This is a genomic window from Streptomyces sp. TSRI0107, from assembly GCF_001905845.1.
GTDB lineage: Bacteria > Actinomycetota > Actinomycetes > Streptomycetales > Streptomycetaceae > Streptomyces.
Genome location: NZ_LIVZ01000012.1, coordinates 284,562 through 342,232, shown reverse-complemented (window position 1 = coordinate 342,232; position 57,671 = coordinate 284,562). Strand labels below are relative to the sequence as shown.

General features: G+C 73.3%; 46 protein-coding genes (2 of these 46 cut by a window edge). 26 read left to right on the top strand and 20 right to left on the bottom strand.

Going from position 1 to position 57,671, the window contains the following annotated elements:
• Positions 1-369, top strand: the 3' portion of a protein-coding gene (locus AMK31_RS40115) for a hypothetical protein (protein ID WP_073943940.1). The gene continues 129 nt to the left of window position 1, outside the view; 369 of the gene's 498 nt are visible here — the last part of the coding sequence; its start codon lies beyond the left edge, outside the window; it ends in the stop codon at positions 367-369.
• 131 nt (positions 370-500) lie between these two features.
• Positions 501-818 carry an ANTAR domain-containing protein gene (locus AMK31_RS30680; protein WP_073943939.1) on the top strand — a complete coding sequence of 106 codons (318 nt, stop codon included), beginning with the start codon at positions 501-503 and terminating at the stop codon, positions 816-818.
• Between the two features lie 19 nt (positions 819-837).
• Here the strand turns inward: AMK31_RS30680 and AMK31_RS30675 are convergent, their stop codons facing one another.
• Entirely contained in the window at positions 838-1,794 is a 957-nt protein-coding gene (locus AMK31_RS30675) for a helix-turn-helix transcriptional regulator (RefSeq protein ID WP_073943938.1), read from the bottom strand.
• Positions 1,795-1,946: 152 nt separating this feature from the next.
• On the opposite strand from AMK31_RS30675, the gene AMK31_RS30670 reads away from it, so the two are divergent.
• The 7 genes from AMK31_RS30670 to AMK31_RS30640 are packed head-to-tail and all read left to right on the top strand — an operon-like array spanning position 1,947 to position 15,327.
• Entirely contained in the window at positions 1,947-2,801 is an 855-nt protein-coding gene (locus AMK31_RS30670; protein WP_073943937.1) for a DUF4132 domain-containing protein, read from the top strand.
• Positions 2,798-7,921: a hypothetical protein gene (locus tag AMK31_RS30665; RefSeq protein ID WP_073943936.1), complete on the top strand. Its 5,124-nt coding sequence runs from the start codon at positions 2,798-2,800 to the stop codon at positions 7,919-7,921. Before AMK31_RS30670 ends, AMK31_RS30665 begins: the two co-directional genes overlap by 4 nt.
• 35 nt (positions 7,922-7,956) lie before the next feature.
• Positions 7,957-9,126, top strand: a complete 1,170-nt coding sequence (locus AMK31_RS30660; RefSeq protein ID WP_073943976.1) for an ATP-binding protein — start codon at positions 7,957-7,959, stop codon at positions 9,124-9,126.
• Positions 9,123-12,803 carry a vWA domain-containing protein gene (locus AMK31_RS30655; RefSeq protein WP_073943935.1) on the top strand — a complete coding sequence of 1,227 codons (3,681 nt, stop codon included), beginning with the start codon at positions 9,123-9,125 and terminating at the stop codon, positions 12,801-12,803. Before AMK31_RS30660 ends, AMK31_RS30655 begins: the two co-directional genes overlap by 4 nt.
• A complete protein-coding gene (locus AMK31_RS30650; protein WP_073943934.1) occupies positions 12,800-14,617 on the top strand; it encodes a hypothetical protein in 1,818 nt (605 codons plus the stop codon). The genes AMK31_RS30655 and AMK31_RS30650 overlap by 4 nt, the downstream gene beginning before the upstream one ends.
• Before the next feature lie 33 nt (positions 14,618-14,650).
• Positions 14,651-14,944 (top strand): ArsR/SmtB family transcription factor, encoded by a 294-nt coding sequence (locus AMK31_RS30645; RefSeq protein ID WP_073943975.1) that lies wholly within the window; start codon positions 14,651-14,653, stop codon positions 14,942-14,944.
• The gene (locus AMK31_RS30640; protein ID WP_073943933.1) at positions 14,941-15,327 is read left to right on the top strand and encodes a VOC family protein; all 387 of its coding nucleotides are present in this window, start codon (positions 14,941-14,943) and stop codon (positions 15,325-15,327) included. The genes AMK31_RS30645 and AMK31_RS30640 overlap by 4 nt, the downstream gene beginning before the upstream one ends.
• A 9-nt stretch (positions 15,328-15,336) precedes the next feature.
• On the opposite strand, the gene AMK31_RS30635 is transcribed toward AMK31_RS30640, so the two are convergent.
• The 9 genes from AMK31_RS30635 to AMK31_RS30595 form a co-directional block, all read right to left on the bottom strand.
• Positions 15,337-15,780, bottom strand: coding sequence for an SgcJ/EcaC family oxidoreductase (locus AMK31_RS30635; RefSeq protein ID WP_073943974.1), 444 nt, complete (start codon positions 15,778-15,780; stop codon positions 15,337-15,339).
• A 34-nt stretch (positions 15,781-15,814) separates the two neighbouring features.
• A complete protein-coding gene (locus AMK31_RS30630; RefSeq protein ID WP_073943932.1) occupies positions 15,815-17,281 on the bottom strand; it encodes an MFS transporter in 1,467 nt (488 codons plus the stop codon).
• 182 nt (positions 17,282-17,463) lie between these two features.
• On the bottom strand, positions 17,464-19,629 hold the full coding sequence (locus AMK31_RS30625; protein ID WP_073943973.1) for a ThuA domain-containing protein: 2,166 nt from the start codon (positions 19,627-19,629) through the stop codon (positions 17,464-17,466).
• 2 nt (positions 19,630-19,631) lie between these two features.
• A complete protein-coding gene (locus AMK31_RS30620; protein WP_073943931.1) occupies positions 19,632-22,475 on the bottom strand; it encodes a carbohydrate-binding protein in 2,844 nt (947 codons plus the stop codon).
• Positions 22,476-22,752: 277 nt separating this feature from the next.
• Complete coding sequence (locus tag AMK31_RS30615) at positions 22,753-23,973, bottom strand: alginate lyase family protein (protein WP_073943930.1); 1,221 nt, start codon at positions 23,971-23,973, stop codon at positions 22,753-22,755.
• Between the two features lie 137 nt (positions 23,974-24,110).
• Positions 24,111-24,950 carry an NmrA family NAD(P)-binding protein gene (locus AMK31_RS30610; RefSeq protein ID WP_073943929.1) on the bottom strand — a complete coding sequence of 280 codons (840 nt, stop codon included), beginning with the start codon at positions 24,948-24,950 and terminating at the stop codon, positions 24,111-24,113.
• Positions 24,951-25,008: 58 nt separating this feature from the next.
• Complete coding sequence (locus AMK31_RS30605) at positions 25,009-25,422, bottom strand: HIT family protein (RefSeq protein ID WP_073943972.1); 414 nt, start codon at positions 25,420-25,422, stop codon at positions 25,009-25,011.
• A gap of 51 nt (positions 25,423-25,473) precedes the next feature.
• Positions 25,474-26,952 (bottom strand): glutamate-cysteine ligase family protein, encoded by a 1,479-nt coding sequence (locus tag AMK31_RS30600; RefSeq protein ID WP_073943928.1) that lies wholly within the window; start codon positions 26,950-26,952, stop codon positions 25,474-25,476.
• Between the two features lie 172 nt (positions 26,953-27,124).
• Positions 27,125-28,321 carry a cytochrome P450 family protein gene (locus AMK31_RS30595; protein WP_073943927.1) on the bottom strand — a complete coding sequence of 399 codons (1,197 nt, stop codon included), beginning with the start codon at positions 28,319-28,321 and terminating at the stop codon, positions 27,125-27,127.
• Between the two features lie 199 nt (positions 28,322-28,520).
• Between AMK31_RS30595 and AMK31_RS30590 the strand changes: the two genes are divergently transcribed.
• A complete protein-coding gene (locus tag AMK31_RS30590; RefSeq protein ID WP_073943926.1) occupies positions 28,521-29,315 on the top strand; it encodes an SDR family NAD(P)-dependent oxidoreductase in 795 nt (264 codons plus the stop codon).
• Between the two features lie 78 nt (positions 29,316-29,393).
• Here the strand turns inward: AMK31_RS30590 and AMK31_RS30585 are convergent, their stop codons facing one another.
• The 5 genes from AMK31_RS30585 to AMK31_RS30565 all read right to left on the bottom strand — a co-directional run bounded on the left by AMK31_RS30585 (position 29,394) and on the right by AMK31_RS30565 (position 33,801).
• A complete protein-coding gene (locus AMK31_RS30585) occupies positions 29,394-30,056 on the bottom strand; it encodes a hypothetical protein (RefSeq protein WP_073943925.1) in 663 nt (220 codons plus the stop codon).
• A 16-nt stretch (positions 30,057-30,072) separates the two neighbouring features.
• The gene (locus AMK31_RS30580) at positions 30,073-30,528 is read right to left on the bottom strand and encodes a DUF6114 domain-containing protein (RefSeq protein WP_241842760.1); all 456 of its coding nucleotides are present in this window, start codon (positions 30,526-30,528) and stop codon (positions 30,073-30,075) included.
• Positions 30,519-31,139 carry a DUF6230 family protein gene (locus AMK31_RS30575; RefSeq protein WP_073943924.1) on the bottom strand — a complete coding sequence of 207 codons (621 nt, stop codon included), beginning with the start codon at positions 31,137-31,139 and terminating at the stop codon, positions 30,519-30,521. The genes AMK31_RS30580 and AMK31_RS30575 overlap by 10 nt, the downstream gene beginning before the upstream one ends.
• Before the next feature lie 241 nt (positions 31,140-31,380).
• The gene (locus tag AMK31_RS30570) at positions 31,381-32,637 is read right to left on the bottom strand and encodes an MFS transporter (RefSeq protein WP_079186989.1); all 1,257 of its coding nucleotides are present in this window, start codon (positions 32,635-32,637) and stop codon (positions 31,381-31,383) included.
• 147 nt (positions 32,638-32,784) lie between these two features.
• A complete protein-coding gene (locus tag AMK31_RS30565) occupies positions 32,785-33,801 on the bottom strand; it encodes a zinc-dependent alcohol dehydrogenase family protein (RefSeq protein ID WP_073943923.1) in 1,017 nt (338 codons plus the stop codon).
• Between the two features lie 143 nt (positions 33,802-33,944).
• Between AMK31_RS30565 and AMK31_RS30560 the strand changes: the two genes are divergently transcribed.
• Positions 33,945-34,826, top strand: a complete 882-nt coding sequence (locus tag AMK31_RS30560; protein ID WP_079186988.1) for a helix-turn-helix domain-containing protein — start codon at positions 33,945-33,947, stop codon at positions 34,824-34,826.
• Between the two features lie 53 nt (positions 34,827-34,879).
• Here the strand turns inward: AMK31_RS30560 and AMK31_RS30555 are convergent, their stop codons facing one another.
• The 3 genes from AMK31_RS30555 to AMK31_RS40110 form a co-directional block, all read right to left on the bottom strand.
• Positions 34,880-35,713 (bottom strand): cytochrome c oxidase assembly protein, encoded by an 834-nt coding sequence (locus AMK31_RS30555; RefSeq protein ID WP_073943922.1) that lies wholly within the window; start codon positions 35,711-35,713, stop codon positions 34,880-34,882.
• Positions 35,710-36,270, bottom strand: a complete 561-nt coding sequence (locus AMK31_RS30550) for a DUF2243 domain-containing protein (protein ID WP_073943921.1) — start codon at positions 36,268-36,270, stop codon at positions 35,710-35,712. The genes AMK31_RS30555 and AMK31_RS30550 overlap by 4 nt, the downstream gene beginning before the upstream one ends.
• A gap of 254 nt (positions 36,271-36,524) precedes the next feature.
• On the bottom strand, positions 36,525-36,791 hold the full coding sequence (locus AMK31_RS40110) for a hypothetical protein (RefSeq protein ID WP_107468768.1): 267 nt from the start codon (positions 36,789-36,791) through the stop codon (positions 36,525-36,527).
• A gap of 168 nt (positions 36,792-36,959) precedes the next feature.
• On the opposite strand from AMK31_RS40110, the gene AMK31_RS30545 reads away from it, so the two are divergent.
• From AMK31_RS30545 to AMK31_RS30495, 11 genes are all read left to right on the top strand, one after another.
• The gene (locus AMK31_RS30545; RefSeq protein ID WP_073943920.1) at positions 36,960-37,994 is read left to right on the top strand and encodes a PucR family transcriptional regulator; all 1,035 of its coding nucleotides are present in this window, start codon (positions 36,960-36,962) and stop codon (positions 37,992-37,994) included.
• Between the two features lie 251 nt (positions 37,995-38,245).
• On the top strand, positions 38,246-39,628 hold the full coding sequence (gene proP / locus AMK31_RS30540; RefSeq protein WP_073943919.1) for a glycine betaine/L-proline transporter ProP: 1,383 nt from the start codon (positions 38,246-38,248) through the stop codon (positions 39,626-39,628).
• Positions 39,629-40,097: 469 nt separating this feature from the next.
• The gene (locus tag AMK31_RS30535; RefSeq protein ID WP_073943918.1) at positions 40,098-40,622 is read left to right on the top strand and encodes a hypothetical protein; all 525 of its coding nucleotides are present in this window, start codon (positions 40,098-40,100) and stop codon (positions 40,620-40,622) included.
• 393 nt (positions 40,623-41,015) lie between these two features.
• Positions 41,016-43,145: a hypothetical protein gene (locus AMK31_RS30530; protein WP_073943917.1), complete on the top strand. Its 2,130-nt coding sequence runs from the start codon at positions 41,016-41,018 to the stop codon at positions 43,143-43,145.
• An 87-nt stretch (positions 43,146-43,232) separates the two neighbouring features.
• Positions 43,233-44,744 (top strand): GT4 family glycosyltransferase PelF, encoded by a 1,512-nt coding sequence (gene pelF, locus AMK31_RS30525; protein WP_073943916.1) that lies wholly within the window; start codon positions 43,233-43,235, stop codon positions 44,742-44,744.
• Positions 44,741-46,156, top strand: coding sequence for a hypothetical protein (locus AMK31_RS30520; protein WP_073943915.1), 1,416 nt, complete (start codon positions 44,741-44,743; stop codon positions 46,154-46,156). Before pelF ends, AMK31_RS30520 begins: the two co-directional genes overlap by 4 nt.
• A 71-nt stretch (positions 46,157-46,227) precedes the next feature.
• Positions 46,228-47,229: a GDP-mannose 4,6-dehydratase gene (locus AMK31_RS30515; RefSeq protein WP_073943914.1), complete on the top strand. Its 1,002-nt coding sequence runs from the start codon at positions 46,228-46,230 to the stop codon at positions 47,227-47,229.
• Positions 47,230-47,260: 31 nt separating this feature from the next.
• Positions 47,261-47,974 carry a nucleotidyltransferase family protein gene (locus tag AMK31_RS30510; RefSeq protein ID WP_073943913.1) on the top strand — a complete coding sequence of 238 codons (714 nt, stop codon included), beginning with the start codon at positions 47,261-47,263 and terminating at the stop codon, positions 47,972-47,974.
• A 6-nt stretch (positions 47,975-47,980) separates the two neighbouring features.
• Positions 47,981-48,907 carry an NAD-dependent epimerase/dehydratase family protein gene (locus AMK31_RS30505; RefSeq protein ID WP_073943912.1) on the top strand — a complete coding sequence of 309 codons (927 nt, stop codon included), beginning with the start codon at positions 47,981-47,983 and terminating at the stop codon, positions 48,905-48,907.
• Complete coding sequence (locus tag AMK31_RS30500; protein ID WP_073943969.1) at positions 48,904-49,566, top strand: spherulation-specific family 4 protein; 663 nt, start codon at positions 48,904-48,906, stop codon at positions 49,564-49,566. The genes AMK31_RS30505 and AMK31_RS30500 overlap by 4 nt, the downstream gene beginning before the upstream one ends.
• Positions 49,563-50,375 carry an endo alpha-1,4 polygalactosaminidase gene (locus AMK31_RS30495; RefSeq protein ID WP_073943911.1) on the top strand — a complete coding sequence of 271 codons (813 nt, stop codon included), beginning with the start codon at positions 49,563-49,565 and terminating at the stop codon, positions 50,373-50,375. The genes AMK31_RS30500 and AMK31_RS30495 overlap by 4 nt, the downstream gene beginning before the upstream one ends.
• Positions 50,376-50,392: 17 nt before the next feature.
• Here AMK31_RS30495 and AMK31_RS30490 read toward each other — a convergent pair whose 3' ends face one another.
• A complete protein-coding gene (locus tag AMK31_RS30490) occupies positions 50,393-50,788 on the bottom strand; it encodes an iron chaperone (RefSeq protein WP_079186994.1) in 396 nt (131 codons plus the stop codon).
• A 121-nt stretch (positions 50,789-50,909) separates the two neighbouring features.
• A complete protein-coding gene (locus tag AMK31_RS30485) occupies positions 50,910-51,365 on the bottom strand; it encodes a carboxymuconolactone decarboxylase family protein (RefSeq protein WP_073943909.1) in 456 nt (151 codons plus the stop codon).
• A gap of 187 nt (positions 51,366-51,552) precedes the next feature.
• Between AMK31_RS30485 and AMK31_RS42190 the strand changes: the two genes are divergently transcribed.
• The 4 genes from AMK31_RS42190 to AMK31_RS30465 all read left to right on the top strand — a co-directional run.
• Positions 51,553-53,931: a tetratricopeptide repeat protein gene (locus AMK31_RS42190; protein ID WP_073943968.1), complete on the top strand. Its 2,379-nt coding sequence runs from the start codon at positions 51,553-51,555 to the stop codon at positions 53,929-53,931.
• A 34-nt stretch (positions 53,932-53,965) separates the two neighbouring features.
• Positions 53,966-54,259 (top strand): hypothetical protein, encoded by a 294-nt coding sequence (locus tag AMK31_RS30475; RefSeq protein WP_241842759.1) that lies wholly within the window; start codon positions 53,966-53,968, stop codon positions 54,257-54,259.
• A gap of 143 nt (positions 54,260-54,402) precedes the next feature.
• Complete coding sequence (locus AMK31_RS30470; RefSeq protein ID WP_198948597.1) at positions 54,403-56,982, top strand: hypothetical protein; 2,580 nt, start codon at positions 54,403-54,405, stop codon at positions 56,980-56,982.
• Positions 56,982-57,671 carry the beginning of a pre-toxin TG domain-containing protein gene (locus AMK31_RS30465; RefSeq protein WP_073943907.1) on the top strand. 795 nt of this gene lie beyond the right edge of the window, so 690 of the gene's 1,485 nt are visible here — the first part of the coding sequence; its start codon is at positions 56,982-56,984; its stop codon lies off the right edge, out of view. Before AMK31_RS30470 ends, AMK31_RS30465 begins: the two co-directional genes overlap by 1 nt.

Below are 57,671 nucleotides of genomic sequence, written 5' to 3'. Positions count from 1 at the left end.
ATGGCCGACGCGGACCTGGACGGCCACCTCATCGACCGGGGAGGGCTCTTCGAGGCGGCGGTGCCCGCCGTCGGTGTCATCCTCGCCGCGCTGACGGAACCCCTGTCGGACCACGCCCGGGCGTATCTCGTGACGCTGCTGTGGCACCTCGTGGCCGGGGACCCACACCCCTCCGAGGAGGCGTACGGCCGTGCGCACCTGGACGGCGAGTGCCGGATGCGTGCCCGGGAAGGCCTCGCCCTGATCCTGCGTGAGGCCGTCTCCGGCGAACGCGAGACGGCGATCGACATCCTGGAACTGATCGACGTGGACGGCGAGCGGGTCGAGCACTACCGCCGGTTCGCGGCGAAGAGGCGCGCGGCTCGGTGACGCCTCACGCACGTCGTTTCGTTTTCCGGACCACCGGGGCCGCATGTCTTCGTTCCAGGGGCTGCTGCGCACGTGGGGCGGGGGCAGAAGCCCGGTGACCAGTGGCCGACTAAGCAAGGACCGGGCCCAGCATGCGCCAGCCAGAGGACCCCGTGCGCAGGATGATCGATCTGCAGGAGGAAGTCGAACAGCTGAGGCATGCCGTCGTCTCCCACGCCGTGGTCGACCAGGCCATCGGCGTGGTGATCGCCTACGGGGGACTGAGCCCCGACTCGGCGTGGGACGTGCTCAAGACGGTGTCGCAGCACACGAACACCAAGCTGCGGGAGGTGGCGGAGCACATCGTGCAGTGGCCCCGCTGCCAGTGGCTGCCGCCTGAGATCCGCCACGCGTTGAACACCGCGCTGGAGAGCCGTCAGGGACCTGGGGAGGGTGCCGTCGTCGGTTGATCGCGGCCCGTGCCGTGGCTCAGCCGCGCAGGGTGTCGGACGGGCTGGTCCCGTAGGCCTCGCGGTAGAGCGCGGCGAACCGGCCGGGATGGGCGAAGCCCCAGCGCGCGGCGATGTCCCCGACGGTGGTCCCGCCCAGCGGGTGGGCGGCGCGCAGTTCCCGGTGGACCTGCGCGAGGCGGACCCGGCGCAGGTAGGCGAGCGGCGTGGTGTCGAGGTGACGTCGGAAGGCGTACTGCAGGGCGCGGATCGTGACGTGGGCGGCGGCCGCGATGTCGGCGACCGTGAGGGGCTGGTCGGCGTGGTCCTCGATGTACGCGACGGCCCGTCTGAGGGTGGCCGGGTGGGCGTCCGTGCGGTCCTGCGCGGTCGGGTCCGTGTGCGCGGTGTTCGGGAAGGCGGCCAGGACGCTCGCGGCGAGCAGCTGGCCGCTGGCCGAGGCGATCAGCGGCTGACCCGCGGCGTCCGGGTCGCCGAGGACGTGGTCGCGCAGGTAGGTGATGGTCTGCTTCAGGTGCCGGGCCGCGGCCGGCGAGTGCGGACGGTGCCCCGTCAGCCGTACCGGCTCCCGGAGCGGCTTCGGCCCGGTCGCGGCGACCTGGTCCAGCAGGCCGGGGTCCAGCATCGTGATGTTGTAGCGGGCGGAGCAGATCCGGCCGGCGTACGGCAGGTCCGGCGGTGCGAAGAGGACCATGTCGCCGGGGCCGAAGGAATCCCGCACGCCCTGGAACACGTGGTCCTGGACGGTCCCCTCATGGACCAGGCACAGGCATATCCTCCCCAGGGGCTCCACCGCGTAGCTCATGTCGAAGCCCAGGTCCAGCTCGTCGACGCTGACCGAGGGCATGGTGTCGCGGCGCATGCGTGCCGTGTTCCCCTCCGGGCTGCCGCTGCCGATGGTCATGCGGGCGTAGGCCCGGCAGAGGAATTCCTCGGTCTCCTCCAGGTCATCGCTGTCGAACACCAGCGAACTCATCACGGCACCGTCCCGGCGATCGTCTGCAAGTACTGGTGACCGTACCCCGAGCAGCGGTTTCCACTTCCGGGCGGCAGCCCTGCGAACCCGTTGTCAGTGCCCTCCTCTACAGTTCCCGTCACTTGATCATCGCGGGTGCGGGAGGCACACGAATGGGGTGGGTGTCGGCGGGCGGCTATGAAGTCGCCCTTGACGACGGCAAGGTGGTGTGCCGCAACGCGGCCGGGCGGCGGCTGAAGTCCGTACCGCCCAAGATCGCCGACGATCCGGCCGTGGTGGGGCTGCGGCAGCTCGCCGAGTGGCTGGAGCGGCACGAGCGGCAGTGCCTGGCCGACGTGGAGCGGTGGATGGTGCGCTCGCTGCCGGTGCCGTTCGCCGTCCTGGCGCGGGTGTGGCCGGACCCGGCCTGGCAGGCCGCCCTGCGGGACCTGGTGGTCACGGGGGCGGACGGCACGGTGGCCGGGTTCCTGCGGGACGCCGACCCCGAGCGCGGCCTCGGCCTGGTCGACCTCGACGGCGACACCGTCCGCATCACCCCCGATCTGGTCCGCCTGCCGCACCCCGTGCTCCTCGACGACCTGGAGGAGCTGCGGGAGTTCGCCGTCGAGCTCGGCGTCGAGCAGCGCGCCCAGCAGCTCTTCCGCGAGGTGTGGCAGCGGCCCGCGGCATTGGACGCCGAGGCGACCTCCGTCGAGGACTACGCGGGCGGCGCCTTCAAGGAACTGCGTTTCCTGCACGGCCGGGCGACGCAGCTGGGCTACCGCGTGCGCGGCGGCAACGCCGTGTGCTCCGTGCTGGAGGCCGGCCGGGGCGTCGAGGCCCGGGTGTGGGTCGGCGACTACGACGGCTACGAGGAGACGGAGACCGGTCCCCTGGTCTTCACCGACCAGGCGGGCCGGGTGCTGAAGCTCGGTCTGGTCGGCCCGGTGGCCTGGTCGGAGGGCATGCGCATGGCGGCCGCGCTGTACGCGGGACGCGACATCGAGGACGAGGAGCGTGCGGCATGACGGCGTACGGCACAACCGTGTACGACGAGACCACTGTCGCCGCGCTGCTCGACGCCGGCGCCGTCCTGCCCCCGGGCACCACGGACCGGGAGGACGCCGACGTCCTCACCGTCCGCGCGTACACCCACCCGGCGCTGGACGAGCGGACGGTCGCACGGCTGGTGCCCGGCACGCTCGGCGAGGCGGAGGACCTGGCGATGGACTTCCTGGGGCTCGCCCGGGAGCCGGAGCCGCGCGAGGTCGGCCAGATCCGCCGGGAGGCCCTGGGCTTCCCGGCGTGGGCGCTGGTCAACGACCCGGCGAACGGGCACCACGCGCTGGCGCTGGTCAAGGACGTCGAACGGCTCGCCCGGCAGGCCAAGTCGCGCCCCGGCACCGCGAAGGAGGGCTTCGAGGCGCTGGGCGAGCGACTCGGCCGGGCCGTGCCGCACTTCCTGCCCACGTTCTACGAGCAGGCCGCCCGCGTCTTCCTCCAGCACGAGAACACCACGTACGCGGCCGCCTTCTTCGGCAAGGCCCGCGAGGCGGAGCGGGTGCACGCGCTGACCGTGGACGAGGAGCGGCAGCGGGCCGTGTTCCTGGAGTTCGCGTTCGCCGGGGCGCTGACGGTCAAGGCGCTCAAGGAGCACGTCAAGGACCTGTCGGCACGGCTGGCCCCGGCGGAGGCCTGGGCGCAGTTCCGGCAGCTGACCGTGGAGCGCTGCGCGGGCGGGATGCCGCCGTACGCGTCGCTGCCGCAGGACGCGCGCGCCCTGATCAAGGCGGCGGGCCTGGACCGGGTCACGGAGGAGTGCGCCCTGGTCGCGGACCTGCTCGCGTCGCCCGCGGCGGTCCGGGCGCCCGCGTCCTTCTGGAACTCGTACCGGGCGACGCTCGTCGTCCTGGCCGAGAGCCGGCCCGCCGTCCGCGTCCGGCTGCTGGAGATCATGCCGGCGGGACTGGGCCGCTCCACGGAGGACGACGAGTTCTGGCTGGCGCTGCTCGCCGAGACCGGCGCGGACCGGCTGCTGACCGGCGAGGCCGAGGCGGCGGACGAGGTCGACGCGGCGGCCTGGCTCGGCCGCTGGGCGCTGCACCGCAAGCACGGCGGCACGGTCAGCGACCGCTCGCCGGCCACCCTCGCGCTGGTGGAGCGCATGGCCCCGCGGCTGCGCGCCCAGGGCCGACCGGTGGACCTGTTCACCGGCCGCTGGCACGCGGGCGCGGACCTCGACCTGTTCGACCTGTGTGCGGCGCTGGACGTCCCGCTGGCGCTGCCCGCGCCCGACGAGGACGTCTTCCTCAACCTCAACCGGTGGCTGGAGGAGATCCGGCCCGGGCGGCGGGACCTGACCGCCCTCGCGGCGGACCCGCGCTGCCGGCGTCTGCTGTACGCCGCCGTCGGCAATCTGAGCGGCCACCGTTCCGGCTCGGAGATGGTGGAGGAACTGGCCGCGCACCCCGTGCTCGCCGACGTGCTGCGCGAGTGGCTGGACGACGCCGCCGCCGAGCTGGACGGCGCGGCGGGACTGCCCGACGCACGCGTCGCGCTGCAGCGCATGCGGCCGTTCCGTACCGTCGCCGCCCGGGTCAGCCCGCAGGCCGTGGCCCGTGCGTCCTCGCTCGACGTGGCGCCGCTGCTCGGCCGCACCCTGCGCGGCGGTGTCCTGGACGAGCTGGGCTGGCCCGCCCTCGACGAGGCGCTGCGGCGCCTGGACGCCGAGACGCGGCGCGACCGCGACCGCGACCGCGACGACACGCTCGCCGTTCAGGAGGCCTGGCCGACGCTGATCCTCTCCCGCCGGCACAAGGCGATCGTCGTGGGGCCGGAGGACATCCTGCTGGAGCACGACCTGCGGCTGCCGGTGGAGCTGGACCGCTGGCAGCGGCCGTCGTTCCGGTACACGGACGGCGAGCTGCTGGTGATGTGGCGGCACGACGGCAAGCAGCACGGCTACTGGTCGGCCCGCCCGTCCGAGGTGTTCCCGCTCGGCGGCGAGCGGCTCCCGAACTGGTACGGCAGCGGCGATGCCGGTGAGACCTCCATCCCGCTGCCGGGTGGCGGCCGCGCCACCGGCGGGCGCGCCCTGCACGCCGGGGACACGGTCGTGCCGCCCGCCCGCCGCATCCTCGGGGACGGCACCTCGTACTGGCGCCAGGGACGGCAGGGGCGGCAGCAGGTGTGGCTCGAGTACGACCCCGCCACCGGCACGCACGGACGTGCCTCGCTGCCCGCGTTCCTGCGGTCCGGCATCCGCGAGGACACCGCGCTGCTCCAGCAGCACTGCACGGTGCTGCCCTTGCAGCCCGGCCTGGAGCACAGCCCGTTCGGCACGGACGGCACGGTCCTCGGCCACTGGGTGCGCGCCGAGGGCGAGGGTGAGGAGGCCCGCACCACGGCCGGCACGCCGGACGGCCGGACCGTCACCCTGCCGACGGCACAGGGCCGGGTGCCGGGTGTTCCGGTCGGCGCGCTGCGGCTGCCCGGCGGCGCCGAGCCCGTCGTCGTCGCCACGCACCGTCAGGTCGCCCTGTACACGGTCGACGAGACCGGCGTGCGGGAGTCGGGCCGGGTGACGGCGCTGGAGCGCGGCGGCGAGTTCGCCGCCGGGACGCGGCTGGTTCCGCCCCTCCACTTCTGGCACGCGCTGCGGCCGCGCGACGAGGGCGCGTCGGCGCTGCTGCGGGCGCTGAGCGACGAGCAGGCGGAGGAGTTGCTGCGCGCCGGGGCCCAGGCGCTGGCGGAGTGGCAGGCGCGGGCAGCGGAGGCGGCCGCCCGGGCGAAGGCGGCGGAGGCGGCGGCCGGGGCCGGGAACACGGCGGGGGTCGGCGCCGGCAGTAACGCTGCGGGGACCGGCGCCGGCGGGAACACGAAGGGCGCCGGTACCGGCCGGCCCGCGCTTCCGAGCGCCGACGAGGTCCTGCGGGACACCGTCGCGCGTCTTCTGCCCGCCCTCACCGAGCCTCATGTGCTCACCGGTGTCGCCGCGCTCGTGCGCGCGGTGCTGCGGCTGGCGGAGTCGGTCGCCTCGTTCGTGGCGCCGCCGGTGGAGCCGTCGAAGGTGGAGCGCAAGCGTGCCGACGGGATGTTCGCCGACTACCGTCCGGAGGACGGCGACGACGAGACCCTGCGCGAGGCCGTCTCCGGCCTCGCCGACCTGCACGGTTGGTGGGGCGGCGACAAGCGCTGGTCCGCGCTGCGCCAGATCCGCGCCGTGAACCACGTGCTGTCCGGGAAGCCGGCCGACGGCAAGCCCCTGCCCGAGTCCGCCCGGCTCGCCGGGGCCGCCGACGGGTGGCGCAGCGACGAGGGCACCGTGCCGGGCATCGGCGCGATGTGGCCGTCCGTGCTGGACGTGCTGCGCCCGCTGGCCTACCGCGCCGCCTCGCCCGCCCTGCCCGAGGCGCAGCGGCAGGCACTGCTGCTGCTGTTCGAAGCCGTCGCGGAGGGCCCGCTGGCCGTGCCCGGGGGCGCGCTGCGCGAGGTCGTGCTGAGCGAGCCGCACAAGGGTCAGGAACGGGTCGGTCAGGTGCTGCGCCGCGACGGCCGCACCGTCGTCGTCCTCGGCTGCCAGAACGTCGACCGCCGCGCCGGTCGGGTGCACTGGCTGGCGCTGGACCACGACCCGGCGGGTGAGTTCGGCGCGGTCGCGCACTTCACGTCGGCGTCGGAGACCGCGCACCCGCCGGTGTTCCCGGCCGACGCGCTGGCCGCGGTGACCGGGCTGATCCGGGACAAGGGTGCCGCACCCTGGCAGCCGGGAGCGCCGGCCGCCCTCGTCGCCGCGACGCGGGACGGGCTCGGACCCGTGCAGGCGGCCCTGCTCGTCGCCGGGCGGCCGTCCCAGCTCACCGACGAGGTGATCGCCGCCACCGGGCTGAAGCCACGGCAGAAGGAGCTCGGCGACGCGCTGCTGGCCTCGCTGGACTCCGGCGACCGCGCGGCGCTCGTCGGCGCGCTGCTGCCCGACGACCCCGCCGGCCTGTGGACGGCCGGACCGGACACGGACGCGGCGGGACGGCTGTGGGCCGAACGGCTGGCCGGGGTCGTCCGCCTGCCCGAGGACCTCGCCGGGGAACTCTCCGCGGCCGGCGTGCCCACCGGCACCGCCGAGGGCGTCCTCAATCCGCGCCGTACCCCGTGGCTCAGCCGCACCACGGTGCTGCGGCCCGACAAGGACGGCAACCTCGTGCCGGACGACCCCCGGGCGCTGCCCGGCCGGTACGAGCTGACGCGTGCCGTGGCCGCCCTGGCCGGGCTCGCGTACGCCCTGCCGTACGGGCACTCGCTGCGCGCCGTCCTGCCGGAGGGGCTGGCCGCGCTGCGCCGCCGGGTCGCCGACCCGGGGCTGCTGCTCGACCTCGACCTGGCGTGGACGGAGAAGGGCTCGTCGACCGCGGTGGAACTGCGCAAGGCGTACGGGATGCCGGCCACCGGCGGTGCCGACGCGCACGGCCTGACGCGGGTGGGCGAGGCGCTGGTGCTGCGCCCCTGGTACGGCGACCAGGAGACCGTCCTGGTCCGCACGGGTGCCCTCACGGAGGCGGACGACCCGGTGTTCGGCCTGGTCGACGGACTCGTCGGGCCCGCGCGGGGCGACGGCATGCGGGCGCTGCGGACGATCCTGGGCGACGACCTCGCCCACGCGCTCGCGGCCGGATCGGATCCCGCAGGGCCCACCGGGTACGCGCAGGATCCGACGGTCAGCGTGCCCGGCCTGGTCGCCGAGGTCGCCGAGGCCCACGGTCTGAGCGCGGACGCGGCGGCGCTGTACCTCCAGCTGCTGGCCCTGCCCGACCCGACGGACCGCAACTGCGTCCGCTGGACGGGCTGGAAGCCCGCCCGCGTGAAGAAGGCCCGCGCGGAGCTCGCGGCCACCGCTCTGGTCGTCGAGGCGAAGCGGGCGCGCGCCGGGCGCACCCTGTTCCTGCCGGGCGGCTGGCTCGACCTGAAGTCGCCCGCGCTGCCGGTGGAGATCTGGAAGCAGGGCCTCTACCCGGTCGGCGAGCACTCCCGCGCGGTGCCGCTGATGCCGGTGCCCGAGCTGTTCGCCCGGGCGTGGGACCGCGTCCGCGCCGGTGACGCCCCGGCCTACGAGGAACTCACCACCCGCGCCACCCGCAAGGGGCGCCGCCGATGACCACCGCCGACCCGCACCTGGAAGAACCCGTGCCGATGTCCACCACCCTCTCCCCCGCCCCGGCCCGCCAGATCGTCCCGCCGGAGGACCGGTACGCGACCGAGCTGGCCTTCCTCGCCGCGTACGACGACGGGCCGCGCCCGCCCGCGTGGCGGCTCACTCCGCGCGCGGTCGTCACGTTCGTCATGGGCAGCGACGGCCGCGCCCTGAAGCTGCCCGACGGTGCCGAGGTATCGGACGGCGTGCCGCGCCGCCTGGTGGTCGAGGGCAAGTTCGTCGGCGACCGGGCGCTGGTCGAGCGGTGCGTGGTGACCCTCGCCGGGGAGCGCGGTCTCCTGCTCGTCGGCGAGCCCGGCACCGCGAAGTCGATGCTGTCGGAGCTGCTCTCCGCCGCCGTGTGCGGCACCAGCGGTCTGGTCGTGCAGGGCACGGCCGGCACCACCGAGGACCAGCTCAAGTACGGCTGGAACTACGCCCTGCTGCTGGCGCAGGGGCCCACCCGGCAGGCGCTGGTGCCCTCCCCCGTCCTGACCGCCATGTCCCGGGGTGCCATCGCCCGTGTCGAGGAGGTCACCCGCTGCCTGCCCGAGGTGCAGGACTCGCTGGTGTCGTTGCTGTCCGAGCGGCGGATCGCGGTGCCCGAACTGGCGGGCACCGACGACGCGCTGGCGCACGCGGCGCCCGGCTTCAACCTCATCGCCACCGCCAACCTGCGTGACAAGGGCGTCTCCGAGATGTCCGCTGCCCTCAAGCGCCGGTTCAACTTCGAGACGGTCGGCCCGATCGGGGACCTCGACGCGGAGACGGCGCTGGTGCGCAGTCAGGCGCGGGCGTCGGTGGAGCGGGCCGGGGCGCCGTTCCAGGTCGACGAAGCCGTGCTGGAGGCGCTGGTCACCGCCTTCCGGGACCTGCGCGAGGGCCGGTCGGCGGAGGGCTGGGAGGTGGAGCGGCCGTCCACGGTGATGAGCACCGCGGAAGCGGTGTCCGTCGCCGGGGCGCTCGCGCTGGCGGCGGCGTACTTCCCGGGCGACCGTGACGTGCTCGGGCTGCTGCCGGGGCACCTGCTGGGTGTGGTCCGCAAGGACGACCCGGCCGACGCCGCCCGGCTGCGCGGCTACTGGGACGGTCCGGTCCGGCGCCGCGCCGAGCAGGGTTCCGCCACCTGGCGCACCCTGTGGGACCTGCGTACGGTCCTGGAGGGATGACGGCCGTGTCCCACTTCCCCGGGTCCGTCCCCGCCCCGCCCGACGAGGCGCTGGCCGCCCTGACCGGACCGTCCGCGCCCTATCTCGTCGGCGTACGGCACCACGCGCCGTCGCTGGCCGCCGCCGTACCCGCGCTGCTGGACGAGGCGAAGCCGGACGTGCTGCTCGTCGAACTGCCGGCCGAGATGCAGGAGTGGCTGCCCTGGCTGGGTCACGAGGAGACGCGGGCGCCGGTGGCGCTCGCCGCCGCCCCCGCCGACGGGGGAGGCGGTGAGGGGCCGGCGTTCTATCCGTTCGCCGACTTCTCGCCCGAACTGGCCGCCGTGCGCTGGGCAGCCCGGCACGGCGTGCCGGTGATCGCCTGCGACCTGCCGCTCGCCGACCGGGCGTGGGGCGAGGGACGCCGGGCCGCGGGGCCGCGTTCCGGTGGTCCCGGTCTCGGCGACGCGCTGCGGGCCCGGCTGACGGGCCGCCCCGGGGACGACTTGTGGGACCGGCTCGTGGAGGCCACCGCCCCCGGCTCCCCGCCCGAGGCGCTGCGCCGGGCGGCCCTGCTCACCGGGTGGGCGCTGCGCGAGGACGCGGTCGCCTCGGGTGGGGTGCCGGAGCTGGACCTGCGGCGCGAGCACTGGATGCGGGCCCGGCTGGCCGAGGCGAGCGCGCGGGGAGAGCGGGCGGCCGTGGTGGTCGGCGCGTTCCACGCCCCGGCGCTGGTACGGCCGGACGCCGGCGGGGAGGCGGGAACGGCGGCCGGCTCCGGCGTGTCCCACAGCCCCGCGCACGCCGGGCGGGACACCGGCACGAACGACGGTGTGACGGGCGGCGGGCGGCGGCCCGGGTGGACGACCTCGCTGATCCCGTACACGTACGCGCTCCTCGACGAGCGGTCCGGATATCCGGCGGGCATCCGGGATCCGGAGTGGCAGGACATGGTCCTGCGCGCGGCGGGCGATTCGGAGGCGCTGGAGGAGGCGCTGACCCGGGCGGCCGTGGCGATCTGCGCCGAGCTGCGGTCCCTCGGCCACCCTTCGGGGCCCGCCGACGCACGGGAGATCAGCCGCCTCGCCTCGGACCTCGCCCGGCTGCGCGGCCTGCCCGCGGCGGGCCGGGGCGAACTGGTCGAAGCCGTGCAGACGGTGCTCACGCAGGGTGAGCCGTACGGGCGGGGGCGGGCCGTGGCGCGGGCGATGGAGCGGGTGCTCGTCGGCACCCGCGGCGGGCGCCCCGCCCCGCAGGCGCCGCGCAGCGGTCTCGCCCCCGCGGTCGAGGCCGAGGTGGCGCGACTCGGCCTGCCGGGTCCGGACGGAGGCGGCCCCGGCGTGTCGCGGGACCTGCGGCTGGACCCGTTGCGGTCCGGCCTCGACCGGCGCCGGGAGCTGCTGCTGCGTCGGCTGACGGTGTGCGGGGTGCCGTACGGGGAGGCCAAGGAGGTCGTCGGCGCGGGCGGGGCCGAGGCCCTGACCTCCCGCTGGGAGGTGCGCTGGACACCCGCCACCGCGGCCATGCTGACCGCGGCCGGTGTGCGGGGGGTGACGCCCGCGCAGGCCGCCGAAGGTGTCCTGCGGGAACGGCGGCGCGGGGAGCGCGACGAGGGCGGGGCGACGGCCGCGCAGGCCCTCGAAGGGCTGGAACGGGCGGCGGAGTGCGGGCTGACCGTGCTCGCGGACGAACGGCTCGAGGACGTCGCCGAGGTCGTGCCCCGGTCCGGCACCCTGCCGGAACTCCTCGCCGGCCTGGCCCTGCTCGACCGGCTGCGGGCCGGTCATGTCCCGGGGCTCGCCGCCGAGCCGGGCCGGGCGGACCGGGCGGCCGCCGTCGCAGAACTGCTCACGACGGCGGCCGTGCGCCAGGTGGACGGGCTGACCGGGTCCGAGGACCCGGCCGACGCCCACGCCCTGCTCGAACTCGCCCACCGCGCCGACCTGTCGGGCGGCATCCGGCTCGCCGACGCCCTGGCCCGGCTGGCCGCCGGCGGCTCCCCGCTGATGCGGGGCGCGGCCGGGGCCGTACGCGTCCTGCTGGGGCAGGAGGACGCGCGGGTCTTCGGCGACCGGGTGGCCTCGTGGGTCGACGGGGCCACCGACCCCGACGCCCGCGCCGCGCTCACCGCGCGGCTCAGCGGCCTCCTCACCGCCGCGGGCCCGCTGCTGGAGGCGGCGGCGCCCGCGCTGGAGCCGCTGCTCACCCGGGTGTCCGAGCTGCCCGACCGGGAGTTCCTGGACCGGCTCCCCGCACTGCGAGGCGGCTTCGACACCCTCAGCCCCGCCGCCCGCGACCGGCTCCTCGCCGGCGTCGAGGAACGTCTCGACAGCGGGCGCGTCGCGGACACGCACGGCGTCGACCCGGCCGCGCTCGCCGCCTGGACCCGGGCGGACTTCGCGGCCCGCGAGACGCTGCGGACGATGGGACTGCTGCCGCCGGCGCCGGGCGGCGGCCCGGCGGGGCCCGTGCCGGAGAACGGCACGGTGGCGGACGACACCGCCGAGGCGCCCCCGACCCGAGCCGCGGAACAGGACACCGGGGATCAGGACGCCGAGGATCACGCCGGGAATCAGCCCGCCGGAGATCGGCACCTCGACCCCGCCGACCGCTGGCGTCTCCTCCTGGGCCGCCGCACCGACCGGCTGCCGTCGTCCGCCGCGCCGTTGGCGACCGCGCTGGACGAGTTGTACGGCAGCGGACGCGGCGAGGGCAGCCGGGGCGACCTGACGGGCCGGGGTGCCGGTGGTGGACGGGAGGCCCCGTACCCCGGGGTGCGCGAGTGGTCGGAGGAGCTGGCCGCGCTGTTCGGGCCGGGCATCCGCGAGGAAGTGCTGGCGGCAGCCGCCGCGTCGGGCCGCAAGGACGTCCTCGCCGAGCTGGACCCGGACAGTGCGCGGCCCTCGGTGGACCTGCTGCGCACCGTGCTGAGCCACGCCGGCGGACTGCCCGAGGCCCGGCTGGCCGCACTGCGCCCGCTCGTGCGGCGGCTGGTCGACGCGCTGACCCGGCAGCTCGCCACCCGCCTGCGCCCCGCCCTGCACGGCACGTCCCTGCCGCGCCCCAGCAGACGGCCCGGCGGCGGCCTCGACCTGCCCCGCACGCTGCGTGCCAACCTGGCGACCGCGCGCCGCGCCCCGGACGGCACCGTACGGGTGATCCCCGAGCGGCCGGTCTTCCGCAGCCGGGCGCGCCGGACCGCCGACTGGCGGCTGATCCTGGTCACGGACGTCTCGGGGTCCATGGAGGCGTCCACGGTGTGGGCCGCGCTGACGGCCTCCGTGCTCGCGGGGGTGCCGACGCTGTCCACCCACTTCCTGGCGTTCTCCACGGAGGTCATCGACCTCACCGGGTATGTGGACGACCCCCTGTCGCTGCTCCTGGAGGTCAGCGTGGGCGGCGGCACCCACATCGCGGCCGGACTGCGGCACGCGCGTGAGCTGGTCACCGTGCCGTCGCGCACCCTCGTCGTGGTCGTCAGCGACTTCGAGGAGGGCTATCCGCTCGGCGGGCTGCTCGCCGAGGTCCGCGCGCTGGTCTCGGCCGGCTGCCACGTCCTGGGCTGCGCGAGCCTCGACGACACGGGACGGCCCCGCTACTCCACGGGGATCGCCGGTCAGCTCGTCGCCGCGGGCATGCCCGTCGCCGCCCTCAGTCCGCTCGAACTCGCCCGCTGGGTAGGAGAGAAGATCGCATGAGTCCGGACCTGCCTCCGGTCGCCCCGTCCGTCACCGCCGAACTCGTCGGAGCGCTCTCGCCCCGGCTGCGCAAGCGGCTGGACGCGGGCATCGCCAAGCTCGTGGCGCGTCCGGTCGTCCGTGACGGCGACACCGCTCGGATCGCCGTGGACGACGAGACCGACGTCGTCCTGGACGCGACCGGCGGGGCGGTCACCAGCGCGGACGCGATCCGCTGCGGGTGCCTGCTCGCACCCGACTGCCTGCACCGCGCGGCGGCGGCCTCGGCGGCGCCGGTCGCGGAGGAGACGGGGGAAGCGGAGACAGAGGAGGGGGAGGCGGAGGAGACACGGGCGACGGAGGCGCCGAGCCCGGCGGCTCAGCCCGGACCGGCCGCACCGACTGCTCAGCCGCGCCCGGCCGAACCCGCGGCTCCGGCCGGACCCGCGGCCCCTGCCGAGGCCGAGGAGCGTGCCACCGCCGAGCAGCGCGCCGCCGCCCGAGCGGTGTACGACGCGGCCGCCGCCGTCCTGGAGGCCGGCACGGACGGTGCCGGCGCCGTACTCCAGGCGGAGCTGCTGCGCGCCGCGCACACCGCGCGGCTCGCCGGTCTCCCCCGGGCCTCCGCCGCGGCCGTCTCCGTGGTGACCGGGGTGCGCGCGGCCCGCTCCGCCGACCCCGGGTACCGCCTCGCCGACCTGGCCGAAGCGCTGGTCGCCACCCTCGGGGTCGCTCACCGCGTTCCGGACGCCACCGGCCCTGACCTGGTCGCGCTGCGCGGCACGGTACGGCAGCCGTACCGCCCGGACGGCTCCCTGCGGCTGTACGGGCTCTTCTCCGAACCCGTGCTCACCGCGACCGGCTACGCGGGCGCGGTCACCTGGACCGCCGACGCCGACGGACGCCTGTACACGGTGTCGGACGTGGCGCCCGGCGGCCCGGCACGCGCGACCGGGGCCGCCGACAGGGCCGTAAGGATCGGCGACACCGCCCTGACCCACCGTGAACTGTCCCGTGCGGGCCTGGCGGTGTCCGGTGCCACCGTCTCGCCGACGGGCCGCCTCGGCGCGGGGGCCTCGGTACGGGCGGTCCGCGCGTCCGGCGCGGCCTGGCGCGACGAGCCACTGGACCGGCTGTGGGCGGTGCCCGCCGCCGAGCAGGTGGTCCGGGCCCTGGACGGCGGGCAGGACCTGCTGTTCCTGGAGGTGACCCTGATGGGCACGGTCCGGGAGGCGGCGGGTGACTGTCTGCTGGCCGACTGCGCGGGCGTGCCCGTGCGTCTGGCGACGGCCCACGACGATCCGTCGCTCCCCTACCGCGACAACCTGCGCCTCCTCGCCGCCGCGGGCGGCAGCCGGCTGCGGATCGTCGCCCGGCTGGTCCCCGGACCGCTCCCCCGCGCCCTGCTGCTCGCCGCCGAGCACCCCACCGACCCCGCCGCCCGGGTGGACCTGGGCCTGGACCGCCTGCAGCAGGCGGACGTGCCCACCGGGACACCCCTGCCGGCGCCCGCGGTCGCCGCCCCCGGGGACGAGGCGCCTCTGCACCTCCTGCGCCGCCGCGTCCACCAGACGGTGTCCGCGGGCCGCCGTGTCCTCGCGTTGCCCGGGAGCGGGTCGGGCGACGGCGCCCGCCTGCGTCGTCTCGGCCTCGCCACGGCGGGCGACCTGCTCGACGACCTCCAGTCCGCCGCCGCGGACCGCTCCCGCGACGCCTTCGGCCGCCTGCTCCCCGCCGACTCCGACCACTTCGCCCGCGCCTGGCTCGCCGCCGCCGTGTACACCGACGCGGTCGAGGCGGCGCTGTGCGCGGGCGCCTGGGGGACTCCGGCTTGATAGGCAAGTCTCCACTTGCCTATCGTGGTGGTCATGGCGGAGGATGTCTTCAAGGCGCTGGCCGACCCCACCCGTCGGCGCATCCTCGATGAGCTGGCGGAGCGCGACGGGCAGAGTCTGTTCGAGATCTGCACGCGGCTGGTGACCAAGCACGGTCTGGGGCTGTCCCGTCAGGCCATCAGTCAGCATCTGGCCGTACTGGAGTCCGCGGGTCTGGTCGTCTCACGGCGCCAGGGCCGCTACAAGTTCCACGACCTGAACACCGAGCCTCTCGAGCGCATCATGAACCGATGGCTCAGGCCCGGGGAACCGGAGAGCACCCCATGAAGATCCACCTCACCAGCGTCTTCGTCGACGACCAGGAGAAGGCCCTGCGCTTCTACACCGACGTGCTGGGCTTCGTGAAGAAGCACGACGTCCCGCTGGGCGCGGATCGCTGGCTGACCGTGGTCTCACCGGAGGACCCCGAGGGGACCGAGCTGCTGCTCGAGCCCTCCGGGCATCCCGCCGTTCAGCCGTACAAGACGGCGCTGGTCCAGGACGGCATCCCGGCCGCGTCGTTCTCCGTGGACGACGTGCGCGCGGAGTTCGAGCGGCTGCGCGAGCTCGGGGTGTACTTCACCCAGGAGCCGGTGGAGATGGGCTCGCTCACCACGGCGATCCTGGACGACACCTGCGGCAACCTGATCCAGATCGTGCACAGCAAGTAGGGCGCGGTCTCAGACCCGCACTTCGGTGTTCTGGCACGCGTGCAGCAGCCAGCGCCCGTCGTCCTGCTTGGTCATGACGTAGAGCGGCGTGCCTTCCGAGTCCCCCTCCGGTTCCGCCTCGCCCGCAGCCGGGTGATAGACCTGCCGGACCTTCACCGCCGCCACGTCCGGGCGCAGGAACCGCGTGTGGACCGCCTCGTAGGTGACGTCACCGTCCCAGGTCGCGGAGGGCAGCGCCGCGCGGGTGAACTCGGCGATCGCGTCGAAGCCGATGAGCACCTTGCCGTGGCCGGTCGTCCAGAGGGCGTCCGGGTGGAAGAGCGCGAGGAATCCTTCGACGTCTCTGGCGCGCTGGGTGCGGTCGACGGCGGCCACGACCTGCTCGATGGCCTCGATGTCCGCGGTGCGGGTGCCCGTTCGGGTGTTCGCCTGGGTGTTCGCTCGGGTGTTCATGCGGATCACCCTGAGGCCTCAAGTGCGCTTGAGGTCAACTCCCGCCTTTGAGGCGTTCCAGGTCGGACGGGCGGACCTGGATGACGAGGAGGGCGGTCACCGCGGCGATCACGGTGAAGACCGCGGCCATGACGAAGGCGGCGGATATCCCGGAGGTGAGGATCTCGTCGGCCCAGGGATCGGGGAGCTGCCCCGTGCGCTGGAAGCGCAGCCGCTCCGCGGGGGTCGCCTCGGCCAGGAACGCGGGGATCTGCTTCTCGGCCTCGTGGTTGCCGGCCGTACCGAACACCGTGACCAGGATGGACAGTCCGAGGGAGCCGCCCACCTGCTGGGTGGCGTTGAGGAGGCCGGACGCCGCGCCGGTCTCGGGGGTGGCCACGTTGGACAGTGCCATCAGGGTGAGGGACACGAACTCCATGCCCATCCCGAGGCTGTACACGAGGATCGGGCCGAGGATGCTGCCCGCGTACGTGGAATGGACGTCGGTCTGCGTCAGCCAGGCGAGGCCCGCGGCGGCCAGGACGGCGCCGGTGACCATGAAGGGCTTCGGTCCGAACCTCGGCAGGAGCCGGGACGCGAGCCCCGCGCCCACCGCGATGACGGCGCTCACCGGGAGGAAGGCCAGCCCGGCCTGGAGCGGGCTGAAGTCCAGCACGTTCTGGACGAAGAGCGTGAGGAAGAAGAACATGCCGAAGATGGCGGCGGCGAGGCTCAGCATCATGCCGTAGGTGCCCGCCCGGTTGCGGTCGGCGAACATGTGCAGGGGCGTGATCGGCTGCCGGGAGCGGCGCTCGACCGCGACGAACACCAGCAGGAAGACGACGGCCGCCCCGAACGCGGCGAGCGTGTACGGGTCCCGCCAGCCGTGCTGCGAGGCCCGGATGAACCCGTACACGAGGAGCACCATGCCGGCCGTGGAGGTCAGCGCTCCGGCCAGGTCGAAGTGCCCGGGGTGGCGTTCGGACTCCCGGATCCAGCGGGGGGTGGCGAGCGCGATGAGCAGTCCGATGGGAACGTTGACGAACAGCACCCAGCGCCAGTTGAGCCACTCGACCAGCATGCCGCCCGCCAGCAGCCCGATCGCGCCGCCGCCCGCCGACACCGCGGCGAAGACGCCGAACGCCCTGTTGCGTTCGGGTCCTTCGCGGAAGGTCGTGCTGATCAGGGCGAGGGCGGTGGGGGACGCGATGGCGCCGCCGACGCCCTGGAGGGCGCGGGCGGCGAGGAGTTGCCAGGAGTTCTGGGACATTCCGCCGAGCAGCGAGGCGAGGACGAACAGCAGCACGCCGAAGACGAACACGCGTCGTCTGCCGAGGATGTCGCCCATGCGGCCGCCGAGCAGCAGCAGTCCGCCGAAGGTGAGCGTGTAGGCGTTGACGACCCAGGACAGGCCCGTCGTCGAGAAGCCGAGCGCGCGCTGGATCTCGGGCAGCGCGATGTTCACGATGGTGATGTCGAGCACCACCATCAGCTGACAGGACGCGATGACCAGCAGCGCCATGCCGTTGCCCCGGCCATCGCGCTGTTCCTTCCGCTGCGGGATGGCCCGGGCTTGGGGGGTCGGCTCCGGATTGCTCATTGCATCGCGCCGTCGGACGGGAGTCAGGGGCTGGTTCCCGCCACGGTTCGACCGTACGCCGCCCCTGGCAGGCGCTCCACTCGATCTCCGCCCCCCCGGAACGGTCAGCGTCGCGCCGGGGTGCCGAAGCGGGCCGCCCAGTACGCGGTGCGGTCCAGGTACGCCGTCTCCGCGGCCGTGCCGGTGCGGCCGTAGGCGCCGTCGTAGGTGCGGTAGCCGTGGCCGGCGGGCGGGGTGGAGTCGGCCGGTTCGATGGAGCTGCCCTCGTGCCACTCGTTGAAGGAGGTCACCGACACCCAGGTCGGTGAGCCCCCGACGGCCGGATCGAGGGCGTTGGACCACTGCCGGTCGTAGGCCGCGCCGTCGGCCCGGTCCACGGTCGGCGTGGAGTTGCCGGGCACCGCCCGGTCGTCGAGGTAGCCGGGGGCGACGGACGGGGCCCAGATCAGGCCGTGGGCGCGGGCGTGGTCCCCGGCCTGCTTCCAGCCGGGGGCGGTCGCTCCGGCGATGCCGTCGTAGGTGTACATGCCGGAGAAGTGGGCGATCTTGGTGGTGTCGGTGGTCTGCGCGAGCACGATGCCGGTGTCCGTGACCCGGTCCAGCGCCGACCAGTCGGTGATGTCCAGGCTCTGGAAGACGTAGAACGCTCCCCGGTCGCCGTGTTCGGCGGAGCGGTAGAACGCCGGATGGCCGCCGTAGGTGGTGTTGATGTACTCGATGTCGGCCGCGGTGGACGCCGCCGTGCGGCCCGCGTACGGCTCCAGGTGCCAGGCCACCTTCACGCCTTCCCGCTGCGCGGCGTCCAGGATGCCGCGGGCGAGCCGGTCCTCGTAGCCGCCCCTCCCCCACCAGCTGGTGACGATGACGCCGGCGCCGGACCGGGCGACCCATTTCATGTGCTGGGCCACGACGCCGGTGAAGTCGCCGGAGTCGTAGGGGCCGAGCGTGGGGTGGAAGTCGGCGCCGATGTCGTCCGGCGGGGTGTGGCCGCCCTGCTGCCAGTGCCGCCAGCCGCCGTTGACCTGCGGACTGCCGTACCACGGGTAGTAGAACAGGTGCACGTCGGAGTTGAGGGTGGCCGTCCCGGGCCGGGTGCTCAGGGTGAAGGTGTCGATGTCGAAGAGGGCGCCGGTGCCGCCCGTGAATCTCAGGACCAGAGGGCCGGATGCCGCGGTGGTGGAGAGCGTGGCCGACACCGTCGTGAACGTCTCCCAGCCGCCGGTCACCGGCACGCGCACCGAGCCGAGGAGGGTGCCGGTGGCCGAGCCGGAGCGGATCTCGATGGTGCCGCCCGCGCCGGCCGAGGAGACCTTCGCGGTGAAGGCCGAGGCGCCGGCCGTGGGCACGGAGGCGTACGCGGCCCAGTCGCCGTTGTCGATGTAGCCGAGGGTCCGGCCGCCGCTGGCCGGGGCGTGGGCCGCGGCCTGCACACCGGAGCCGGAGCTGTACGACTCCGCCTCGACCTGGCTTGTGCCGGGCGGGGCGGTGCAGTCGGCCGGTACCTGCCCTGCCGCGTAGCGCACGGCGCCCAGGAGCAGGGCGCGGAACGCCGGGTCGCCGTAGGACTCGGCGGTGTGGCCGAGGCCGGTGTAGACGGAGCGTCCCTCGCCCTGGGTGTGGCACCAGGTGATGGGGTGGTCGGCGCCCATCTCGCCGCCGGTGTAGGTGTTTTCGTCGAGCGTCTGGAGCACGCGCACACCGGGGCGCGGGTTGGTGCGGTAGTCGTACCACTCGTCGGTGCGGGTCCAGGTGGCGCCGAGGTGTGCGGTGGCCGGGTGGGTGCGGTCCTCGTTGCGGACGGTGGCCTGCTGGATGGCGGGGTGGCTCTTGAAGCGGGCGCCGACGAGTTCGCCGTAGTAGGGCCAGTCGTACTCGGTGTCGGCGGCCGCGTGCACACCGAGGAAGCCGCCGCCGCCGTCGACGTAGGACTCAAGGGCGCTCTGCTGGGCGGTGTCGAGGACGTCTCCGGTGGTGTTGAGGAACACCACCGCCTCGTACGAGGCGAGGTTCGCGGGGGTGAAGGCGGCCGCGTCCTCGGTGGCCGTGACGGAGAAGTCCGCCTGCGTGCCGAGGGAGCGCAGGGCGTCGATGCCGGCCGGGATGGAGTCGTGGCGGAATCCGGCGGTCCGGGAGAACACCAGGACGTCGAAGGCGGCTTGCGTGCCGTCCTGTCCGGCCTGGGCGGGTCCGGCGGGTGCGGCGAGCGCGCAGGCCAGGGTCAGGGCGAGGGCCGCGGGGCCTCGAGGGGCCCACCGTTTCGGGCTGGGCATGGTCATCGTCCCTTTCGTGCGGCGGCACCGGTGAGGGTGAAGGTGTCGATGTCGAAGAGGGCTCCGCCGCCGCCCGTGAAGGTGAGGACAAGCGGCCCGGAGGCGGTGCCGTCGAGTGGGGTGGTGACCGTCGTGAACGTCTCCCAGCCGCCGGTCACGGGTACGGCCACCGACCCTAGGACGGGGCCGGTCGCGGAGCCGGAGCGGATGTGGAGCGTGCCGCCCGCGCCGGCCGAGGAGACCTTCGCGGTGAAGGTCCGGGCGCCGGCCGTGGACACGGAGGCGTACGCGGCCCAGTCGCCGTTGTCGATGTAGCCGAGGGTCCGGCCGCCGCTGGCCGGGGCGTGGGCCGCGGCCTGGACACCGGAGCCGGAGGTGAAGGACTCGGCTTCCACGGGCCCGGTGCCGCCGGTGCCGGTGTGGAGGGTGAACGCGTCGACGTCGTAGAGGTTGCCGCGGCCGGTCGGTCCCCGGAAGACGAGGTACAGCTCGGTGGTGCCCGAGGGCGCGGCCGACAGGCCGGTGGAGACGTCGGTGAAGGTCTCCCAGCCGCCGGTCACCGGTACGGTCGCGGTGCCGAGCAGGGTGCCGGCCGGGGAGCCGGCGCGGACCTCCAGGGTGCCGCCGGCGCCGGCGGAAGAAACGCGGGCGGTGAGCCTGGTCGCGTCGCCGAGCGCGTACGGCTTGAAGGAGATCCAGTCGCCGTCGTCGGTGAAGCCGACCGTCCTGCCGCCCTCGGCGGGGCCGTGCGCGGCGGTCTCGATCCCGGACTGGGCGGTGAAGTGCTCGGCCTGGCGGTGGCGGGGCTGGAGGGTACGCACCGAGTGGCTGGTCAGACCGCCGCTGTCGGTGTACTCGGCGTCGAGGACGCCGTACAGGTTGGCGGCGCTGTCGTGTTCGCCGTCCTGCGGGACGGTGATGGTGCCGGTGCAGCCGTTGGCGGAGGTGATGGCGTGGGTGTGGCTGTCATGGCCGAGGAGGTAGGTGACCTTGACCTTGGCGCAGTCGACGGTGCCGTCCTCGGGGTCGCCGGCCTGGACCCGGAAGGGCACGGTGTCGCCGAAGGAGAACAGCCGGCCGTCGGCGGGCGTCTGGAGGGTGACGGTGGGCGCGGTGTTGCCGACGGTGACGACGAGACTGGCCGTGCCGGTCAGCCCCTCGGGGTCCTTGACGGTGAGGGTGGGACGGTAGGTGCCCTTCGTGATGTACGTGTGGCTGGGGTCGGCCTGCGTGGAGGTGGAACCGTCACCGAAGTCCCAGGAGTACGTCAGGGGCCGCCCCTCCGGGTCGGCGCTGCCCTGGGCGGAGAACCGGACGGTCAGCGGCAGGGCACCGGAGGTCTTGTCGGCGGCGGCCTTGGCGACCGGGTTGCGGTTGCTGCCCGCGATGTACTCGATGCGGTACAGCGCCTGGTTGTTGCTTCCGGTGCCGTAGTCCAGGACGTAGAGCGCGCCGTCCGGGCCGAAGTCGGTGTCCATCACCTGGGTGCCGTTCCAGGGGAAGTCCTCGATCGTCCCGTAGGAGCCGTCGGCCTCGACCTCGACGGCCTTGATCCACTGGCGTCCGTACTCGGCCGCGAGGAAGCGTCCGTCCAGTGACGCGGGGAACTTGACGGGCGAGTCGAGGCCGGGGTCGTGGCGGTAGACCTCGCCGCCCATCGGGGACTCGGAGCCGCCGCCGAACTCCGGGGGTGATCCGTCCAGGCCGTATTTGATCCAACTGGGCCTGGCCGGCGGCAGCTTCGAGTGGCCGGTGTTGCGGAAGGAGTTGTTCGTCGGCCCGCCCGCGCAGTCGTACTTGGCGCCGGAAGGGCCGCTGGGGAAGGTGTACTCGTTGTACGTCTCGGCGGTCGTGTTGGTTCCCGTGCAGTAGGGCCAGCCGTAGTTGCCGGGGCCGGTGATCCGGTCGAACTCGACCTGGCCGCCGGGGCCGCGGTTGGGGTCGGTGCCGCCCGCGTCGGGGCCGTAGTCGCCGACGTACACGGTTCCGGTGGCGCGGTCGACGGACATCCGGAACGGGTTGCGGAAGCCCATCGCGTAGATCTCGGGGCGGGTTTCCGGGGTGCCGGGCGCGAAGAGGTTGCCGGGCGGGACGGTGTAACCGCCGTCGGCGGTCGGCTTGACGCGCAGCAGTTTGCCCCGCAGGTCGTTGGTGTTGCCGGAGCTGCGCTGGGCGTCGAACTGCGGGTTGCGGTCGGCGCGTTCGTCGATCGGGGCGTAGCCGGCGGAGTCGAAGGGGTTGGTGTCGTCGCCGGTGGTCAGGTAGAGGTTTCCGGCCGCGTCGAAGTCGATGTCGCCGCCGACATGGCAGCACTGGCCGCGGTCGTTGGGTACTTCGAGGACGACTTTCTCGCTGGCCGGGTCCAGGGTGTTGTCGGCCTTGAGCGTGAAACGCGAGAGGTTGAGATGCCCCTTCCAGGGCGCGAAGTCGGCGGCGGTTCCGGTGACGGGGGCGTCTCCGGCGGGGGTGGAGAGCCTGGGCGAGTAGTACAGGTAGATGTGCCGGTTCGTCGCGAAGCCGGGGTCCGCGGCGATGCCTTGGAGGCCTTCCTCGTCGTGGGTGTAGACGTCGATCCTGCCGGCCACCTTGGTGTTGCCCGCGGCGTCGGTGTGGCGGACCGTGCCGTCCCGCGCGGTGTGCAGGACGGAGCGGTCGGGCAGCACGGTGAGCGACATGGGTTCACCCAACTCCGCTGCTCCGGTGGCCAGTTGGACTTGCTGGTAGTCGGCGGGCGGGATGTCCTCGGGGACCGCCGCCGCGACGGGGGGTGGGGCCAGGGCCGTTCCCGACAGGAACAGGGCGAGGGCGGTGAGCCGTCCGAGCCCTGGGCGAGGGCGCTGAGACATGACGGAGCTTTCCTTCCTGACGGTGGGGGATGTCAGGCAAGGCGCGCGCCGGCCGCGCTTGCCGCGTGCGTCAGCGGTGCTCTTCCGCGGTGCGTGCTCCTCCGCGGAGCCTTTTGCGGAGTAATTGCGTGAGTCGCGCGTCGGATTGCGTGACCCTGAGAGTCACTTGCACTGTCTCGGCGCCCGGTGGATTTGTCAATGCCCTGTCAGAATGTGCACGGAGCAGGGCGGGTCGGACCACCCTGCTCCGTACGGCGCCGAGACGCGGCGGCGCGGATCAGGACACGTTGTCCCCGTGGGTCAGCGTCTCCCAGGCGACGAAGAGGTTGTTCGTCCCCATCGGACGCCGGGCCAGGGTGTACGCCTCGGTGTTGGTCATGGCGTGGCCGAGGCGGTTGTGCAGGGCGTTGTAGCCGACCTCGGCGACCGGGCCCAGGCCGCGCTTGACGGCGCCGCCGCACAGCCACGACGGCGGGTTGTTCAGTTCGTACGTGGCGTGGAGGCCGAGGGCGTGCCGGATCCTCTCGCCGAACTCGGGATAGAGGTCCTGACCCTGGATCCGTGAGGTCTCGGCGACCTGGGCCATGGCCGCGATGCCGTAGCCGGTGTGGGTGAAGTCCCGGCAGGTCTCCTGGGAGAGGCCGTTGACGAAGGTGGTCTGGTTGTGCCAGTAGGCGATGATCTCGTCCCGGGTGTCACGTCCGTCGCCGGGTTTGGTGCGCGGCAGAGCGCCGTCGGACGTGAGGTAGACGTACGCGGGCACGCGGTTGCGGTAGAGCGCGACGGCGCGGTCGTAGACGGCCTTGTCGTCGAGATGGACGCCGATGCCGATGATGGCCTGCGTCATGCTCAACTCCCAGTTGCCGTTGGAGTTGGAGCCGTTCTGGATCTCCGGGTAGTAGACGTTGCGGAGCATGCCGGCGAAGCGGCCGGAGTTGGGCCAGTTCCCGTAGGCGTGCTTGATGATCTCGGCGGCCTTGGGCCAGGTGGACGCGGCCCAGGCGGTCTGGAGGGGCGCGTTGCTGTTGGTGTGGTCGCGGACGGTGGCCGACCAGGCGTCCATGATCTGGATCGCCTTGGCCGCGTGCGCGGTGTCGCGGGTGACGTACCAGGCGAGGGCGTGGGTGTACGCGGCGATGGCGTCCTCCCGCTCGTCCGTGCAGCCGTAGTCGGGGTTGGAGTACGAGCCGCACTCGACGACGGCGCGCGGGTGGGGCGTGTAGGAGAGGGAGGCGTACCGCGAGTTCATCATCTGGCCGAAGGCGGCGGCCTGCGGGGCGGCGCCCGCGTTCACCCTGGCGCGCATGGTGTCCAGTTGGGCGCGGCTGACACCCACTCCCGGGTGGGTGAAGACGGCGGGGGCGGCTTGCGAGGCGGGAATGGCGGCGTCGGTCGCGGCGGTGGCGGACCGGCCGGCCGTGGCCGGCGTCGCGAGGACGCCGGCCAGGAGTGCGCCGACCGCCGCGAGGAGGGCGGACTTCAGGACTCTGCTTCGCATGGGGGGTGGTGCCTTTCTGCCGACACGAGCGTTCAGTGTTCACGTATGTGTTCAGCTCTCGCCGACGTGAATCACTGTCGATGCCGGGAAGGTAACGACGCCCCATGGACACGTCAAGGTCTAGACCTACGCCGGGGTCATCGGGCGGCGAAGGCGTCCGCGTGCTCGGTGGCCCACTGGGCGAAGGTGCGGGCGGGTCGGCCGGTGACCTTCTCGACGGTGTCGACGACGGTGCGGCCCACCTCGGGCGTGTTGCCGTACATCTCCAGCAGGAAGCCGATCACGTCCTCCGGCCGGCCCTCCGCCCGCCACCGGGCGACCGCCTGTTCCTCCGTCAGCTCGACCAGCGCGATCTCGCGGCCGCGCGCGGCGGCGATCGCCGCCACCTTGTCGCCGACGGTCAGCAGCTCGGGACCGGTGATCACGTACTCCCGTCCCCCGTGGCCCTCCTCGGTGAGCGCGACCGCCGCCACGGCACCGATGTCTCCTTCGTGGACCATGGCACTGAGCCGGTCGACGAAGGGCTCACGGACCTCACCGGAGGCCACGATCCCGTCCGCCCACTCCAGGGCGTTGGCCATGAACTCCACCGGCATGAGCACGGTCCAGTCGACACCGTCGTCGGCGCGTACGGCGTCCTCCAGCGGGGAGGGACCGCCGCCGTGCAGCACGGTGACCCGGCGCACGCCGGCCGCCTCGGCCCGTTCCAGGATGCGGGGGCCCGTCTCCAGCGGGCCGAAGTAGGCCCCGCCGAACGTGATCAGGTGGAGGCCGGTGACGCCCTCCAGGGCCGGGACCAGACTGTCGGGTTCCGTCAGGTCGCCCTGGACGACCTCGACGCCGGACGGGAGGTCGGCCGTGGCCGCGTCGCGGGTGAGGGCGCGGACCGCGTGGCCGCGGGCGAGCAGTTCGGCGACGACCTGACGGCCGACGGTTCCGGTGGCGCCGGTGACAAGGATGTTCTGCGCGTTCGTCATGGCACGACCGTAGGGAGACTTGCGGTCAGCTTCTGTCCGCAACCATCGGCTCCCGGAGTCACTGCCCGGAGATCAGGGCGTCGGCGAGCCGTGCGGCCGGGTCACCGGTGAGGTGACGCAGGGAGCGTCCGGTCGGCCAGGTCGAGATTCCGTCGTCCGCCCACCGCGGAACGACATGGAAGTGAAGGTGTGGCACCGACTGTTCCGAGCCGGAGCCGCTGGCGTTGAGAATGTTCACGCCCGTGGCGTCCAAGGCGCTCCGCATGGCCTCCGCCACACGCTGGACCAGTGTCATCGTGGCTGCCAGGGCCTCGGGTGGGGTCGTGAAGACGTCCGGGAAGTGGAGTGCGGGAACGACGAGGGTGTGCCCCGGCGCCAGCGGGTCCAGCGGAGTGAACGCACAGGCGTCTGAGCCACGGGCCACCCAGCTCGCTGCGTCGTCACGGATGAGCCGGCAGAAAATGCAGTCCATGCGCGCCGACTCTGCCACGCCGCGATCGCGCGGGACGACGAGCCCTCCGCGTCACTCGACCGGCCAGGTGTGCGCCGGAGCGTTCATGTGCATGTAGTCGATGTACTGCTGGGTCATCCGCCGCAGCGCCTCGTGCCGGTCCGCGTGGGCCGTGTCGTAGAGGTGGTGGAACATCTCCGCCTGCCACACGGCGCCGTTGCGGCCGCTGACGCAGCGCTGCTCGATGATGCCGAGCAGCGGTTCCCGCCAGGCCGCGTCCATGCCCGCTCGTTCGAGTCCGCGGTGTGCCAGCGGCAGCAGGCGCCGCAGCACCAGCTCCGTCGCCGGGACCTCGCCCATGCCCGGCCAGTACAGCTGCGCGTCGATGCCGTGCCGTGCCGCCGCGTGCAGGTTCTCCTCCGCCACCGAGAACGACATCCGCGACCAGACGGGCCGGTCCTCCTCGACGAGGGCACGCGTCAGGCCGTAGTAGAAGGCACCGTTCGACAGCACGTCGGCCACCGTGGGGCCCGCGGGCAGCACCCGGTTCTCCACCCGCAGATGCGGTACGCCGTCGACGACGGCGTACACCGGGCGGTTCCAGCGGTAGATCGTCCCGTTGTGCAGGGTGAGCTCGGCCAGTGCGGGGATGTCGCCGCGGTCGAGCGTCTCCCGCGGATCCTCGTCCTCGCACAGCGGCAGCAGCGCCGGGAAGTACCGCACGTTCTCCTCGAAGAGGTCGAACACGGTGGTGATCCACCGCTCCCCGAACCAGACCCGGGGCCGCACTCCCTGCACCTTGATCTCGTCCGACCGGGTGTCGGTGGCCTGCTCGAACAGCGGGATGCGCGTCTCGCGCCACAGCTCCTTGCCGAACAGGAACGGGGAGTTCGCCGCCAGGGCGACCTGCACCCCGGCGACGGCCTGCGCGGCGTTCCAGTAGGGCGCGAACTCGTCAGGTGACACCTGGAGGTGGAACTGGGTGCTGGTGCAGGCCGCCTCCGGTGTGATCGTGTCCGCGTAGGTCCGCAGCCGCTCGACCCCGTCCACGGAGATCAGCAGGTCCTCGCCGCGCGCCGAGAAGATCTGCTCGTTCAGCAGGTGATAGCGCGGGTTCTCGGACAGGGAGGCGAGCCCCACGTCCTTCATCTGCAGCGTCGGCAGGATCCCCACCATGACCAGGTGCGCGCCGATCGGCGCGGCCTTGCCCTCGGCGTGGTTGAGCGCGTCCCGGATCTCCCGCTCCCAGGAGTCGGGGCCGCCGGCGGTGAGCCGGCGCGGCGCGATGTTGATCTCCAGGTTGAACCGGCCCAGCTCGCTCGACCACGACGGGTCGGCGATCGCCTCCAGGGCGTCCGTGCTGCGCATGGCGGGCTCGGCGGCGGCGTCCACGAGGTTCAGTTCGATCTCCAGACCGACCTGCGGCCGCTCGAAGTCGAACCGCGACTCCCGCAGCATCCGCGCGAACACGTCGAGGCAGGTGTGCATCTTGTTCCGGAACTGGCGACGGTCGTCACGAGTGAACGCCAGCGCCGGGACGTCTCGTCCCATGCGGCCCTCCCGAGTCTCCTCGACGCGGATCCCATCTCTCAGCGTCCCACTCCCCGAGTACCCCAACCACCGACGCCACCGCGCCACCAGTGCGGGCCCGGCGCGGGCCCGGCACGGTCACCGCATCGGCACGGCACGTGACCGGCCGGACCGTACGCCGGGCCCGTCCGGCCTACCGGCTGAACCGTACGGGCAGGCTCCAGGGGCCGCGGATCATCAGCCCCGGGCGCCAGGTGATCGCCGCCGGGTGGATGTCCAGGGAGAGTCCGGGACAGCGGTCCAGCAGGGTACTGATGGCGATGCGCGCCTCCAGACGGGCCAGTGGCGCGCCCAGGCAGTAGTGGATGCCGTGGCCGAAAGCCACATGGCCGCGGGCGTCCCGGGCGATGTCGAAACGGTCGGGTGCGGGGAACCGCGCGGGGTCGCGGTTGGCGTCGGCCAGCGCGACGAGGACCAGTTCGCCGCCTCCGGGGATGACCGTGTCGCCGATCGTCAGAGGTCCGGTGGTGAACCGGTACGTGGGGGTCTCGACCGGGCCGTCGTAGCGCAGCATCTCCTCGACCGCCCGGTCGATGAGGGACGGGTCCGCGCGCAGGGCGGCCAGTTGTTCGGGGTGGGTGAGCAGGGCGAGGACACCGTTGGAGATGAGGTTCACGGTGGTCTCGTGGCCCGCGACCAGCAGCAGCCAGGCCATGCCCATGAGTTCCTCGTGGGACAGCCTGTCACCGTCGTCGTCCGCGCCGTGCATCAGCGCGCTGAGGAGGTCGTCGCCGGGGCGCTGCCGCTTGCCGTCCACCAGCTCCGCCATGTACCGGGCCATCGAGGCCGCCGCGGCCTTGCGGAGTTCGGGATCGATGGCGCCCAGGGCGTCGTTCGACCAGGTCCGGAAGGAGTCGCGGTCCAGGTCGGGGACGCCGAGGAGTTCGCATATCACCGAGATGGGCAGCGGGAAGGACAGCGCCTCGACGAGGTCGGCCCGCCCGTCCGGGGCGGCGAGCATCCGGTCCAGGAGTTCGTCGGTGGTCTTCTGGATGCGCGGCGCGAGTTCGTCCACGCGGCGCGGGGTGAACTGGCGGGCGACCAGCTTCCGCAGCCGTGTGTGGTCCGGCGGGTCGGCCCTGAGCATGTGGGGGCCGGAGGAGACGGCCCCCAGCGGCAGAGCGGGTGACGCCTTGCTCCAGTCCTTGGTCAGCCGGGAGTCCGCCAGTGCGGCGCGTCCCGCTTCGTAGCCGACGACGAGCCAGGCCGAGGCGCCCCCTTCCGGCATCCGGATGCGGTGCACCGGACCCTGGGCCCGTAACCGGGCGTACACGGGGTAGGGGTCGCGGGTGAACGACTCACCGAGTGCGGCCAGGTCGACGACGTTCATGGGGAACCACCTCACTGGGCTGGTTGCGGGCCTGGGGACATCGTGCTCCCTCGCTCCGGCCGTCACCGAGGGGCCTGCCAATCGGTTTTCGCCAAGTTGCGCGAGTGCGAGGTCACGCCCGGACGGTGACACTTGACGGGCCGTGATCCGGCTCGCGCTCGGGCCGTGACATCCGCGTACGAAGGGAACTCGTCCGCCCATGCACATCGACCTGACAGGACGCACCGCACTGGTCACCGGATCCACCCAGGGCATCGGTGCGGCGATCGCCGTGGCCCTCGCCCGGGCGGGGGCCCGCGTGGGTGTCAACGGCCGCGACGAGCGGCGGGTGGCCGAGAGCGTCGAGAAGCTGGCCGGCGAGGCGCCCGGCGCCGACCTCGTGCCGGTGGCCGCCGACGTGTCGACCGACGAGGGCGCGGCCCGGGTGGCGGAGCTGCTGCCCCGGGTGGACATCCTGGTCAACAACCTGGGGATCTTCGGTTCCGCCGACCCGCTGGAGATCACCGACGACGAGTGGCGGCGCTACTTCGAGGTGAACGTCCTCGCCGCCGTACGGCTGACCCGGTTGTATCTGCCCGGCATGACGGAGCGCGGCTGGGGGCGTGTCCAGTACGTCGCCAGTGACTCGGCGGTCGTCATTCCCGCGGAGATGATCCACTACGGGATGTCGAAGACCGCCCTGCTGGCGGTGAGCCGCGGGTTCGCCAAGAAGGCGGCGGGCACCGGCGTGACGGTGAACTCCGTCATCGCGGGGCCCACGCACACCGGCGGTGTCGAGGACTTCGTGTACGAACTCGTCGACCGGGACCTGCCCTGGGAGGAGGCGCAGCGCAGGTTCATGCGCGAGCACCGCCCGCAGTCGCTGCTGCAGCGGCTGATCGAGCCGGAGGAGATCGCCCACATGGTCGTCTACCTCAGCTCCGAGCAGGCGTCGGCCACGACCGGGGGCGCCCTGCGCGTCGACGGCGGGTACGTCGACTCGATCCTTCCCTGACCGGCTCCGTCCCTCCCTGACGGCCGAAGCCCCCTCGCCCGGAGCCTGGAGAGCCCTGGACGAGGGGGCGGAGCCGGGTCAGGGACCGACGGTGATCTGCTGTGACGGGTCGGTCGTGTCGGTCACGGTGTACGCCAGGTTGACGGTGGAGCTCGTCGCGCTGGTCGGGCAGCCGAAGGTGCCGGTGACGGTCACGGGCACGACGGCGTTGACGAGGGACAGCCCGGACGGCGCCCCGTTGGTCCACGAACCGGAGATGGCGGCCGGGCCGTTGGGCGCGGAGACGATGGTGCAGCTGGCCAGGCCGGTGGTCTTGACGACCAGCCCGCCCTGCGGGACGGTCAGCGCCGCCGTGGCCGGGGAGCCGTTCTGGACCGAGATGCCCCACGTGCCGCTGGTGGTGACGGTGGGGGTCACCCCGGGCAGGCTCGAGGTGCAGGAGCTGAAGGCGGGAGCGGCCATGGTGGAGGACACCGGGCCCGCGGCGTTGTGGTTGGCGGGAGCGGCGGGGACCTGTCCGGTCGTGGTGGAGACGGAGCAGGTCAGGGTGACAGAGCCGGCCTTGAAGGTGGCCTTGCCGGACAGGGTCGCCTTGTAGGCGTGCCCGGCCGGGGTGACGGTGGTCGACTCGGCGGCCGTGCGGGCCTCGGCGGTGGAGCCGGCGACCAGGAGCGCGGCGGTCGCGGCGGCGCCGGTGGCGGTGGCGAGCAGGGCCCGCACACCGTGGGGACGCGGTGGCATGTCTTGCCCCTTTCAGTCAGTACGTGTCGACGGACGGGGTGTGAGCGGTTGGTGCGTCGTCGTGCCGGGTGGTGCCTGTGGGGGGTGGCGTACGGGAGGGCGGTGGCGTCGGCTCGGCGGGCGCCGGCAGCGGCTGCCAGGCGAAGATCATCGAGCCGCCGACGATGCCCAGGAAGGTGCCGAGCAGGAAGCCGCCCAGGTTGGACATGACGAGTGCGGCGACGGCGAGGAGGACGGTGACCACGCCGGCCAGGCCGCGGTAGTGCGGGGCGACCCAGGCGGACAGGCCCATCACGATCATCATCAGGCCGAGCAGGACGGACGGGAGTCCGGCGATGCCCTGCTGGAGCATGACCTCGAGCGGGGCCAGGGGCAGGATGCTGATCTCGGTCCCGGCGAGGACGGTGACCAGCCCGCCCCAGAAGGGCCGGCCGCGGCGCCAGGCGCGCCACGCGTGCCGGCTCAGAAGCATTCCGTCTTCCCCTTCGTGATCTTCATCTTGAGCCCGGACAGCTTGAAGGTGCCGGCGTTCGCGGCCCAGGCGACCTGCTTGAGGTCGGTGATGCTGAAGTCGTCGGCCTGCTGGGAGAAGGCGTCCTGCATGCCCTGGGCACCCTCGGGGCCCTTGTCGAGCGTGGAGGCGTCCCGGCCGATCTCGATGTTGCGGAAGGAGGCGTTGCCTTCCAGCTGGGTGGCGTCGAGGAAGAGGTTCTCCGCCTTCACGGGGGTGTCGCCGGTCCCGGCGGTCAGGTTCAGCGAGACGTCGCCGAGCACGGGGAGGCTGGTGACCACCGACTGGCAGAGGCTGTCGATCGTCGCGGTCCTGATGCCGACGGTGGCGACGGGGAGGAGGTCGTTGCGCGCGTTGGTGTCGATGTTGCCGTACTGGGCGAAGCCCTCGCCGGTGAGACGGTCGGCGGAGACCTTGAACTGCTGGCCCGAGACGGCGAACGAGGCGGCCATGGCGCCCTGCGCGAGCGCGATCCCCAGGGCGGCGGTGGCCGCGCAGCCGGGGACGGCGAGCAGCGCGAACCGTCTCCATCTGATCCGGCCGACTAACTGTCTGCCTTGCTCGTCTTTCATCCTCTTTGTTCCTTTCGATGACAGAAAAGAGCACCCGGCGGGTGAGAGGCATGGTTGATCGAACGGCGTGAACGGACGCGCGCGAACGGCTGCGCCAGGGTCATGCCGTGGCAGGTGGTACGGGGTTACTGACGAGTCAGGTTAAAGGCGCCAGCGGGTGTTGGCATAGTTGCTTGACGAACACTGTTTCGGTCATGTTTCAACTGCCCGAACGAGCGGTGAACCGCTTTCTTCCGGCCGCTCAGGGCGCCGATGCCCCCGTGGTCGACCATGGCCGGTTCGCTGCGCGCGGCACCGGAACACCTCGCCGAGGCCCGGGCCGTCGGGGAGTGGCGCGGACGGCGAGGGCGATCAGCGGGAGCAGCGTGAGAGCGGCGATGACGGTACCGACCAGGGGCGGTCCCGTCAGTCCGAGGGCGGAGTCCAGGGCCGTGCCCGCGAACCACGATCCGGCGGCGATGCCGGTGTTGAACGCGGAGGTGGTCAGCGCGGAGGTGAGCGTGGCGGCGTCCCCGGCGAAGCGGACGGCCAGCGCGGTGACGACCGGGTTCACCGTGAAGCCGGTCAGGCCCATGAGGAAGACCAGGACCGTGGCCGTGACCGGGTTCCCCGACAGCGGGATCATCAGCAGCAGGACCAGGGCCGTGGCCGCCGCGGCGGTGATGGTGGTGGCCATCGGGTGACGGCCGCCCAGGCGCCCGCCGGTGGTGGTACCGCCCAGGGCTCCGGCGCCGAACGCGACGAGGACCAGCGGTACGACGCCTTCCGGGACTCCGGCGCGGTCGGTCAGCAGCGGGGCGATGTAGCTGTAGGTCGCCAGGACGCCGCCCATGATCAGCATGGCGGCGCTCAGCGCCAGCCAGAGCCGGCCCTGGCGCAGGGCGCTCAGCTCCGCGCGCACGGAGACGGTCGTCTGCTGCCCCTGGGCGGGGATGAAGCGGCCGATCAGGGTCGCGGCGAGCGCGGAAAGCGCTGCCAGTGCCCAGAACGGGCCGCGCCAGCCGACGAACTGGCCGGCGAACGAGCCGACGGGCACGCCGACCACGTTGGCGAGGGTCAGACCGCCGATCATGACGCCGATGGCGCGCGTGGCGGCTGCGGGGCCCGCCGCGGTGGTGGCGACGACGGCGCCGACCGACCAGAACGCTCCGGTCGCCAGAGCCGTGACGACACGGGCGACGAGGACGACGGTGAAGGACGTGCTGAGGGCCGCGACGACGTGCCCGAGGCTGAAGACGACCAGGGCGAGGACCAGCGTGCGGCGCCGCGGCAGGCGCAGGGTGGCCATGGCCATGGTCGGCGAGCCGATGATCATGCCGAGGGCGAAGGCGGTGATCAGCAGGCCGGCCCGGGAGACACCCACTTCGAGGTCGGCGGACAGCGCGGGCAGAAGTCCGGCGACGACGAACTCGGTGGTGCCCATCAGGAAGGTGCCGGCGGCGAGCACCCAGACGACGAAGGGCAGCTTGCCGGGTGCGGTCCTGGACGGGGAGGACATGCGTGCGGTCTCTCCTGGAGTGGAGTGGAGTGGAAAAGGAGCAGGTGAGGGCGTGACCGACCGGGGCCGGGACCGGGTCTGGAAACCCGGCCCCGGTCCTGGGACGGTGTGGTCCTGAGTCGGTGTGGCCCTGGGACGGGCGCGGGCTCAGGGCTTCAGAAGGGCCTTGATGGCGCGGCGCTCGTCCATCGCCTTGTAGCCCTCGGCGACCTGCTCCAGCGGCAAGGAGAGGTCGAAGACCTTGCCCGGGTGGATCCGGCCGGTCAGGACGCGGTCGATCAGGTCGGGCAGGAAGCGGCGCACGGGGGCGGGGCCGCCGCGCAGGCCGACGTGGGAGTAGAACAGTTCCTCGCCGTCGACGGCCACGTCGTGGGGGACGCCGACGAAGCCGACGTTGCCGCCGGGGCGGGTGGCGTGCAGGGCCTGCCGCATGGCTTCGGGGGTGCCGACGCACTCCAGGACGGAGTCGGCGCCGATCCCGTCGGTGAGGTCCTTGACGTGGGCGACGCCTTCCTCGCCGCGTTCGGTGACGATGTCGGTGGCGCCGAACTCCAGGGCCAGCCGCTGCCGGGGCGCGTGCCGGCTCATGGCGATGATCCGCTCGGCGCCCAGTTCCCTGGCGGCGATGACGCCGCACAGGCCGACCGCGCCGTCACCGACGACGACGGCGGTGGAGCCGGTCCGGACCTCGGCGGCGACGGCCGCGTACCAGCCGGTGCCCATCACGTCGGAGACGGCGAGCAGGCTGGGCACCAGATCGCCGCCCGGGTGCTCGTCGGTGGCGACGAGGGTGCCGTGGGCGTTGGGGATGCGGATGTACTCGGCCTGGCAGGTGCTCATGAACTCCCGGTGCAGACAGGAGGACTGCCAGCCGTTGAGACAGTTCGGGCAGGTGTTGTCCGAGGTGGCGAAGGAGCCGACCACGAACTGTCCAGGGGTGACGGAGGTGACGTCGTTGCCGACCTCCTCGACGATGCCGACGTATTCGTGGCCCATCGGGTGGGGCTCGTCGACCGGGTTCAGGCCGCGGAAGTCCCACAGGTCCGAACCGCACACGCAGGTGGCGACCGTGCGGATGATCGCGTCGGTCGGCTTGACGATCTTCGGGTCGTCGCGCTCCTCGAGACGTACGTCTCCGGGAGCGTGGATCACTGCGCCGCGCATGGTGGTGCTTCCTTCGGTGCGGGGACGTCTTTCGTGTTCGAGCCTCACACGCGGCCACGGGTGGGAAAAGCGGAGGGATACGTCCTGGGAGAAGCACATCCTGGGAGAAAACTCTCCCCCCGTGTCCGGGCGGCATCGATGCCATGCTGGGAGGCATGACCAGCAATCTTCCCCTCAATGAGCTGGGAGAATTCCTCAAGAAGCGGCGTGCCGAGCTGAGCCCGCGCACGGTCGGGCTGCCGGACGCGGCGGGGCCCCGCAGGGTCACCGGGCTGCGCCGTGAGGAGGTCGCCCACCTCGCGTCGATCAGCACCGACTACTACACGCGGCTGGAGCAGGGCCGCATGCAGGCGTCCGCTCCCGTGCTGGACACCCTCGCCCGCGTGCTCCACCTCGACGACGACCAGCGGGCGTATCTGTTCCAGCTGGCCGGCAAGACCGCGCACCGCACCCGGCGGCGCGGCCGGCAGAAGGTGCAGCCGCAGCTCCAGCGTGTGCTCGACGACCTCACCGCCACCCCCGCGCTCGTGCAGGGGCGGCGCGGGGACATCCTGGCCTGGAACTCGCTGGCCGCCGCCCTGGTCACCGATTTCTCCCGCGTCCCGGAGAAGCAACGCAACTATCCGCGTATCCAGTTCACCGATCCGGCGATGCGGACGCTGTACGCGGACTGGGAGGCGTCCGCGCAGATCTCCGTGGCCCAGCTGCGGATGGAGGCGGCGAAGTACCCGGACGACCCGCGTCTGATCGAGCTGGTCGGTGAACTGTCCATGCGCGACCAGCAGTTCGCCCAGTGGTGGGGGGAACACCGGGTCGCCGCCCGGACCGTGGGCACGAAGACCCTCAATCACCCGGTCGTCGGTGAACTCGTCCTGGACTGGGACACGCTGACCGCGAACACCGACCCCGACCAGCATCTGACCGTCTGGACCGCCGAGCCCGGCTCACCCACCCACGAACGGCTGCGCATCCTCGCCTCGTGGGCCGCCGACCAGCACGTGCCGGCCTCGTCCTCCGTCGGCTGACGCGGACGCGGACGCGGCCGGCACGTACGTGGGCCGCCGCAGCGGCCGGCCGGTCAGGCGCGTGCGGGTGCGCCGTCGGGGACCGGCTGGGCTCGGCGCTGCGGGCGCCAGGTGCTCACCAGGGCTCCGGCCAGGAGGAGTTCGGCGATGTCACCGCCGTAGTACATGATCTCCGCGGCGGCCTTGACCTCGGGGATGGGGGCGCGGATGTCGACCCGGTAGCCGCCGTACATCAGTTGCGAGATCACGGCGTGCGCGGCGATGGCGACACCGATGTGAACGAGCCGTGTCCGTACGCCGGGCCGGGCGGGTGCGGGGTCGGGGCCCGCGATGACATGGGCGAACAGGCAACCGGCCAGCAGGAAGTGCGCGTGCAGCAGCCAGTGCCCGGCGGGATGGGCGGCGGTGGCGTTGTACAGCGGGGTGAAGTACAGCACCGCCAGGCTGCCGGTGGTCAGCGCCAGGGCCACGGTCGGACGGGTCAGCAGCCGCGCGGGACGGCTGTGCAGCGCGGAGGTGATCCGGCGGGCGCCGGCGGCGGGCAGCGTGCGCAGCAGCAGGGTGACCGGGGCGCCGAGCACCAGGGCGAGCGGTGCGTACATGCCGATCAGCAGGTGCTGGACCATGTGGCCGCGGAAGTCGGTGTGCGCGGTGGACGCGACCGGCGGCAGCAGCGCGATCCCCAGCAGGAGCAGGCCGGTGAGGAAGCTCGCGGTGCGGCGGTGGCTCCAGCCCCGCACCGGGTTGCGGTCCCGCGCCCGGTGGGCCAGCCACAGGTAGGCCGCGGCGCACACCAGCACGGCGAGCGCGGGCAGTGCCGTTCCCACGAGGTCCGGCAGCCCGCCGTCCGCGCCGTGGCCGGGCACGGGGTGCTCGTGTTCCGTCATGCGTGCCGCCGTGCCCGCCCGGCGGACGGGGCGTCGGGGTCGAAGGGACGTCCGCCGCGCTGCAGCAGCCAGCCGCCGGCCACCAGCAGCGCGCCCAGCAGCAGGAAGCCCAGGTCCCACCAGATCTGGCCGTCACCGGCGTAGACGTGGTGGATGGCGAGGATGTGATGGTCCAGGACGCCTTCCACCAGGTTGAACAGGCCCCAGCCCACCAGCGCCCAGCCCCACAGCACCCGGGAGGTCCACACCCGGCGCCGGTCGTGGGTGACCCGCGAGTACAGGATGGCGAGGCCGGTCAGGACGGCGAGCCAGCAGACGACGTGGAAGACGCCGTCCCACAGCGTGTTCATCTGCAGCCCCGGGACGGTGTCGGGGTCGTAGTACTTCACGCCGATACGGTCGTCGTTCGTGCTGGTGAGCATGTGGTGCCAGCGCAGCAGCTGGTGCAGCAGGATGCCGTCGGCGAACCCGCCGAGCCCCACCCCCAGCACGATCCCCGGCAGCTGCAGGCTTGCCGGAGCCGCGGTGGCGCCGGCCTCGCTCGTTCTCGTAGCCATGACCCGTTCTCCGTCCCGTCGCTGACTGGCGGTGCAGGGTTTCCCCGAGCCGGTCTTCCCTGCGGGACGGCGCGTATCCACACGGATACGGCCATTCCTACCAGCGGTTATGCGTCACGGCGGGCATGCTCGGGAGCCACCCCGGTCGTCCGTCCCCGTGCGGTCCGGCCGTCGGACGATCTCCGACCGCACGGGATCGGCCAACGCGCGCGGCACGGCCACCAGCCGGATCGACTCGGTGGACGGCCGGCGCGTCAGGAGGGCGCCGGGGACAGCGACGCCGGGTCGGTCTCGGGGTTTCCGTCGCGGCACAGCGCCTGCCGGTACAGAGCCAGCAGGGCGCCGTCGATGGGGTGGGGCCGCGGCTCGCCCGCGGGATCCAGGACGTCGCGCACCTCGGCGTACACCCCCGGTACTCCCGCGCGGTGGACGGCGTCCAGGGCGGAGTTCAGCTTCGCGGGAGCGAAGCCGGTGCTCGTACTCCTACCCGTGCTCGTGCTCGTACTCGTGCACTCGCGCATAACGCCAGCCGGTTCTTCAAGGCGTATGTCCTTTCGGCATCAGGGATGGGTGGCGACCATCCTCACGGCCGGCCCCCGGCGCGGCACCCGCCATCCGTCGCGCATCCGGCCCCGATCACGCGCCGACCGGCGGCCCTGTCCCGCGGCCCGCCCTCCTATCCTTCTGCCATGGAGGCACTGGCCGTTCGGCTGTCGGGACTCGATCCGTACGTCGATGGCGCGATCCGCATCGTCGCGTTCTACGACACGCTGATGCGCCGCCGCGTGGACGTGCCGGCGCTCGCCCGCGCCTCGGCGGGCCTGGCCGAGTGCGTCGCCGGGATCCGGCTGCACGGCACGGGGCGGGCGATCCGCGTCTCGCCGCACGGCACGGAGGCGTCCGCCCCGCAGGCACCCGCGTCGACGACGGTGCCGATCACCCTCGACGACGAGGAGATCGGCACCGTGTGGCTGGAACGCTCCGGCTCGCCCAACCCGCTCGACGAGATCCTTCTCGACCGGCTCGCCATCGCGACCGCCGCGGCCGTCGAACGGTACGGACCGGCCCGCACCACGATGGCCGACCCCGCCCTCGTCGAACTGGTGATCAGCGCCGACAGCGACGAGGCGGCCAGGGCCCGGGCGCTGCGGCTGCTGGGCTTCGCGCCCGACCTGCCGGTCCACGTGGCCGCCGTGCGCTCCCGGCTCCCCCTCGACCGGATCGGCGCACTGGTCTGCCCGGCCCGCCCGGTGAAGGCGGCACCGCTCTCCGACGTGGGCGTCATCCTGGCCACCACCATGGACCCGGCCCGGTTCCCGGCGGACGTCCGCGCCGGCATCGGCGCCGCCGGCCGCCCCGACCTGTCCTGGCGGCAGGCCCGCACCGCGCTCCGCTTCACCACGCCGCGGGAACCCGTCGTCCGCCACAGCGACCTGGGCGCGCTGGCGCTCCTGGCCGAGATACCGGGGAGCACCGCACGGGACAACGCCGACGTGGCCGCCATCGGCCGTATCGCCGGCAGTCCGGAGGACATGGAGACCCTGGAGACCTACTGCGCCACCGGCTCCCTGCGCCGGGCCGCCGACCTCCTCCATCTGCACCACAGCAGCGTCGCCCGCAGGCTCGAGCAGATCGCGAAGGCGCTGGACATCGAGCTGACCGTGCCGGGCGGACTGCTGCGGGCCAGGCTGGCGCTCACCGCGTGGCGGCTGCTCGACGACTGAGGCCCGTCCGACGTCACATTCCGGGCATGTGGTGACGGCGATCGCGCGAGATGGCTCACACGGAGAGCCGGGAAGAAGGGCTCCGGAACGGGCAGGCGTGCCTGGACATCCGCGGTTTCGCTGCAGTATGCAGCAAATTGCATACGCAACGTAAGCGGCCGAGCGGCGCCTATGGTCGCTTTTCGGCCCGCCCGACAGCGCCGCCGCGCGGACCCGTCCCTGTCCCCGTCGAAAGGTAGGCGAGCGAAGTCTTGTCGACTGCCTCAGTCGCCGCTCCCCCGGCCACACCCGAGATCCGTTCCGCGCCGGCCCCCGAGGTCACCGTCACCGACCCCGCGCTCGTCAGGCGCGCCGTGAAGGCGGCGGCGCTGGGCAACGCCATGGAATGGTTCGACTTCGGTGTCTACAGCTACATCGCGGTCACCCTCGGCAAGGTCTTCTTCCCGTCGGGCAACCCCACCGCTCAGCTGCTCTCCACGTTCGGCGCCTTCGCCGCGGCCTTCCTGGTCCGGCCGCTCGGCGGCATGGTCTTCGGACCGCTCGGCGACCGCATCGGCCGCCAGAAGGTCCTCGCGCTGACCATGATCATGATGGCGGCGGGCACCTTCGCCATCGGGCTGATCCCGTCGTACGCGGCGATCGGTGTCGGCGCGCCCGTCCTGCTGCTGGCCGCACGCCTGGTCCAGGGCTTCTCCACCGGCGGCGAGTACGCCGGTGCGTCCACGTTCATCGCCGAGTACGCCCCCGACAAGCGGCGCGGCTTCCTCGGCAGCTGGCTGGAGTTCGGCACCCTCGCCGGGTACATCGGCGGCGCGGGACTGGTCACGCTGATGACGGCGCTGCTGTCCACCGAGGACCTGGTGTCCTGGGGCTGGCGCGTGCCGTTCCTGATCGCGGGCCCGATGGGCATCATCGGCCTGTACCTGCGTACCCGCCTGGAGGAGACGCCCGCGTTCGCGGCCGAGGTCGAGAAGGCGGAGGCCGCCCGGCCGAAGGTGCCGCTGCGAGAGATGATCACCGGCCAGTGGCGGGCGCTGCTGCTCTGCGTCGGCCTGGTGCTGGTCTTCAACGTCACCGACTACATGCTCCTGTCGTACATGCCCAGCTACCTGACCAGTGAGCTGCACTACGACGAGACGCACGGCCTGCTCGTGGTGCTCGGCGTGATGGCGCTGATGATGATCGCGCAGCCCTTCGTGGGCGCGCTGACCGACCGGATCGGACGCCGCCCGGTGATCGCGGCGGGCTGCGCGGGCATCCTGCTGCTGTCGATTCCCGCCCTGCTGCTGATCCGCGAGGGCAGCCTGGTCGCGGTGGCGCTGGGCATGGGCGCGCTGGGCCTGCTGCTGGTCTGCTTCACGGCGGCCATGCCGGCGGCGCTTCCGGCGCTGTTCCCGACCCGGGTCCGCTACGGCTCGCTGTCGATCGGGTTCAACGTCTCCGTCTCGCTGTTCGGCGGCACGACCCCGCTGGTCGTCACGGCCCTGATCGGCGCCACCGGCGACATGATGATGCCCGCCTACTACATGATGGCCGCCGCCGTCATCGGCGGTTTCGCGGTCTGGCGCATGGCCGAGTCGGCCGGACGCCCGCTGCCGGGTTCGGCTCCGGCGGTCGCACCTCCGGGGCACTGAGCTCCGCATCGCATCAGCTGCGCACGCCCCGGGCTGGGTCCTACGACTCCGGCCCGGGGCTGCGGGCTGTGATCACGCGTCCGGGGTGGCGACCGGCGACATCCCGTGGCCCACCCCCAAAGACACCCACACCCAGCCCGCCTCCGGCAAGGCCCCGCCCCCCCGGGCCAGAATTGGCCCGATGGCCGAGATCACGCGCCGGGCACCGAGCCCGGCCGGCCCCTCGCCGGAGCCGGTGCAGCCGATACGCGCCAATACCGCCGCCGGAGTGCCGACGTGGCGGTGGGGGCGGTTCCGCCTTCTCGACGGTCGGTCACACCGCATTCACCGTGCGTGTTTGCCGTCCGCGACCGGGCATCACACTTCCGCCGCACCACCTTCACGCAACGCACACTTTCGGTCGCGGCCGCTTCCGGGCGCCGGTCCGGGGGCAGACGCGACGGCCGCCCCGTGCCTAGCCTCCCGGGCCATGCGATCACCCTTGATGAGACGTCTCGGTCTCACCGCCGTCCTGGCCCTCTTCCTCGCCGTCTTCGGCCTCGCCCCCGCCGCGAGCGCGGACCCCGGCCCCGCCGAGCTGAAGTTCACCACCGACGCCGCCACGACCACGCCGGGCGGCACCGTGAACCTGTCGATGACGCTGACGAACAACAAGACCTACGACCTCTGGTTCGTCTACCAGACCATCGACCCCACCTGGCTGACCACCCAGCGCCCCGACCTGAAGTACTCCTTCACCGGCTGCACCCTCACCACGGCGAGCGGCAGCACCTCGTGTTCCGGCACCGGCCCCGCCAACCTCGGCGCCAACTACGGCGCCCCCATCCCGCCCGGCCAGAGCCGGACCGTGACGCTGACCCTGCAGATCGCCCCCGACTCGGGCTGCAACGGCAACATCGGCTTCTACTCGTACTTCTACGCCGAGTTCAGCGACAGCACGAACACCAGCGGCGGCCCGGTCTACACGCCGGAGACGCGCGTTCTGTGCTCCTGACGGTGTCCGCCGGATAGGGCCGTGACCTGAAACAGGCCCCAGGAGCGTCCGGCTATCGGTCTACACCAATGACAGCCCCACCGGCGGGCCCCCGGGCCCGCCGGTGTCCTGCATCCCCTCGCCCACCTGGACGGAAGTACCCGATGCGGGCCGCCGGGGCGGCGTCCGTGACGGGCCGCCCAAGCGGCGTGCGCCGGGTGACCGCCGGGCGCACGCCCGCGTTTTTCCGTCAGGTTTCGCAGCAAGAGCACGAAAGCTCCACAGACACCTCACTATTTGACGCGACGGAAGCGTCGACGACCGGTCTCTGAGGGGGAAGCCGGCGTCACGCGAGGGGGTGCGTCCGCTCCGCGGAGCAGTACTCACCCCTGCCCTGGGAGGGGACAGCACCGCATGAAGCGGACCATACGCACGACCTTGCTCACGACGGGCGCGCTCATAGCGGCCCTCGGTGTTCCGGCCACGGCGGCGCACGCCGACCCCGCTCCCCGCGTCGACCTGCGGGTGCTGGTCGTGAGCGACGGCGGCCCGTCCACCGACGCGATCGCGGCGGAGCTGGAAGCCGCCGGAACTCCGTATACGGAGATCGACCTCACGCGCTCCGACCGGCCCGTGATCGACGCCGGTTATCTCGCCGACACGGTGGACGGCCGGGACCGGGCCCGCTTCCAGGCCGTCGTCCTGCCCAACGACAACCCTTTCCCGGCGAACTCCGCCGAGATGGCCGCGCTCGTCGCGTACGAGAAGGCCTACGACATCCCGCAGGTGGACGCGTACACGTACGCCCGCCCCGAGGCAGGACTGCAGTACCCGGTGTACGGCGGTTACTCCGGCAGCGTCGACGGGGTGCGGGCCCAGGTGACCGACGCCGGCCGCTCCGGGCCGTTCGGCTACCTCGACGGGCCGGTGCCGTTCGAGGACAACTCGCCGACCGTGGGTGAGAGTTACGCGTACCTGTCGACGCCGACCGCCGGTGCCGACTTCACCACGTACGTCGACGCGCCGATCCCGGGGTCGGCCAAGCGGGGCTCGCTGGTGGGCGAGTACCGGCACGACGGACGGCGCGAACTCGTCGTCACGTTCGTCTACAACCAGTACCAGCAGCAGTTCCGGCTGCTGGCCCGCGGCATCGTCGAGTGGATGACCGGCGGGGTCCACCTCGGCGCCTCCCGCAACTACTTCGCGGTGCACGTCGACGACGTCTTCGCGGCCGACGACCGCTGGAACTCCACGCTGAACTGCACCCCCGGCGACGTGGACTGCACGGACCCGAACGCCACCCCCGACCCGATCCGGATGACGGCCGCGGACGTCGACCACGCCGTCGCCTGGCAGCGCGAACGCGGCTTCACCCTGGACTTCGCCTACAACGGCGCCGGCAGCGTCGACCACCGCGAGGACAACGGCGGCGCCGACCCGCTCGCCGACAGGCTCGTCGCCCGGCGAGGCGAGTTCCGCTGGATCAACCACACCTACACCCACGCCTTCCTCGGCTGTGAGCAGGACACGACGGTGGTGCCCTGGCGGTGCGCCACCAACGCGGACGGCAGCACCAAGTGGGTCAGCCGGAACGACGTCTCCGACGAGATCGCCCACAACCGCGTGTGGGGCGAGCTCGCCGGACTGCCGCTGGACGACGACGAGCTGGTCACCGGCGAGCACTCCGGGCTGCGGGTGCTGCCCCAGCAGACCGCGGACAACCCCAACCTGGCGCTCGCCCTGGCCGACAACGGCATCACCTGGCTGGCCTCGGACAACTCCCGCGAGCCCGACCAGCGGCGGGTCGGCCCCGCCACCACGGTCCCCCGCTACCCGATGAACATCTTCTACAACGCGGGCCGGGCGGCCGAGCAGGTCGACGAGTACAACTGGATCTACACCAGCCGCGCGCAGGGCGGCAGCGGCATCTGCGAGGACAACCCGGCGACCACCACCTGCCTGCCGGCCCCCCTCGACCTCACCACCGGCTACCAGGAGCACATCGTGCCGCTGGAGCGGCGGATCGCCCTCGGTCACGTCCTCGCCAACGACCCCAAGCCGCACTTCATCCACCAGTCCAACCTCGCCGAGGACCGCATCGCCTACCCGGTCCTCGACGGCGTACTGGACACCTACGCCACGCTGTTCGCGGAGAACACCCCCGTGGTCAACCCGCGGATGAAGGACATCGGCGTCGAGCTCCAGCGGCGCGCCGCGTGGCGGGCCGCCGTACGGGACGGCCAGGTCACCGCCTACCGCGTCGGCGACACCGTCACCGTCGAGGCCCCGGACGGCGTGGCCGTCCCCGCGACCGTGCCCGACGGCACCACCCGGGCCGGCGCCGCGTTCGGCGAGGCCTACGCGGGCGAGCGGTCCGGGTGGACGGCCGCGTCGGCCGCACCGCTCACCCTCACCCTGCCGGCGTCCGCCGCCTCCTCCACGGCCCCCGGCGCGGACGGCTCCACCCCGGCCACCGGCCCGGCGCCGGCAACCAGAGTGCCCGCGGGCGTGACCGACCCGGTCTCCCCCGGCACGGGGAGCTGACCGGCGTACCGGCAGTGAGGTCCCGGCCGCGCGCCCCGCGGCCGGGACCGGCACCCCCTCCCCACACCTCGGCCGTGGAGCACATCGATGCACGTTCACCACGGCGCGCGACGCTCCGGCGCTCCGCGCGTCACCCTGCTCACCGAAGGCACCTATCCGCACAGTCACGGCGGTGTGAGCGTCTGGTGCGACCAGCTCGTCACCGGCATGCCCGACATCGACTTCGACGTCATCGCCGTGACCGGCACCGGCCGCGAGCCCGTCGTGTGGGACCTGCCCGGCCATGTCTCCGGCGTCCTGTCCGTGCCCATGTGGGGCACCGCCCCGCCGGGCCGCCCGCCCCGGGGCCGCTCCCGCAGGCGGCTCGCCGGCGCCTACGAGCGGTTCCTGACCGCGCTGGTCGACCCGCGCGCCGAGGACGGCTTCGCGCCCGCCTTGCACACCCTGGCGCGGGCGGCGGCGGACGGAGAGCTCAGCCCTTTCCTGCGGGGCGACACCGCGATCAGGGCCCTGACCGCCGTATGGACGCGTCCCGGGCTGGCCGTGCGTGAGGCGCGGCCGACGCTGCACGACGCGCTCACCGTGACCGCCCTCCTCGAACACGCCCTGCGCCCGCTGGCCGCGCCGCCGCCCGAGAACGGGGTCGCGCACGCCGTCAGCGGCGGTGTCGCCGTCCTGCCGGGGCTGGCCGCGCTCGAACGGCACGGGGTTCCGCTGCTGCTCACCGAGCACGGCGTCTACCTGCGCGAGCGGTACCTCGGCTACCGCACCGCGCCGTACCGCTGGCCGGTGAAGGCGGTGATCCTGGGCTTCTTCCGGCTGCTGGCGGAGGAGACCTACCGGCGGGCCGCGCTGATCACCCCCGGCAACCGCTACAACCGGCTGTGGGAGGAGCAGGGCGGTGCCGATCCGGCGTCGATCCGCACGGTCTACAACGGCGTGGACCCCGCCGCCTTCCCGCCGGCCGGGCCGGAGCCGGAGGCCCTCACCCTCAGCTGGGCGGGCCGGGTCGACCCGATAAAGGACCTGGAGACCCTGATCCGCGCCTTCGCCCTCGTCCGGGACCGGCTGCCCGACGTGCGGCTGCGGCTGTTCGGCGGGACGCCCCGGGGCGGGGAGGCGTACCGGGAGCGCTGTGAGGCCCTGGCCGCCGAGCTGGGGCACGCCGACGCGGTGACGTTCGAGGGCCGCGTCGACGACATCAAGGACGCCTACGCGGCCGGGAACGTGGTGATGCTGTCGAGCATCAGCGAGGGTTTCCCGTTCACGCTGATAGAGGCGATGTCGTGCGGACGGGCGACCGTCTCCACGGATGTGGGGGGCGTGCGGGAGGCCGTCGGCGACACCGGTCTCGTGGTGCCGCCGCGCGATCCGGCCGCGATGGCCGCCGCCGCGCTGGAGCTGCTGGGCGATCCCGCCCGGCGCCGGGCGATGGGCGAGGCGGCCCGGCTGCGGGTGATCGAGCAGTTCACACTGCGGCAGACCATCGACACGTTCCGCGCCATATACCACGAACTGTCCACGGGCGGACGGGAGTCGACCGGCCGGATCGTCCTGCCCGCCCCGGCGGTCACCGGCACGGAAAGCCTCACCGGATGAGCGGGCCGATGTCCCTCGAACCCGGCGGCGCCGAGCAGGACACGCTGGCGCTGCGGCTGGCCACGCCCCGCCCGGCGCGCCGCCGCCCCCGCTGGGCCCTGGACGACACCACGCTCGCGATCCGGCTGCCCCGGCGGGGTCCCGACGAGGAGGCGGTCAGCGAGCTCGCCGCCGAACTCGCCGACCGGATCGGACCCGCCGTCCACCCCTACGAGGTGGCCGCGCTGCTGGAGGCGGAGGGCCTGTCCGCCTCCCTGATCAAGGAGCGGTACGGCCATCCGAACCTGTTCTCGCTGGCGTCCGCGCTGTACGCGAGGGCGCCCCGGACCTTTCCCGAGCCGCCCGCAGCGGCCGACCCCTGGCGGCCCGACACGATGCGCTGCCTGCTGCGCGGAATCCTGTTCGCGCTGCCCGCGCTGGCCTATCTGCTCACCGCCCCGCTGTGGCGCGTCGACCGGCACGCGCCCGTCCTGATCGTGGCGGGCGTCGTCTCCTGGGCGTGGGGGCAGGCGCTGGGCCACCGGGCGCACCTGCGGCTGGTGGCGGGACGCCGGGAGGCCGCCGGCACCCTGCTGTCCGGGTCCCTGCTGGGCGCGGCGGTGGCCACGGGGCTCGCCGCGGTGCCCGCCGGGGGCGGCCCGGTCACCATGGTGGCGGCCGCCCAGTCGCTGTATCTGGCGGCGGCGGGCGTGTTGCTGGTCCTGGGCCGGGAGCGGCTGCTGCTGGCCGCGCTCAGCCCGTTGATCGCGGGCGCCGCGCCGCTGCCGTGGTGGGAGCCCGGCCCTGTGCCGCGGGTGGGCCTGCCCTTGCTGGCGCTGCTGGCGACGCTCGCCGCCGCCGGCGCGGTCCTGCGGGCGGGACTGGCCGGCCCGGCCGCTGCCGACGGGCCCCGGCCGCGGCCGGTCTCGTCGCTGCCCTACGGCCTGTTCGGACTGGCCGCTGCGGTCCTCGTGATGCTGGAGGGCCGGCGGCACCCGTACGCGGTGATCGCGCTCACGCTGAGCATGGGCCCGGCCGAGTGGCTGCTGTACCGCTTTCGCGGCTGGTCGGTCGCCGCGCTGCGGGTCAGCGCGACGCCCGCGGGCTTCCTGCTCCGCTCGGCCGCCGTCCTCGGTCTGTGCCTGTCCGGGTATCTGCTGCTGTTGCTGCCCGCGGCGCTGCTCACCGGCGCCGGCCCGGCCGCGCTGCTGCCGCTCGCGGCGGCCCTGTGGACCGCCCTGCTCCTCCAGGCGTTCGGCGTGGCCTGGCCGCCGGCCGTGATCTGCCTGCTCGCCGCCGGCGGTGCCGGCGCGGTCACCTGGCTGGACCTGCCGCCGGGCCCGGCCGTGCTGCCGCTCGTCTGCGCCGTGGCCGCGGCCGGTCTCGCGGCCTGCGCGATCCATCTGCTCGGCAGGCCCTCCCCGCACGCCTGACGAGCCCGTCCCCGCTCCTCGAAGCGACCCGCGGCACCGCCGCCGTCCAACCGACGAAAGGATCCCCAGAGTTGACCTCCGCACCGCTCGCCGCCGTCACCGGAGCCGAAGGGTTCATCGGCTCGCACCTCACCGAGGCGCTCGTCGCCTCCGGCCATCGGGTGAGGGCCATGGCCCAGTACAACTCGTTCTCCTCCTACGGCTGGCTGGAGACCCTGCCCGCCGACGTCCTCGACCACGTGGAGATCGTCCTCGGCGACGTCCGCGACCCGGGCTCGGTGCGCGGCCTGCTCGACGGCGCCGACTGCGCCTACCACCTGGCCGCGCTCATCGCCATCCCGTACTCCTACCAGGCCCCGCACAGCTATGTGGACACCAACGTCACGGGCACCCTGAACGTGCTGGAGGCGGTGCGCGCGCTGGGCACGCCGCGCCTGGTGCACACCTCGACCAGCGAGACGTACGGCACCGCGCAGACCGTACCGATCACCGAGGACCACCCCATCAACACCCAGTCGCCGTACGCCGCCTCGAAGGCGGGCGGCGACCGGCTGGCCGACAGCTACCACGCCAGTTTCGGCACGCCCGTGGTGACGCTGCGGCCGTTCAACACCTTCGGCCCGCGGCAGTCGATGCGCGCGGTGATCCCCACCGTCATCGGCCAGGTCGCGGCCGGGCAGCGCACCATCACCCTCGGCGACCTGCGCCCCACCCGGGACTTCACCTTCGTCCGGGACACCGCGCGGGCGTTCCTCGCGGTGGGCACCGCGCCGGCGGAGCAGGTGGTCGGCCGTACGTTCAACGCGGGGACCGGCGGGGAGATCTCCGTCGGCGACCTGGTCGCGCTGATCGGCAAGGTCATGGACGCCCCGCTCGACGTCCGCGAGGACTCGGAGCGTCTGCGGCCCGCGAACTCCGAGGTGATGCGGCTCGTCGCCGACGCGACGCGGCTGACGGCGGCGACCGGCTGGCGGCCCCGCCACACGCTGGAGGAAGGGCTCGCGCGGACCGCGGAGTGGTTCGTCGACCCGGCGAACCTGGCCCGCTACAAGACCGGCATCTACAACATCTGACCCGACCGGCAGCAACCGCAGGAGGTATGCCATGCACGCAGTGATCCTGGCCGGAGGTAAGGGCGTCCGGCTGCGGCCGTACACCACCGCGCTGCCCAAGCCGCTCGTCCCCATCGGCGACCAGCACGCCATCCTCGACATCGTGCTGCGCCAGCTGTCGACGGCCGGTTTCACCCACTGCACCATCGCCATAGGCCATCTGGGCGAGATCATCCGCGCCTACGTCGGTGACGGCGCGCAGTGGGGCGTGAGCGTCGACTACGCCGTCGAGGAGAGCCCGCTCGGCACCATGGGCCCGCTGCTCACCCTCCGCGAGCGGCTGCCGGAGCACTTCCTGGTGATGAACGGCGACGTGCTCACCGACCTCGACTACGCCGACGTGCTGCGGCGGCACGAGGCGTCGGGCGCGCCGCTGACCATCGCCACCTACGCCCGCAAGGTGCACATCGACTTCGGGGTGCTCACCACGGACGCGAGCCGGGTGGTCGCCTTCACCGAGAAGCCCAGCATCGACTACCGGGTGTCCATGGGCGTCTACGGCGTCTCGCGGGCCACCCTCGCCGACTACACGCCGGGGCTGCCGCTGGGCTTCGACGAGCTGGTGCTGGACCTGCTCGCGGCGCAGCGGCCGCCGCACGCCTACGAGTTCGACGGCTACTGGCTGGACATCGGCCGCCCCGACGACTACGACCGGGCCAACGCGGAGTTCACCAGCCGCAAGTCACTTCTGCTCAAGGGAGCCTGAGCACGTATGCGCATCCTGGTTCTCGGCGCCACCGGCTACCTGGGCGGGCACGTCGTGGCGGGGCTGCGTGCCCTGCCGGACACGCGGGTGCTCGTCGCCGGCCGCTCCCCCGGCGCCGACGTCGCCGTCGACCTCGCGGCCGACCGACCGCGGGACCTGGCGCGGGCGCTGGAATCGGCCGCGCCGGACGCCGTCGTCAACTGCGCGGGCGCGACCGGCGGTGACGCGGTCACCCTCGCGGAGGTGAACGCCCGTGGCCCGGCCGTGCTGTGCGCGGCGCTGCGGGAGGCGGCCCCCGCGGCGCGCCTGGTCCATTTGGGCTCGGCCGCCGAGTACGGCCCCGGCACACCGGGTGAACGGGTGCCGGAGTCGGCGCCGACCCGTCCGGCGGGCCCGTACGGTGCGACGAAGCTGGCGGGCACGGTGGCGGTGACCGCGTCGGGGCTGGACGCGGTGGTGCTGCGGGTGGGGAACCCGGTCGGTCCGGGAGCCCCGCCCACCGGGCTGCCCGGCCGGGTCGCCGCGCTGCTCGCGGACGCCGGGGACGATCCGGACGCGGTGCTGCGGCTCGGTGACCTGTCCGCGCACCGCGACTTCGTCGACGTACGCGACGTGGCGGAGGCGGCCCGGCTCGCGGCCACCGCCGCCGGGCCGCTCCCGCCGGTGCTCAACATCGGCGGCGGCGCCGCGGTGCCGGTGCGTGAGCTGGTGCGGGCGCTGGCGGGCGTGGCGGGTTTCCGGGGCCGGATCGTCGAGGCGGGCGGGGGCGGGTCCGCGCGGTCGGCGCAGGTGTCGTGGCAGTGTTCCGACATCACCGCCGCGGGTGACGCCCTCGGCTGGCGGCCGTCCCACTCGCTCGACGCGTCGGTGGCGGCGCTGTGGGCGGCGGCGGCCGCCCCGGCCCGCGCCGCCGAAGGGGTACCGTCGTCGTGAGCCTGCTGATCCCGCTGTACGTCCATCCCGCCGAGGATCCCGCGGCGTGGCACCGGCTCATCACCTGCGCGGCGCGGACCTACGGCGTCGTGCTGAACCCCGCGAACGGGCCGGGCGAGGCCCCGGATCCGGCGTTCGTCGCCGCGGCGGGGGCGCTGCGCGCGGCGGGCGCCCGGCTGCTCGGCTACGTCGACACGGACTACGGGGCGCGCGACGCGGTGCGGATCACCGCCGATCTGCGCCGGCACCAGGAGTGGTACGGCGTGGACGGCTGCTTCCTCGACCAGGTGACCGCGGCGCCGCACGGGTTGCCGGCCTGTCGTCGGCTGGTGCGTTCCGTCCGCCGGCTCGGTGTCTCGACCGTGGTCCTCAACCCGGGCGTCCATCCCGCTCCGGGCTATGCGCGGCTCGCCGACCTGACCGTCACGTTCGAGGGTCCCTGGTCCACGTACGTGTCGACGTTCAGCCGCCCGTCGTGGACCGCGCGGCAGCCGCCCGAGCGGTTCTGCCACCTCGTGTACGGGGTGCCCGAGCCGCTCGTGCCGCTCGCCGTGCGCACCGCGAGCGAGCGGGGCGCGGGGGTGTGCGGGCCGGTGACGGGAGAGCCGCCGAACCCGTGGTCGCGGCTGACGCCCGCGCTGGCCGAGGCCGAGCGGTGAGGCGGCTCGTCCCGGCCGTCGTCGCCCTGGTGCTGCTCGCCGTCCTCGCCGCGTGCTCGGGTGGCGACGACGGCGGTGACGGTGGTGACGGCGCTGGCCGCGCGGCCGGACCCGTCTGGCAGCCGAGTCCGGGGCTGGCCTGGCAGTGGCAGCTCGACGGCAGGGTCGACCCGTCCGTCGACGTGCCCGTCTACGACATCGACGGCTTCGAGAACTCCGCCGCCGACGTGGCCCGCCTGCACCGGGACGGCCGCAAGGTGATCTGTTACGTCAACGTCGGTGCCTGGGAGGACTTCCGGCCCGACCGGGACGACTTCCCCCGTTCGGTGCTGGGCGAGCCCAACGGCTGGCGCGGCGAACGCTGGCTGGACATCCGCCGGCTGTCGGTGCTGCGTCCCATCATGGAACGCCGGTTCGACATGTGCCGGGAGAAGGGCTTCGACGCGGTGGAACCGGACCTCGTCGAGGGCTACGGCAACGACACCGGCTTCCCGCTCACGGCCCGCGACCAGCTCCGGTACAACCGGATGATCGCGGACATCGCGCACGAGCGGGGTCTGGCCGTGGGCCTCAAGAACGACCTGGCGCAGATTCCGCAGCTGCTGGACGACTTCGACTTCGCGGTCAACGAGGAGTGCGCCCAGTACGGCGAATGCGCGCTCCTCGAGCCGTTCGTCGCGGCGGGCAAGGCGGTCTTCCACGTCGAGTACGCGGAGCCGCCGGCCCGTTTCTGCCCGGTGGCCCGGGAACTGCGGTTGTCGTCGATGCTCAAGAAGCCGGAGCTGGACGTCTGGCGCAAGCCGTGCTGACCGGCCCGGCACCCCGGTCAGCTCACCGCCCGCTTCACCAGCGCGCCGATCCGCGCCTCGTCGGCGGCGGTCAGCTCCCGCAGGGCGTAGGAGGCCGGCCACATGGCGCCGTCGTCGAGGTTCGCCTGGTCGCTGAAGCCGAGCGTCGCGTACCGGCTCTTGAACTTCTGCGCGCTCTGGAAGAAGCAGACGACCTTGCCCTCCTTGGCGTAGGCAGGCATGCCGTACCAGAGCTTCGGCCTGAGGTCCGGGGCGCTCGCCTTCACCACGGCGTGCAGCCGTTCGGCCATGGTGCGGTCCGCCTCCTCCATCTCGGCGATCTTGGCCAGCACCGCGGCCTCGTCCTCCGCCGCCTTGTCGGCGCGCGAGCCACGGCGGGCGGAGGCCTTCATCTCCTTGGCGCGCTCCTTCATCGCGGCGCGCTCCTCGTCGGTGAATGCCTGGAAGGACTTGTCGTCGGTGGTGGCGGTCCGGTTCTTCACAGCGGGTCTCCTGACGGTCTGCGGATGGTCGAGTGTGTGGAGGCGCGGGGGTTCAGCCCCAGGCGCCGGCGATCTGACGGGTCGTGGCGTTGAGCCGGTTGAACAGGTTGGTGACGCCGATCATCAGGACGATCGAGGCGAGCTGCTTCTCGTCGAAGTAGGTGGCGGCGGTGTCCCAGACCTCGTCGCTCACCGCGTCGGGACGGTCGGCGAGCCGCGTCGCGGCCTCGGCCAGCGTGAGCGCCGCCCGCTCCTCCTCGGTGAAGTACGGGGCCTCCCGCCAGGCGGCGACCGTGGCCAGCCGCTCGTCGCTCACTCCGGCCTTGCGGGCCGTCTTCGCGCCGCCGTCGACGCAGGCGCTGCAACCGTTGATCTGGCTGACCCGAAGGTGCACCAGCTCCAGCGTCTGCGCGTCCACGCCGCCGGAGTGCGCGGCCTTGAGGAGCTGCTGGATGGGCTGCATCGCGTCGGGCAGGACGACGGCGGGGTTCTGCATACGGGACTGCATGGTGTCGGTACCTCTTTCGGTCGGTGCCCCGTTCCCTCGGGGCGTGACTCCATGACAGCCGAGCCGGCGTGCCGCGACCACGGCGATGGGACACCGTGGGACAGCCGAAACAGCCTTGACCAGCGGCGACTTGGCTGGCAAGACTTCTGCCGCGACGGGACGGAAAAGCGGGGGAACAGTGGACGACGTGCAGGGACGGGCGGCGCAGGCCGGCCCGCAGGACGAGCTGGCGGCGCGGCTGCGTCTGCTCCAGGAACTGTCGGGGCTCGGCGTACGGGCGCTGGCGCGGGACACCGGCCTCAGTTCGTCGTCGCTGTCGCGCTACCTCAACGGGCAGACCGTGCCGCCCTGGCCCGCCGTGGTCGCCCTGTGCCGTCTCGTCAAGCGTGACCCGCGCCCGCTGCGGCCGCTGTGGGAACGCACCTCGAACCCGTTGCCGGCGCCGCCGCGGAGCAGCCGCCAGGCCCGGCCGGTGCCGCGCAACGACCTGCCGCGTGACGTGCCCGACTTCACCGGGCGCGAGGAGCGGCTGGCCGCCGTGTTCGCCGCGATCGAAAGCCACCGCGCCGTCTCCGTCGACGGGATGGCGGGCGTCGGCAAGACCTGTCTCGCGGTGCACGCCGCGCACCGGCTCGCCGCCGACTTCCCGGACGCCCAGCTCTACGTGGATCTGCACGGGTTCACCGAGGGCCGGCCCCCGCTCGACCCGGACGCCGCGCTGCGGATGCTGCTCGGCGCGCTCGACGTCCCGTCCGAGCGGGTGCCGCAGGAGGGCGGCGAGCCGCTGGCCGCGTGCTGGCGGGCGGAACTGGCCCGCCGGCGGGTCGTCGTGGTGCTCGACAACGCCGCCGACGCCGGCCAGGTGCGTCCGCTGCTTCCCGGCGCCGGCCCTTCCGTCGCCCTGATCACCAGCCGCAACCGGCTCGTCGGGCTGGACGAGGTGCCCCCGGTGTCGCTGGACGTGCTGACCGAGCAGGAGAGCGCGGAGCTGCTGGCCCGGGCCAGCGGTGACTCCGGCGGCCCCGACGGCAGGCTCGGCCGCGACCCGCGGTCCGCCGCCGAGGTGCTGCGGCTGTGCGGCCGGCTGCCGCTGGCCCTGCGGCTGGCGGCGGCTCGGCTGCGGCACCGGCCGGGCTGGACGGTGGGCGTCCTCGTCGAGCGGATGGCCGAGGGCGCGAGCGAGTTCGACACCGCGTTCGCCATGTCGGTGCGGCAGCTGAACCGGTCGCAGGCCCGGCTGTTCCGGATGCTGGGTCTGCTGCCCGGGGCGTCCTTCGACGAGTACGTGGTCGCGGCGCTGGCGGACGTACCGCTGCGCGATGCCCGGGCGATGCTGGAGGACCTGCTCGACGCGCATCTCGTCCAGCAGCCGACGGCGGACCGCTACCGGCTGCACGACCTGGTGCACCAGCACGCGCGCCGGACCTCGGCGGAACAGGACCCGGCGGCCGAGCGGGAGCGGGCACTGCGCCGGGTGCTCGACTACTACGTGCACGCGGCGGCCGCCGCCGACGCCGCGATGCCGTTCGTGTCGACGGGCCGGCCGCCCTCCGCCGGACTGCCGCCGGCCGCGCTGCCGCGGTTCCGGGACAAGAACACGGCCTTCGCGTGGTTCACCAGGGAATACGGCAACCTGATCGCCGCTTTCGAGACGGCCGCCGCCGTGGGCGCGGACGAGCATGTGTGCGAGCTGCCGCGTTTTCTGCGGGCGTACTTCGCGCGGCGCTGCGGCACGACGCATCTCAACGTCCTCTTCGAGCGGTCGCTGGCCGCCGCCGAGCGTCTGGGTGATCCGCTGCGCCTGGCCGAGGCCCACAGCGACCTGGGTTTCGCGCGGTACAACGCGGGCCGGATGGCGGAGGCCACCGCCGCGTACGAGGCGGCCGCCCGCGCGCTGTCCGGGACGCCGGACACTCCGGCGGAGGCCGAACTGGCCATGCGCCGTGGCTATCTGAGCTGGGACGCGGGACACGTGGAGGAGCCCCTGGAGCTCTTCCGGCTGGCGGGCCGGCTGTACGGGAAGGCCGGTTCCCCGGCGGGCGCGGCCCACGCGGCGGCGGCCGAGGCCTGGGCGACGCTGCAGCTGGGGCACCGGGAGGAGGCGGCGCGCCGGGCCCGGGAGGTGCTGGCCGTCCCGCACACCGACCCGGCCTGGCCGCCCGCGCTGACGGCCCGGATCACGCTCGGCGTGGCCATCGCCGGGGAGGAGCCCGACGAGGCGGCGGAACACCTGCGCCGGGCGCTGGCCATCGCCCGCGACGACGGTCACCTCGACAACCAGGCGTGGTGTCTGAACTGCCTGGGCGTGGCGCAGCGGCAGATGGGCCGGTACGAGGAGGCGCTGGCCAGCCACCGGGAGGCGTTCACGCTGCTCGACGAGCTGTTCGAGGAGCACTGGAAGATCCACTACCTGAACGGCTACGCCGAGACGTGCCGGCTCGCGGGCCTGCCCGAGGAGGCCCTGCGGCTGCACCGGGAGGCACTGGAGCTGGCCCCGAGGCTGGGCAACCGGTACGCGGAGGCGCTGGCCCACGAAGGCATCGCGGCGTTGCAGGCGCATGCCTGATCGTCCAACTCGGCGCTGTGGAAGACTGCTTGGCGTGCCTACCTGGATAACCCCGCGCCGTCTGGGCGCCGCCGCCGTCCTGTACGCCGTGTTCGTCGGCGGCTGGTACCTGGGTCAGCCGCTGCCCGGTGTCGGCTGTGACGTCCCGGAGCCGGGTGCCGTGGCCGACGGCCCCGTGACGGTCGGGGAGCCCGGTGACGTCACCGGCGACCTCGACCGCACGTTGACGACGATCGCGACCACCCGGGTCTTCACGATCGAGGCGGTGCGCTGCGACGGCGAGTCCGATCCGCGCCTGCTCGCCTGGCTCACGGGCGACTGGCGCTGACGACGTGGAGGACGCGCCTCGTCACGTCCTCCCACGGCGCCTCAGGCGCTCCCCGAGTGCGCCTGGCACGCCCTCCCCTCTGTCGTCGGCCGCGCCACATGCTTGTTCCCGGGACCGACCGACCTTCGCCCGGGAGCAGCGTCATGACGAGCACGGATCAGCCGCCGGTGGACGAGGGCGGGCGCGCTGCCGGCGCCGTGGCACCGCCCGTGCTGGAGAGCGCCGCCCGCAGCGTCGCCAAGGCCACCCTCGTACCGCTGGACGTGCCGGTCTCCGATCCCGGCCGGGCACTGGCCAAGCGGGGGTTCGTGCGGCAGCTGGGGCTGCGGCCGGGCGAGGTCGCGGCGGCGGGGCGGCTCGGGCGGGTGTCCGAGGACGTCCTGGAGGTGCTGAGCACCTACGAGACGGAGCCCGGTGAGACGGCCCCGCCGGGAGCCGCCCTGGCCGGGGTGGACGTGGCGGAACTGCGCGCCTTCGGCGAGGCGTTGACGACCGTACGGACGAGTGCGGCGGGCGCACGGGCCGCCCGGGTGACCGCCGCCGCGCTCGCCGGGCTGGCCGCCAACACCGCGCGGTCCCCGCTCGGCATGCTCAACCTCGAACGGCTGGAGATGGCTCCCGCGGGCATCGAGCGCGGTGAGCTGATCGCCACCGTTCCGCTGGCGCCGCTGGAGGAGACGGCGGTCGTCGAGAAGGAATGGTCGGTGCAGAGCAAGGAGTTCACCTCGATCGTCACCGACTCGCTGGAGAACGTCAGCGAGACCGGCGTCACGGACAACACGGAGCTGTCCCAGTCGGTCACCTCGCAGCAGCAGCACTCGAACCAGTTCAACGTCACGGGCACGGTGTCCGGCGGCATCCCGGTGATCTCCGGCTCCGCGAGTTCCGGGTTCACCTCCCAGAGCTCCGAGTCCCAGTCGGCGAACGACAGCCGCAAGCACGCGACGGAGCTGACCCGGAAGGCCTCGTCGCGGTCGAAGCAGGAGCACAAGGTCACCATCTCCGTGAAGTCGGTGAGCGGCAGGGAGGAGACGGTCACCCGCAGGCTGCGCAACCCCAGCACCACCGACCCGATCCGGATCGACTACTTCAGCCTGATGCGGAAGTGGCGGGTCCGGCTCTACCGGTACGGGCTGCGGCTCACCTACGACATCGTGATCCCCGAGCCCGGCGCGGCGATGCGCCGGGCGCACCGGGAACTGGAGCAGCTCAGGAACAGGCTCGGCCCCTTCACCTTCAACGTCCCGCACAGCGACATCACCGAGGAGGTGCGGGCCGGCGAGACCCAGCCGCACTACCTGGTGCTCGCGGACGCGTACGGCGCCCAGAACGTGCCGCTGCCGCCCCGCTTCCACGCGCCGAAGACGTTCCGGGCGCACGACGGCGGCCTGCCGAACGACCGTGCCGTCACCAGCCGCACGCTGGATCTGCCGGACGGTCAGGAGGTCGTCGACGTCACCATCGCCGGCCGGATGACCCGGTACAAGGACAAGATGGGCCGCTTCACGATCGAGGGCACGACGCTGCCCTTCGAGGCGTTCTCCAGTGACGAGAAGGCGTTCGACCCGGGTGAGGTGCTGAAACGGGACGGGGACGGCGGCAACTTCCTGGAGGGCGTGACCGGATCGCCGGTCGTGGTGTTCTTCTGGGACGAGGTGTCGGTCCAGTCCATCCAGCTGACCGTCCGGCTGCGGCCGACCGCGGAGGCGTACGCGCAGTGGCGTTCCGACGTGTGGAACGCGCTCTACAACGCCGCCCAGACGCGCTACTTCGTGGAGCAGCAGGACATCGCCGCGCGGATCACCGCTCTGGAGGACCGGCTCGCGGGGGTCGACACGCTGACCCTGCGCCGGGAGGAGAGCGACGAGGTCATGAAGGCGGTGATCCGGTTCATCGCCGGCGTGTCGTACGCGTACATGGACGACACCACGATCGGCGCGTTCGCCGCCGCGAGCGAGGACACCCGGTACGGGATCGGCTTCACCGCGAACAGGCTGGAGCTGACGGAGACCCAGCTGGCGGCCGTCACCGCGCACGAGAACGCCGTACGGTTCGTCAACCAGGCCATCGAGTGGGAGAGCGTCGTCACGTTCCTGTACTCGTACTTCTGGGACACCCCGGACAGCTGGGACTTCGTACGGTCGGTGCAGCACCCGGACCCCACCCGGCAGGCGTTCCTGCGGGCGGGCAGCGCCCGGGTCGTGCTGACCGTGCGCAAGGGCTGGGAGACGCGCTGGCTGCGCTTCGCCGAGAGCGGCTTCACCGACTACGACCACGACCCCGGCGAGCCCTATCTGACCATCGCCCAGGAGATCGCCGCCTACGACGACCGCCACTACCCCGGCATCCCGCCGGCGAACCCGGGCGCGGACACCCACCGGCCCGCCGACGCGGTCGTCACGCGGTCCACGTCCACGGCCGGCCCGAGCCGGCACCCGGTGACGCTCAAGGTGGAGTCCGTCACGGGGTTCCGGGTGGGGGCACGGGTCGTCATCGGGGCCTACGCCGGGCCGGGCACACAGGAGACGCAGACCGTCACGGCGGTCGTCGGCACCGACCGGATCATGGTGCAGCGGCTCGACCACGCGCACGACGGCTCCACCGTCCCGTTCCCCGTCGTGCTGCCCGGCGAGAAGGGCACCGTGATCGCCGAGTGGTACGAGTACACGCCGAACTCGGGTACCGACATCGCCGTCGGCTCCCCGCTGGACGGGATCGCCTGATGACCACGCCCCCCGCGGTGGCGTCGCCGGTCGCGGGGGACGTCTCCCGGACGCTCGCCTACTTCGAGCACGCGGTCGGCCTGGCCAGGGGCACCCGGGAGATCCGCGACCGGGCGAGACCCACCGTGCCGTACGCCGACATGGTGGCGGCGCACGAGATCGCGGTCGAGGTCCGGCAGCGGGTGCGCGCGTGGCACGCCCGGGCGTCCATGACGCGGTGGCCGGCGTTCGTGGCGTTCGGCGCGCAGGGCCTGGTGGACGCCGCGGCGTCGGCGGCGTCCCGGTTCGAGGTCGAGACCCGGCTGCTCGCGGAACGCGGCCGGGAGGGCGGGGAGGTGCCCTCGGCGCGGGGCGGCTGGCCGCCGGTGTGGGTGCGGAGCATGAACGCCGCGCGGGAGCCGCTGGAGATCATCGCCGGGGAGCGGGCCGCGGCGGACGGCGACCTCGCCATCGCCTCCGAGCTGACGTACGAGGAGATCCACGATCATCTCCTCTTCGTCCCCGTGGTCGGGGAGGTCGTGCTGGCGCTGGACGTGATCAGCGGGCGGAACGTGATCAGCTGGCGCCGGCTCAGCGCCACCGAACGGGCGCTCGCCGCGCTCGGGATCGTGCTGGCGCCCGTGCTGGCCGCGGGCGCGCGTGTCGCCCTGCGGGCCACGGTGATCACCCGGCGGGCCGTGCTGCTGGCG

Coding starts and splice junctions, on each gene's coding strand:
- AMK31_RS30680 (WP_073943939.1), top strand. CDS start 501: ATGCGCCAGCCAGAGGACCCCGTGCGCAGGATGATCGATCTGCAGGAG.
- AMK31_RS30675 (WP_073943938.1), bottom strand. CDS start 1,794: ATGAGTTCGCTGGTGTTCGACAGCGATGACCTGGAGGAGACCGAGGAA.
- AMK31_RS30670 (WP_073943937.1), top strand. CDS start 1,947: ATGGGGTGGGTGTCGGCGGGCGGCTATGAAGTCGCCCTTGACGACGGC.
- AMK31_RS30665 (WP_073943936.1), top strand. CDS start 2,798: ATGACGGCGTACGGCACAACCGTGTACGACGAGACCACTGTCGCCGCG.
- AMK31_RS30660 (WP_073943976.1), top strand. CDS start 7,957: ATGTCCACCACCCTCTCCCCCGCCCCGGCCCGCCAGATCGTCCCGCCG.
- AMK31_RS30655 (WP_073943935.1), top strand. CDS start 9,123: ATGACGGCCGTGTCCCACTTCCCCGGGTCCGTCCCCGCCCCGCCCGAC.
- AMK31_RS30650 (WP_073943934.1), top strand. CDS start 12,800: ATGAGTCCGGACCTGCCTCCGGTCGCCCCGTCCGTCACCGCCGAACTC.
- AMK31_RS30645 (WP_073943975.1), top strand. CDS start 14,651: ATGGCGGAGGATGTCTTCAAGGCGCTGGCCGACCCCACCCGTCGGCGC.
- AMK31_RS30640 (WP_073943933.1), top strand. CDS start 14,941: ATGAAGATCCACCTCACCAGCGTCTTCGTCGACGACCAGGAGAAGGCC.
- AMK31_RS30635 (WP_073943974.1), bottom strand. CDS start 15,780: ATGAACACCCGAGCGAACACCCAGGCGAACACCCGAACGGGCACCCGC.
- AMK31_RS30630 (WP_073943932.1), bottom strand. CDS start 17,281: ATGGCGCTGCTGGTCATCGCGTCCTGTCAGCTGATGGTGGTGCTCGAC.
- AMK31_RS30625 (WP_073943973.1), bottom strand. CDS start 19,629: ATGCCCAGCCCGAAACGGTGGGCCCCTCGAGGCCCCGCGGCCCTCGCC.
- AMK31_RS30620 (WP_073943931.1), bottom strand. CDS start 22,475: ATGTCTCAGCGCCCTCGCCCAGGGCTCGGACGGCTCACCGCCCTCGCC.
- AMK31_RS30615 (WP_073943930.1), bottom strand. CDS start 23,973: ATGCGAAGCAGAGTCCTGAAGTCCGCCCTCCTCGCGGCGGTCGGCGCA.
- AMK31_RS30610 (WP_073943929.1), bottom strand. CDS start 24,950: ATGACGAACGCGCAGAACATCCTTGTCACCGGCGCCACCGGAACCGTC.
- AMK31_RS30605 (WP_073943972.1), bottom strand. CDS start 25,422: ATGGACTGCATTTTCTGCCGGCTCATCCGTGACGACGCAGCGAGCTGG.
- AMK31_RS30600 (WP_073943928.1), bottom strand. CDS start 26,952: ATGGGACGAGACGTCCCGGCGCTGGCGTTCACTCGTGACGACCGTCGC.
- AMK31_RS30595 (WP_073943927.1), bottom strand. CDS start 28,321: ATGAACGTCGTCGACCTGGCCGCACTCGGTGAGTCGTTCACCCGCGAC.
- AMK31_RS30590 (WP_073943926.1), top strand. CDS start 28,521: ATGCACATCGACCTGACAGGACGCACCGCACTGGTCACCGGATCCACC.
- AMK31_RS30585 (WP_073943925.1), bottom strand. CDS start 30,056: ATGCCACCGCGTCCCCACGGTGTGCGGGCCCTGCTCGCCACCGCCACC.
- AMK31_RS30580 (WP_241842760.1), bottom strand. CDS start 30,528: ATGCTTCTGAGCCGGCACGCGTGGCGCGCCTGGCGCCGCGGCCGGCCC.
- AMK31_RS30575 (WP_073943924.1), bottom strand. CDS start 31,139: ATGAAAGACGAGCAAGGCAGACAGTTAGTCGGCCGGATCAGATGGAGA.
- AMK31_RS30570 (WP_079186989.1), bottom strand. CDS start 32,637: ATGTCCTCCCCGTCCAGGACCGCACCCGGCAAGCTGCCCTTCGTCGTC.
- AMK31_RS30565 (WP_073943923.1), bottom strand. CDS start 33,801: ATGCGCGGCGCAGTGATCCACGCTCCCGGAGACGTACGTCTCGAGGAG.
- AMK31_RS30560 (WP_079186988.1), top strand. CDS start 33,945: ATGCTGGGAGGCATGACCAGCAATCTTCCCCTCAATGAGCTGGGAGAA.
- AMK31_RS30555 (WP_073943922.1), bottom strand. CDS start 35,713: ATGACGGAACACGAGCACCCCGTGCCCGGCCACGGCGCGGACGGCGGG.
- AMK31_RS30550 (WP_073943921.1), bottom strand. CDS start 36,270: ATGGCTACGAGAACGAGCGAGGCCGGCGCCACCGCGGCTCCGGCAAGC.
- AMK31_RS40110 (WP_107468768.1), bottom strand. CDS start 36,791: ATGCGCGAGTGCACGAGTACGAGCACGAGCACGGGTAGGAGTACGAGC.
- AMK31_RS30545 (WP_073943920.1), top strand. CDS start 36,960: ATGGAGGCACTGGCCGTTCGGCTGTCGGGACTCGATCCGTACGTCGAT.
- AMK31_RS30535 (WP_073943918.1), top strand. CDS start 40,098: ATGCGATCACCCTTGATGAGACGTCTCGGTCTCACCGCCGTCCTGGCC.
- AMK31_RS30530 (WP_073943917.1), top strand. CDS start 41,016: ATGAAGCGGACCATACGCACGACCTTGCTCACGACGGGCGCGCTCATA.
- pelF (WP_073943916.1), top strand. CDS start 43,233: ATGCACGTTCACCACGGCGCGCGACGCTCCGGCGCTCCGCGCGTCACC.
- AMK31_RS30520 (WP_073943915.1), top strand. CDS start 44,741: ATGAGCGGGCCGATGTCCCTCGAACCCGGCGGCGCCGAGCAGGACACG.
- AMK31_RS30510 (WP_073943913.1), top strand. CDS start 47,261: ATGCACGCAGTGATCCTGGCCGGAGGTAAGGGCGTCCGGCTGCGGCCG.
- AMK31_RS30505 (WP_073943912.1), top strand. CDS start 47,981: ATGCGCATCCTGGTTCTCGGCGCCACCGGCTACCTGGGCGGGCACGTC.
- AMK31_RS30490 (WP_079186994.1), bottom strand. CDS start 50,788: ATGAAGGAGCGCGCCAAGGAGATGAAGGCCTCCGCCCGCCGTGGCTCG.
- AMK31_RS30485 (WP_073943909.1), bottom strand. CDS start 51,365: ATGCAGTCCCGTATGCAGAACCCCGCCGTCGTCCTGCCCGACGCGATG.
- AMK31_RS30470 (WP_198948597.1), top strand. CDS start 54,403: ATGACGAGCACGGATCAGCCGCCGGTGGACGAGGGCGGGCGCGCTGCC.